Source organism: Xanthobacter sp. NM-25, assembly GCF_022138605.1.
GTDB lineage: Bacteria > Pseudomonadota > Alphaproteobacteria > Rhizobiales > Xanthobacteraceae > Xanthobacter.
In genome coordinates, this window is sequence record NZ_JACBFS010000001.1 from 795,791 (window position 1) to 853,115 (window position 57,325).

Genomic DNA, 57,325 nt, shown 5'->3' on the forward strand with positions numbered 1-57,325 from the left:
AGCGCACCCCAGCGGTTGCCGGGACCCGCACGATCAATCATTAGCTTTCGACAATAGCTATTTTGCTGCGAATTTCATTCCTTAAACCGGATCCGCGCCCATGGCCAATGGACTTTCGGCTAGCAGCGGCCCCGCCGCGCCGATAGCCGGCTAAGGCGCGCGCAGCCCGCCATAGGTGTTCCAAGGGGTGGCCACCAGCCAGCCGCAGTCCACCGGCACGTTCACTCCGGTCATGGCCGAGGCGGCATCGGAGGCGAGGAAGGCAACCACCCGCGCCACCTCCTCGGGCTCCACCAGCCGCTGCAGCGCGGCGTTGGCGGCGAGAGTGGAGACGTCACGCTCGCCCTTGGCGATGGCCTGCTTCAGCGCCGGCGTGAGGGTATAGCCGGGCGAAACCACATTCACCCGCACCCCGGCAGGGCCCCATTCGGCGGCCAGGCACTCGGTCATGGCGATCACCGCGGCCTTGGCCGGGCCATAGGCATGCAGCGGCACCGAGCGCAGTCCGGTGATGGAGGCGATGTTGACGATGGCGCCACGCCGCCGGGCCAGCATGGCGCGGCCGAAGGCGAGGCAGGACACATAGGTGCCACGCTGGTCGATGCGAACCACATTGTCCCACTGTTCCAGCGGCAGTTCATGGGGGCGGGCCGGCACCTGCAGCACGCCGGCGCTGGTCACCAGCACCTCGACCGGGCCGTATTCCGCCTCGATCTGCGCTGCGCAGGCCTCGAGGCTGGCGGCATCGCCCACATCGGCCACAAAGGGGGCGCCGCCCAGGCTCTGAGCCACCTGTGCGGCGGCCTCGGCCGAGCGATCGACGATGGCGACCCGCGCGCCGGTGCGGGCGAGCTCACGGGCGCAGGCCGCGCCGATGCCGCTGGCCCCGCCGGTGACGACGCAGACCGGAGCGCGAGGATCGGGGGTCGTCGACACCGGGATCTGCGAAGCTGACATGGCGTTCCTCCTTAAGGGTGGAGGCCACGCATGGGTGGGTTCGGGTGTGAAGTCAATGCGCCTGCCCTGCAGGGCGGGAGGGGCTCTGCGGCCAGCACCTGCGCTGGCCGCAGAGGATCATCAGCCTCTCGACCGATCAGCCCTTGGCGCGATCAGCCTTTGGCCTTGGCGCGCTCGATGGCCTCGACGATGAGCTTGTGGGCTTCCGCCTTGTCGCCCCAGCGCAGCACCTTCACCCACTTGTTGGGCTCCAGGTCCTTGTAGTGCTCGAAGAAATGCTCGATCTGCTTGAGCGTGATCTCCGGCAGGTCGGAATAGTCCTCGACCTTGTCGTAGCGCTTGGTGAGCTTGGAGACCGGCACCGCGACAATCTTCTCGTCCTGGCCGCTCTCGTCTTCCATCACCAGCACGCCCACCGGACGCACCGCGATGACCGAGCCCGGCACCAGGGCGCGGGTGTTGCACACCAGCACGTCGGCCGGATCGCCATCGCCGGAGAGGGTGTGCGGAATGAAGCCGTAATTCCCCGGGTAGCGCATGGAGGTGTAGAGGAAGCGGTCGACGAACAGCGCGCCCGACTCCTTGTCCATCTCATACTTGATGGGCTCGCCACCGATGGGGACCTCGATGATGACGTTGACCTGTTCGGGCGGGTTCTTGCCGATCGGAATGGCTTCGATGCGCATGTCACTCTCGCTTCCAGCTTCGGATCGCGCAGGACTGCCCCCGCGCGGGCGCTACCGCTGCCAAGCGAAAGCGATCTTGTCCAGCGTTTTTGTGCCGAACCTCTCGGTTGAGGATGCGACCGGTTGACCACCCAGAGCTTTATAAAAGCCCACCGCATTCTCGTTTTCGGCCAGCGCCCACACCACCAGCCCGTCGAGCCGCGCCAGCGCCAGATCGCGCCGCGCCGCCGCAAACAGGCGCTGGCCGAAGCCCAGCCCCTGATATTGGGGGTGCAGGTAGATCTCGTAGATCTCCCCGCCATAGGGCAGCGCCTTGGCCCGGTTGCCACCGAAATTCACATAGCCGGCCAAGTCATCACCCACCAGCAGCACGGAAATCCGGCTACCCCGGCGAATGGCGGTCTGCCACCATTGCGGGCCACGCCGCTCCACCATCCGCTCCAGCTCGAGGCCGGGGATGAGGCCGCGATAGGCCGCCCGCCACGCCGCGTCGTGCACCGCCGCGATCACGGGCGCGTCGGCGACCTTCGCTCTGCGGATTTCGATCACGAGCGTGTTCATGGCACGATGGAAGCAGACGCTGCGCTTCCCTTCAAGTGGCACTCTCTTAAGATGCACTGCAATATCATGCGCGCGCCGGCCTCCGGCGCCGGCCTTTCGGCTGGGGCGTTCCCGAATCGGCGCGGAGGCGACAAGATCGTTGCGGGCGGGCGTCTCCCCTGGAATGGGGGACGCGCGCCTGTCCTGGCTCCTTCACTGACGTGGCGGCCGTCGTGCGAATGATCCGTTTTCTGCTTCGTTTCTCCGGCTTCTGGCTGCTGGCCGGCGGCTTCGTCGCGCTGATCGTCGATGGCACACGCTCCATCGCCGCCTCGGCCATGCTCTTCACCTCCGCCGGCGATGCCTGGTATGCGCTGGCGCCGGGCAACATCGAGCATGCGGAAGCGGTCACGGAGGCCGCTTCCCCCCTGTTATGGAGCAAGCTGGTGATGCCGCTGCTCTCCCTGCCAGCCTCGGCGGTGCTGGTGGTGGCGGGCCTCGCCCTGCTCGGCCTGGGGCGCAGCCGCGAGCATTCGCGCTTCGAGGTGAGCTGACCCCTCGCGGCTCTCCCGCGCCATCCCCATATCTGCGACACAACACAGCGACGGCGCGGTCGGTGTCCTCACGGGCCTGATCGCACACCGCTCAGCAGGAGCGCCGCCATGTTCTTTCTGAAAAAGTCCCTCGAACTGCCCACTGCGGACCAGGCCCTGCCCGGCCGGTCCACGCCACTGCCCACCGCCGCCAACCATTTCGTCTCGGGCCACCCGCTGAAAGGCCCCTATCCGGAGGGGCTCAAGACTGCGGTGTTCGCCCTCGGCTGCTTCTGGGGCGCGGAGCGGCGCCTGTGGCAGGTGCCCGGGGTCTGGGTGACCGCCGTCGGCTATGTGGCGGGGCACACGCCCAATCCCACCTATGAGGAGGTCTGCTCCGGCCTCACCGGCCATACCGAAGCGGTGCTGGTGGTCTACGACCCGGCGGCCGTGAGTTATGCCGCGCTGCTGAAGGTGTTCTTCGAGGCCCACGACCCGACCCAGGGCATGCGCCAGGGCAATGATGTGGGCACCCAATACCGCTCCGGCATCTATGTGACGGACGATGCGCAGAAGATCGAGGCCGAGGCCGCCAAGGCGGCCTATGGCGCAGCCCTGAAGGCGCGGGGTTTCGGCCCCATCACCAGCGAGATCCTTCCCCTCGGCCCGTTCTATTTCGCCGAGGATTACCACCAGCAATATCTCGCCAAGAATCCGAACGGCTATTGCGGCCTGGGCGGCACCGGCGTCAGCTGCCCGATCGGCACGGGCGTCGCCGCTCCATAGGCCGGCAACCGGGCGCGCGCCCCTCAGGCCGCCGCGGGCAGTTGTGGGCGGATGGTGGTGGCGAACGCCTCCACATCGGCCAGTCGCTTGCTGAAGGCGGGGGACAGCGGCTTCAGCAGCACCATGCGCGGATCAAGATCGGCGGCGATGGTAGCGAGCTGCGCCCGCACCTCGTCCACCGTGCCCACCAGGGAATCCGCCACCATGCGATCGAGGGCGAACCAGGGCGTCCAATCGGGCTGCGCCTGCTGGGTGGTGGCCTGCATGCGTTCGACGAACGGGCGCAGGAAACCCTTGGCCTCCTCCACTGCCTGTTCGCGGGTCGGCGCCAGGTGGAAGAAGCGGATGAGGGTGAAGCGCGGATCGACGCCCGGCGCCGCCGCGCGATACATGTTCAGGCTCTCGCGCGCGCCCGCCAGCGGAAAGGGCGGCGCCGCCATGATGCCATAGCCCCGCGCCGCCGCATGGCGCAGGGCATCCGGCGTGGCCGTGGCAAGGAAGGTGGGAATGGGCGCCTGCACCGGCTTGGGCACCAGCTCCACGCCATCAAGATCGAAAAACGCCCCCTTGAAGCGCACCGACGGCGTGTAGAGCAGCTGCTCGATCACCTCCAGCGCCTCCAGGGTGCGGGCGCGGGACTCCTCCTTCGCCACGTGGAAGTGCTTGTTCTGGACCGGAAACGGCCCGCCCTTGGCAACCCCGAGGTTCAGCCGCCCACGGGAGAGGATATCCACCGTCGCCACGTCTTCCGCCACCGTGATGGGATCGCGGAACGGCAGCAGCACCGCCGCCGAGCCGAGCCGGATGCGCGAGGTCTGCCCGGCGAGATGGGCCAGAAGGGCGAGGCAGGAGGGGCTGGCCGCGCCGGGGTTGAAATGGTGCTCCGCCACCCAGGCCTCTTCATAGCCCAGGCTCTCCGCCGCCCGCACCAGCTGGGTCTGCTCTGCAAAAGCCGAGACATAATCCTGCTGTGGATTCTCATAGGTGCAGAAAATGCCGAAACGCATGGCAATCCCCCAAAAGCAAATCGCGTAAGCGCCCGACCGGCGACCCACGCCCAGGCTGGAAACAACAACGTTATATATATGTGAATATAGTTCGACTGTCATGACTGCGCAGGGGCTCCGCGACAGACCAGGGAACCACCCGTGGTGGGCGTTGCCGGCTTTCCTCGCCCGCCACAACGGCCTAATAGCTTCGGTTGAGGTCGCCGCCCGTCATGCGGGCGGGCTGCGCCGGGACCTTGCGCCCCGACCTGGCGAAGCCGCGACCGCCCCAGGCTGACCGAGACTGGCGCGAGGCCTGGTGTCCACATCGGCGTGTCGGAGTCCGCGATGGTCGACTATGTGTTTCCGCCGCTTGCCATCCCCACCCTGCCGGTGGTCGGCAGCACCGCTGTGTTCCCGGTGCACCGCATCTATTGCGTTGGCCGCAATTTCGCCGACCACGCCATCGAGATGGGCCACGACCCCAACAAGGAGCCGCCGTTCTTCTTCCAGAAGAACCCGGACACCCTGGTGCCGTCCGGCTCCACCATGCCCTATCCCTCCGCCACCAAGGACGTGCACCACGAGATCGAGATGGTGGTGGCGCTGAAGTCCGGCGGCACCGACATTCCGGTGAGCGAGGCTCTCGACCACGTGTTCGGCTATGCGGTCGGCCTCGACCTGACGCGCCGTGACCTGCAGGCGGATCTCAAGAAGCTCGGCCGCCCGTGGGAAGTGGCCAAGGCGTTCGAGAATGCCGCCCCCTGCTCGGCCCTGGTGCCGGCCAGCGTCACCGGCCATCCCTCCGCCGGCCGCATCTTCCTCAAGGTGAATGGCGCGGTGAAGCAGGACGGCGACCTCAACCAGATGATCTGGAAGGTGCCGGAGATGATCGCCACCCTCTCCACCCTGTTCCGCCTCGCCCCCGGCGACCTCATCTTCGCCGGCACCCCCGCCGGCGTCGGCCCGGTGGCGCGCGGTGACCGCCTCGAAGGCGAGGTGGCCGGCGTCGGCACCCTCGACATCACCGTCGCCTGAGCTTCACGCCTTAGAACACCAGCCGGCCGGGATCGGCCAGCCAGACGGCGGCGGCCTCACGGGTCGCCGCCAGCGCCGCCGCGCCGAGCGCCTCGCCCGCCGCGGTGTGAAGACCCGCATAGGGCACTGGCGCCCCCGCTGCCGGCGCGCTCATCACCACGCAGTCGGTGCCGGTGCCAGACACCGCCTCATCGGCTCCCTCGCGGCGGAAATCCGCCTCCAGAATGGCCCGGGTGCGAGCCTGCACGACGATGGAGGAGGCCTCCAGCAGCGCTGCCTCGGTCAGGGAAATATCAAGGGCTGCCAGCATGTTGACGGTGCCGGCGGTGAGCCGCTTTGCCGCCTCGGGCGAGAAGCGGTGGCCCACCCGTTCCCCATTGTTGAGGCCGAGGGTGACGAGGCAGGTGGCGGTGATCCCCTCCACCCGACAGGTCACCAGATGATGGTGCGCCACGTTGCGGGAGGTGAGCAGGCCGACGGCTGCCCCAAGCCCTTCAGATTCCAGGCGGTCACGGAACCAGGCGGGCACGTCGAGATCGGCCGTGAGGTCGCGGTTGCGCACCTCCAGCCAAGCCACCTGATCCGCCGTGGTGAAGCCCGGCCGGGTGACGGACCAGGACACCATGCGCTGCGGCGCGGTGAACCGGGCCACCAGCCAGGGCCGGGCGCAGTGGACCTGGAACAGGGGTTCAGGCGTGGCCCGACAATGGTCCGCGATCGGCACCGGCACTCCTCCTCAGTCTCGCGGGCCAGATGGGCAGCTCCCGAACCGCACGCGACCCGGCGCAGGGCCGGGTCGCGAAGGCATTGAAGCTGAAGGCTTTCAGCCCCGCTTGGCAGGATCGCCCTCGATATCTTCCGCCGGGGTCTGGCGGGTGACGGAAGGAGCGTCGCTGCCAGGGAAGGTCTCTTCCAGAGCCTCGTCCAACCGCCGGTCGGCGGCCGCGGCGGCACTGGCTTCGGCGCTGGCGGCGCGCAAAGTAATGATGTCCGTCAATAGCTTATCGCGCCATTGGGCGAGCTCGGTCATGGAGCGGCCGTCGGCTTCCGCCTTGACCCCGTCCACCAGCGTCTGCTGCAGCTCGGCGGTCATGTTGGGTGTGCCGAGATCGGCCCACCAGCTTTCCACCGCCGGCAACAGGTGCTCCATGAAATGGGCAAGGCCGCCCTGGCCGCCGCCCAGGTTGAAGGTCATGTGCGGGCCCATCAGCGCCCAGCGCAGGCCGGGCCCTTCGGTGACCGCGGCATCGATGTCGGAGACCGATGCAACCCCTTGCTCCACAAGGTAGATCGCCTCCCGCCACAGGGCCGCCTGCAGGCGGTTCGCCACGTGGCCGGTGACCTCCTTGCGGATCTCGATGGGGCGCTTGCCGATGGCGGCATAGAAGGCCATGGCGGTGTCGATGGCGGCGCGGCTCGCCTTCTCGCCACCCACCACTTCCACCAGGGGAATGAGGTGGGGCGGGTTGAACGGGTGGCCGATCACGCAGCGCTCGGGGAAGCGGCAACCCTGGGAGAAGCGGGTGACGAGGAGGCCCGACGAGGAGGACGCAATCACCACCTCGGGCGGCAGAAGCTCGCCGATGACCCCGAGGAGCTTCTGCTTCACCTCGTAGCGCTCCGGGGCGTTCTCCTGAACGAAGTCCACCCCCTCGACCGCCTTGGCCGGATCGGGCTCGAACCGCCACCCCTTGGGGTCGCCCTTCACCGTGCCGAGCGACTTCAGCACCGGCCAGGCGCCGTCGATGAGCTGCTGGGTGTGCTCCTTGGCGCCGGGGGCGGGATCACTCACCACCACGTCGAGACCATGGGCCAGAAAGTGCGCCGCCCAGCTGGCGCCGATGGTGCCGGCGCCGATGACGGCGACCTTGCGGATGGGGCTATGGCTGGCGGCGGACATGGCGGCACTCCTTCACGCAGTTCGACAGGACGATGGGCCAAACCCACCGTTGGTAGCGGTCTACGCCACCTGGAGGCGCCCGTCGATCACGCCCGCGTGATCCCCACAGACGTGGCCGGAACATGCTAGAGGGGCGCCATGGATCGCTCCCCTCCCCCCGCTCCTCCGACCCGCAGCGCCCGGCTCGCCCGGCGCCTGTGGGCGCTGGCGCTGATACTCGGCACGCTCGGCCTGGCCGCCTGGACCGCCACCGCCCTCGCCTTTCAGGCCAGCCCCTTCTGGCGCTGGCCGGCGACGGCGGCGGTGCTGGTGGTGGCCGCCGCGATCCTCTTCCTCGCCCCCCGGCGGCCGGCGCGGGCGAGCCTGGTGCTGGCGGGACTTGTGGCCATCGTCGCTTTGTGGTGGTCGACCATCCTGCCCCGCGACGATCGCGACTGGGCGCCGGATGTGGCCCAGAGCGTCACCGCCACCTTCCACGGCAGCCGCGTGACCCTCGCGCATGTGCGGGTGTTCGACTGGCACACGGAAGATGCGGCGACCGAGCGCTGGGAAACCCGCACCTTCGATCTCGACCGGCTCGACCGGGTGGATGTCTACAGCTCGGTGTGGGCCAGCCCCGCCATTGCCCACACCCTGGTGGGTTTCGGCTTTTCCGATGGGCAATATGTGGTGTTCTCGGCCGAGATCCGCCGGGAGAAGGGCGAGACATTCTCGGAAATCGGCGGCTTCTTCAAGGATTTCGAGCTGGTGCTGGTGGCCGCCGACCCGGCCGACATCATCCGCCTGCGCACCGATGCGCGGGGCGAGCGGGTCTCGCGCTATGCTCTCAAGCTGACGCCGGCGCAGATGCGCGCGGCCTTCCTCATCTTCGCCCACAAGGGCAACAACCTCGCCGCCCGTCCGCGCTTCTACCAGACCCTCACCACCAATTGCACCACGGTGGTGTTCCAGCTGGCGCGGCTGGTGGAGCCGGGCATGCCGTTCGACTGGCGCATCCTGTTGTCCGGCTACCTGCCCGGCTATCTCTATGAGCACCGCATGATCGCCACCGATCGGCCGCTGGCCGAGGTGGAACAGGCCGCGGTGCTGGCGCCGGGCGCGACGCCCTGGCGCGAAAAGACCCCGGCGGCGGGTTCTCCGCCGGGGCCAGTGACCGCGCCCCTGGGGCGCCCTTCAGCGGACCAGTCGCCGAGCCCCCCCGCTCAGCCGTCCGCCCGCTCCGGCACCTTCAGCCCGAGCCATTCCGAATAGAAGGCGTCGATATCGGGCTCGAAGTCGCGGATCACCGGATACCAGGGGGTGGGCGCCTCCACATCGTGAAGGGTGCCACATTCCCCGCAGAAGTATTCGCGGATCACCTGCCAGGTCGGTGTGGGCGCCATCAGGCGCGGATAGATTTCCTCCATCTTCTCGGGGGTATCGCGCACGTGAACGCGGGCGTGCAGCTTCCAATTGTCCTGCCAGCCACAGAAATCATGACCGCATTCGCAGCGCACGGTCCATTTCTTGGAGACCTTCTGCTGCACGATATAGAGCTTGGGACCGAGCGGCAGGATGATTTTGTCATCCCACGGCACGCGCTCCTGCAAAATCTCCACATAGGTCTCGAACCGCTCCGGATCTTTCGGAGTGGAGAGCATCTGATGCAGGGTATCGGCGTCGATCTTGCCTTCGACCAGATCCTCGATCTTCGAGCGGGTGTAGGCCATGGGGTGTCCTCCTGATTGGATTTGTTTGTGCCCCTGCCGCCAGTGCGGTGGGCGCTTCGGTTTCTTCCCTCTCCCCTGGCGGGAGAGGGGGTGCGTTGGGCAAGGGGTGAGGGCGGCCGCCCCCTCCCAACCCTCCCCCGCAGGCGGGAGAGGGCTTTAGGGGAGCGGGCTGCCCCGGCCGGGCTCACTCCTCCACGAGCTGGACGGTGTGGACGTCCGGCAGTTCGGACAGGTCCATGGAGTAGCGCGAGCCATAGGTTGGCACGCCGATTTCCTCTTCCGTCAGGATCCAGCTCTCGGGCAGGTTCCAGAAGCTGCGGAAATCACGCTCGAACTTCGGCCCCAGCTTGAAGGAGGCGGCAAACATCTGCCGCACCTGGGTGGAGGCGTCCTTGGCGAGGATCTTCTCGCGCTCGCCCTTCATCCATTCGGTGGTGGGCACCGACTTGGCGATGCGGGCCTTGCGCATCTGCGCCCGGGCCGCCTCGGTGGCCGGCAGGTCCGCCACATAGAGGCCATCGGCCCCCTTCTTCACCACCACGCCATACACATCCCCGGCGAAGCGCTCCAGGATGTAGCCGCCGTTGAGGTCCTCGGCGACCTTGGCCGGTTCGCGGTCCAGGGGATCGCCGAAGCCCGGGCCACCGCGCATGGTGTTGAGATAGAGGTCGTAGTCGGAGAACATCTCCTCGGTGGTGATGGCCTGCTTGTCGCGCTTGATGCGGGCCTTGGGCAGCATGGCGTCCCAGGTGGGGTTTTCCGGATCGACATCGCCGCCCAGCGGGATCGGCGCGCCGGAGGCGATCAGATCCTTGAGCCCCGTATCATGGGCGGCGAAGCGATAGCCGGAGGCCGCCGGATAACCGCCCATCAGTCCCCAATCGGAGGAGATGTGGCCGTTGCCCATGAAGAACATGGTCCAGTCCTTGGCATTCCAGACCAGACGCAGGCTTTCGAAGCCGCAGCCGCCGCGATACTTGCCGGAGCCGCCGGACGAGGCCTTGATCTGCCGGCCGAGATAGATGAGCGGCTCGGCCAGTTCCCAGATCTCCATGTCGCCCATGTCGCCTTCCGGGTTCCAGATGGCGGCGGCGTGGGAAAGGCCGTCCTGCACGGCGGTGGCGCCGGTGCCGTTGGCGGCGCACTCGAACGAGTTCACCGCATGGATCTCGTCATACTGGTTGAAACCACCGCCTTGCAGCCAGTTCGACGTATTGGCATTGCCGGCGTTCACCTCTTCCAAGTATCCGCGGCCGAAATAAGAGCGCGACAGGCCGCGCCACAGGGCCGTCCAGGCCGAAACCAGGAAGTGCCAGGAATAGGAGAAAGCGACGCGCCGGTCGTCCGGGTTCATCCAGGTGCCCTTGGGCAGGCGGAACTCGGTGCCATAGGCGGCGCCGTCATTGATCATCTCGGAGGGAATGAGGGTCTGGGTCATCATCACCCAGATGCCCGAGGTGAAGCTCACCTGGTGGGCATTGTAGGTGTGCCAGCCCCACCGGCTCGCGCCCTCGAAATCGAGCCGCCAGGTGCCATCCTTGCGAATGGTCATCTCGCACGGCGCGTGCATGATGGTGTCGATCTTGGCGAAGTCCGAGGGCACCCGCACATCGTCATGATTGTAGGGCACGTCGACGAAGCCCACCTGGCGATAGGTGCCGGGAATGGTCATGGCCTTGATGCGGGCCTGCAGGCCCAGGCGGCCATGCTCCACCGCCTCATAGGCGAACTTCCAATAGGCCTCGATGCCTTCCTCGGCGATCACCTCTTCCACCAGCTTGCGGATCATGTGGCAGCCGGCGACGCGGGTGCGCTCGTCCAGCATCCAGTAGCGGGTGGTGCGCACCATGCGCTGGCTCTCGTGCAGCCAGTCGCGGAACAGTTCGTCATTGGCGCCGATCTTGCGGCAGGTGATGGAATAGCCATCGCCGAAGCGCTGCACCTGGCCGGTGGACATGGAGCCCGGGCCCACCGAGCCGGTGTCGATGACGTGGGTGACGCCGCCCACCCAGCCGATCAGCTCCCCTTCCCAGAAGATGGGCACGATGGTGTGGATGTCGCACGGGTGGACGTTGCCGATGAGGCTGTCGTTGTTGCAGAAAATATCCTTGTCGGCGATGCCGGGATTGGCCTCCCAATTGTTCTCGATCATGTATTTGATGGCCGCACCCATGGTTCCCACATGGATGATGATGCCCGTTGAGGTCAGAATGCTGTCGCCCGCCGCGTTATAGAGGGTGAAGCACAGTTCGCCCTCCTGCTCCACGATGGGGGAGGCGGCGATCTTCTTCGCCGTCTCGCGCGCATCCACCACGCCGGCGCGCAGGCGGGAGAACAGCTTGTTGTAGAGAATGGGCTCGGCTTCCCGCAGATCCAGCTTCGTCAAACCGGCATAGCGACCGGTGGACTTGGTGGCCGCCATGAGGCGATCGCGGTGCTCCTTCAGCGTCTCACCCCCGCGCACGAGGCCGCGCGTGGCGCTCTGCAGGCTGGTCTGCTTCACATTGACGTTCATGGGTGCGTTTCCTCTTCAATTCTTTAGGTTTTGCAGTCCTGATGTCTTTGTCCCTGGCCTTTACTTCTCCGGAGCCTCCGGCCTCCTCGCGAAAGCCCTCTCCCGCGTGCGGGGGAGGGTTGGGAGGGGGAAAGGGCGGCCTTTTTCCGGGAGCCACATCCGGCCGGGAGTGCCCGACCCTGGCGGCGCGAACCCCCTCCCCGGCCCTCCCCTACAAGCGGGAGAGGGGGCGGGCGCGGTGCCATCGACGGCGAGGCGGAACCCGCCGGGCCTCACACCTCCTTCAGGTGGAACAGGCGGTGGCCGTCGAGCCAGGTCTCGAAACCGTCGGGCACCACGAAGGTGGTGGCGTCGGATTCGATGATGGCGGGACCCATCACCCGATTGCCCGGGCGCAGGCTTTCCATCTTGTAGAGCTGCGCATCCACCCACTTCTTCTTGCGATAGAACTTGCGGGTGCCGATCTTGGCACTCTCCGGCGGGATCTCGCCTTCCTCCGGCTCCTTCGGAATCTTCGGCTTGGGGATCGGCACCATGCCGCGCATGATGGCGCCGGTGACCGAATAGCCGAGCTCCGGCGAGCGGGCGGAGGCCGCATAGACCCGGCCATAGGTGGCGTTGAAGGCGTCCGTCAGCTGGTCCCAGTCGCTCGCCGAACCCGCCTGCTTCAGCGGGCTCTCGATCTCCAGATCGTTGAGCTGGCCGCGATACTGCATGCGGTAGCCGGGCTGAAGGGTCACCTGCTCGGGCGCATAGCCGTTGAGCTTGAACTCCTCCAGCACGTTGTGGGTCAATTCTTCCCACGCCGCCTGAAGCGTTTCGGCCGCCTTCACCTTGTCCGCCTCGGGCGCATCGGTGGGCATGTTGATGTCGAGGGACTTGTCGTAGCGATATTCGAAATCCGCGGCCGCGCAGCCGAAGGCGGAGAAGCCCGCCGCCCAGGCCGGCACGATCACATCCTCGAAGCCCAGGCCCTCCGTATAGCCATAGGTGTGCACCGGGCCGGCGCCGCCATAGGAAAAGCAGACGAAGCTCGCCGGCGAATAGCCCTTGCCGGAGATCATGGAGCGCAAATAATCGCGCAGATCACTGTCGAGCAGCTCGATGACGCCGGCGGCGGCATCTTCCACCGTCAGGCCCAGCGGATCGGCGATCTGCGTCTTGATGGCATCCACCGCCCGCTGGCGATCGAGCTTGATGGCCCCACCCAGGAAGTTGTCGGGGTTGAGATAGCCGAGCACCACGTGGCAGTCGGACACCGACACCGTCTCGATGCCGCTATCCTTCCAGCACACCCCCACCCGGTAGCCGGCACTGTCCGGGCCGAGCTTGATGGCCTTGGTATAGGGATCGAGCCGGATGAAGGAGCCGGCGCCAGCGCCCACGGAATCCATCGCCACCAGTGGCAAGGAGAGCACCAGACGGGCCATGTCCGGATCGTTCTTGATGGTCATCTCGCCTTGGGTGATGAGGGCCACGTCGAACGAGGTGCCGCCGATATCCGAGCAGGCGATGTTCTTGTAGCCCAGCACCTCGCCCAGATATTTCGCGCCGATCACTCCGCCGATGGGCCCCGACACGATGGTGCGCGCCAGCTCCTTCGCCTTCCAGGAGATGGTGCCGCCATGGGTCGCCATCACGCGGAAGTCGAACTTGGTGCCGCGATCCTTGAAGGCGGTGGAGATCTTGTTCAGCGTCTGCCGCGAGGGCTCGGCCGCATAGCCTTCCAGAATGGTGGTGTTGGTGCGGTGGGTCTCCTTGCGCACCGGATAGTAATCGGCCGAGGCGAACACCGGGATGGTCTTGCCGCTCTTCGCCACTTCCTCCAGCACGATGTCGCGCACCCGGCGTTCATGGGTGGGGTTCTTGTAGGAATGGAGCAGCGAGATGACGATGCCTTCCACATCGGCGGCGATCAGCTCGCGGGCGGCGGTGCGGGCGGTGTCCTCGCGCAGCGGGATCACCTGCGTGCCCATCATGTCGGTGCGCTCGGTGACGCCGCGGGTGAGCTGGCGCGGCACCAGCGGGGGATCGTAGCGGTGGGTGTTGAGGTGGATGCGGTCCTCATAGGCATAGCCGAGGTGGCTCTGCACCGCGCGGCCCATGCGGTGGAAATCCTCCATGCCCTGGTTGACGATGAGGCCGCACTTCAGCCCCTTGCGCTGCACCACGCGGTTGAGCATGGCGGTGCCGGAATAGACGCCGGTCTGCAACTGGCCGAGGGCGTCGTGGAGCGACATGCCCCAATTGGCGAGCCCGTCCTCGGAGGAGGCGATGAGGCCGATGGATTCGTTCTGCGGCGTCGATTGCGCCTTGCCGACGACGAAGTCGCCCTCGGCATCCACGAAGAAGGTGTCCGTCATGGTGCCGCCGGCATCGATGCCGAGCACCTGGACGTTACGCAGAGTTCCCACGGGCACGTTCACGTGTTGATCCTCCCTTTGTCAGGCCGGCCTCAAGCTGGGTCCGGTTCCGCAAGAAAAGGTCGCGAGGATCGTGCCAATTCTGTAATTCTGATCGAAATCCCGTCATTTCAAGCTGTTAATTCGACAGGTCAGCAATCATTCCCGGTGATGACTGTCCGAGTTTCGGACAAGTGTCGTCCGAACACCGCGCACCGGACACCAACTCTTGCCGGCCCCTGCGGCTGCACTTGTGCTCAATGGGTCCATGGGCCTATCCTTCATGGCAAGTCGATCGCCGCAGCACGCGGACAGAATGCGACAGTGAAGGGAGAAACCGCCATCGTTCGGGCGGCGCCACGCCAGCACACCAGCTGCCCCCACGATGGCCAACGGCCTTGAGGCGACGCGCCCGGGACAACGCGCCGCCGGCCGGGAGGACATTGCCGGTGACACGTGTCGAGATGGCTATGGACAACATGGCTGTGGGCAGCCCTGCGGCGACGGCCACACGCCTCGTCGCCGGCGCCGACATCAAGCGCGCCTGGGAAGCCTTCCACCAGGATGGCATTGCCCCGCCGTTCGTGCGGCCGGCGGTGGTGGCCTCCTGGCAGCGCTCCCGCGCCCACCGCATCACCGCCGCCCGCGCCGAAGCGCCGCTGGTGAGCGAGGCGGAGCTGCATTGCCGCCGCCAGCAGAACCTGCGCCTCATCCACGCCGCCCGCCCAGCCATGGAGGAGGCGCGCGCCCTGCTCGCCGATGCCCATTCCATGCTGGTGCTGGCCGATCCCGCCGGCACCATCTTGGAGACCGAGGGGGACGCCCGGGCGGTGGATACGGGCCACGAGGTGAAGCTGCAGCGCGGCGGCATCTGGCGCGAGGCGGAAATCGGCACCAATGCCATCGGCACGGCGCTCGCCGGCCGCCGCCCGGTGCAGATCCATGCGGACGAGCATTTCTGCGCCGCCGTGCAGCGCTGGACCTGCGCCGCAGCGCCGGTGCTGCACCCCACGGAAGGCACGGTGCTGGGCGCGGTCGACATCTCCGGCTTCACCGACACCTTCAACCCGCAGAATCTGGCCCATGCGGTGGCCCTCGCCCACCAGATCGAGGCCATCCTCGGCCGCCGCATCGCCGGCGAGCACGACCGGGTGCTGCGCCATTTCCTGGGCAAGCGCGCACTGTGGCTGAGCGAGGAGATCATCGCCTTCAGCCGCTCCGGCGCCCTCATCTTCTCCACCGACCGGGCCCTGAAGGAGCTGGTGCGCCGCAATGATGCGGTGCTGGCCGACGGCCGGCTGATGCCGGTGCGGGAGACCGAGCCGGAGGCCTGGGCTCACAAGATCGCCGAGCTTCTGCCCGGCGCCAGCCTGGAGGTGGTGAAGGAGGACGGCGAGGAGATCGGCGGCGTGCTGGTGCTGCATGCACCGCGCCGCGCCCGTGGCGGCGGCCAGGGGCCGGCGCTTGGCGGCGAGGCGCCGCTCAGCTTCGAAGCCATCATCGGCGAAAGCCCGGCCCTGCGGGCGGCGCGCGATCAGGCCCGGCGCATGTCCGAAAGCGGCGTTCCGGTGCTGCTGGAGGGGGAGACCGGGGTCGGCAAGGAGGTGTTCGCCCGCGCCATCCACGGCGGGCGCGAGCCCGCCGGGCCGTTCGTGCCGGTCAATTGCGGCGGCCTGCCGCGCGATCTCATCGCCTCCGAATTGTTCGGCTATGAGAAGGGTGCCTTCACCGGCGCCGATGCCGGCGGGCGCGCCGGCAAGGTGGAGGCGGCCGATGGCGGCGTGCTCTGCCTCGACGAGATCGGCGAGATGCCGCTGGAGCTGCAATCCTATCTGCTGCGGGTGCTGGAAGACGGGGTGGTCTATCGGGTCGGCGGCCACGGGGCGCGGCGGGTGAACCTGCGCCTCGTGTCCATGACCAACCGCGATCTGTCCGCCGAAGTGGCCGCCGGGCGGTTCCGGCGCGATCTCTATTACCGCATCGCCGCCCTGCGCCTCGCCATTCCGCCGTTGCGGGAGCGGGGCGACGACATCCTGCTGCTGATGGAGCATTATGCCCGCGCCGCCGCCGTGCAGGCCGGCCGCGCCACCCCGCGCTTCACCCCCGCCGCCTTGGATGCCCTGAAGTCCCACGCCTGGCCGGGCAATGTGCGCGAGCTGCGCAACGTGGCCGACATGCTGGTGGCCCTCACGCCCCCCGGCGCGGCCATCACTGTGGAGGACCTGCCCGCCGACATCCGCGCGGGCGCCGCCCCGGTGGCGGACGGCGGCGGCGACCTCAAGTCGCTGGAGCGCTCCGCCATCCTGGCGGCAGTGGAAGCGGCGGGCGGCAACCTCTCCAAGGCCGCCAAGGCCCTCGGCATCGCCCGCTCCACCCTCTATCTGCGGCTGGCCGCCCTGGAACGCGGCGCCGGACCGCGTCCATGAAACGACCCTTCGGCAGCATGGCCGCGCGCGAAGGGCGGGCGCCGTCACCCGTCGCGCAAGCGGGAGAGGGAGCGTTTCCACCAGCTGAACGTAGATCGGGCTGGCCGCGAGGGCGTGCGGCGGGACAGCACGCTTTCCGCGGTTGCGTGATGGGGCGATTGATCTAGGCTCGCGGCCAAAGACCGGACCCGAGCAAGGATGCCCCAAATGTCTCAGCCTTCCGCCACCCCCGCGCTGGAACAGATCCCCGTGACCCGCATCGACGGCACGCCCGCCACCCTCGGTGATTTCCACGGCACCGTGCGCCTGGTGGTGAATGTCGCGTCCAAATGCGGCCTCACCCCGCAATATGAGGCGCTGCAGGCCCTTTATGCCGCGCGCCACGGCGATGGGCTGGAGATTCTCGGCTTTCCCGCCAACAATTTCGGCGCCCAGGAACCGGGTACCGAGGCCGAGATCTCCAGCTTCTGCTCCACCACCTATGGCGTCACCTTCCCCATGTTCGCCAAGATCTCGGTGAAGGGCGCCGATCGCCACCCGCTTTATGACGCGCTGGTGGCCGCCCAGCCGGAGGCGGTGGGCGCTGACGGCATGCGTGCGCGCCTTGCCAAGCATGGGGTGAATGCGGCGCCGAGCGACGTTCTGTGGAATTTCGAGAAGTTCGTGGTGGGGCGCGACGGCACCGTCATCGCCCGCTTCTCCCCCGACGTGACGCCGGATGATCCGCGCCTGACCCAGGTGCTCGACAGCGCCCTCGCCGCCTGAATCAGACGGCCGGGCCAGACGAGCCCGCCCGGCGGCGCAACGCGCGCGCCGGGTCTGGCCAGATCAGCCATGGACACTGGCGCCGCGCTCACGCGCCTTCGGGCGCGCACAAAGCGGCGGCCAGTTCCACCAGTTCCAGATCGCTGCCGCGCCGGCCCACCAAAGACAGGCCGATGGGCACGCCATCCACCTCGGCCAGTGGCATGGACACCTGCGGCAGGCCGGCAAGGCCGGCGGTGCACAAGAGGTTCATGGCGAGGTGGCGATAGGTCACCTCCGTATCCGCCGCCGCCGAGCCGCGCAGGGGCGCCACCCGCGGGGTGGAGGGCAGCACCATCACCGTGCCGGGGGGCAGCAGCGCGCGGGTGCGCTCCACCACCGCCTGGCGCATCACCTGCGCCGCTTCCACCTCGGCCGGGTCCTGGCGGGCGGCCGCGGCGAAGCGATCGGCCACCCCGGGCCCGAAGGTGGGCTGCACCGCTTCCACCCAGGCGCCGACGCTCTGCCAGATCTCCGCCGCCTGCAGCGCGCGGAACGCCGCCGACCAGCGGGCGAGGCCATCCTGCGCCAGCACGGTCTCCTGCGCCGGCCCCACCCGCGCTTCCACCTTGGCGACAGCCGGCATCAGCGCGGCGCGCACGTCATCCCCGAGCAGGGCGAAGGCATCGGCCGGAAACACCAGCCGGGTGGGGCGCGGCGCCGGACCATTGTCCTGCAGCAGCACCCGCGCCACCTTCACGAACACCTGCGGATCGCGGGCTATGAAGCCCACGCAATCGAAGCTCGGCGCGAACGGGGCGATGCCATCGGGCGAAATGCGATCGTGGGTGGGGCGCAGGCCGAGGAGGCCGCAATAGCTGGAGGGCACCCGCACCGAGCCGCCGCAATCGGAGCCGAGGGCGAAATCCACCCGGCCCGCCGCCACCACCGACGCCGAGCCAGAGGAGGAGCCGCCGGGCACCCGATCCGGCGCGGCGCTGTTGAGCGGCGTGCCATAGTGAAAATTCTCGCCGGTGAGCGAATAGGCCAGCTCATCGGAAATGGTCTTGCCCTCCACATCGGCTCCGGCCTCCAGAAGCCGCGCCACTGCCCAGGCGTGGTTGAGGGCGGGCGCGTGGGTGCGCGCCCATTCTGGATGGCCATTGCCGGTCACCACCCCCTTCACGTCCAGAACATCCTTCACCGCGAAGCGCAGGCCCGACAGCGGACCGCCGGGACGGCCGGCCACATGGACGCGGGGACCCGGCACATAGGCGCCGAGATCATCAACAGTGGGGGAGGAAGACGAAGTGTGCGGAGCGGACATGACGGCCTCGACTGGAGCAACGCGACTTTGAAGACGGCGGGGACTTGCGGCCCGTCTGGAGACGGAGCCGGACGGCAGATCTGCGGACGGCACGCCCGGGCCTGCCCCGGGACCGCCGGACGACACGAAGCCCCCTTGCTGTGAACGGTGCGAAACGTTGAAGGTCATCACAGGGGATAGCATGTAAGTAAAATTTTGCATATAAGCGAAAACGCCGGCAGAATGGCGTTGAGAGCGACCCGGCAGACCGGTGCGACGGCCTCTCACCGCCTTTCCACGCGCGGAGACACGTTTGAAACCCATCGCCGCCCCTCAGGATGCCCCAGAGCGGCCCGCGCCCCGCAAGCGTGATGCGGCGGCCACCCGGGCCCGCATTCTGGAGGCCGCCCGCGCCGCCTTCGCCCGCGAGGGGTTCGCCGGGGCTCGAGTGGAGCAGATCGCCCGCGGTGCCGCCACCAACGTGCAGATGATCTATCGCTATTTCGGCGACAAGGAGGGGCTGTACCGGGCCGTCCTGGAGGCCACCTACCGGCATCTGCGCAGCCTGGAACAGGGGCTCGACCTCACCGCCCTCGGCCCGGTGGACGGCCTGCGCCGGCTGGTGGAATTCACTTTCGACTATTTGCGCGATACGCCGGAATTCGTCGCCATCATCCGCAACGAAAACATGGCGGGAGCCTCTTTCGCCCGGCAGATGCCGCAGATCCACGAGAGCGCGCACCCGCTGGTGGCGGCCATCGACGACCTTCTCGCCCGCGGCCGCGCCGCCGGCGTGTTCGCCAAGGACAGGGACACCGACATGGATGCGGTGGACCTCTACGTCACCATCCTGTCGCTCTGCATCACCCACGTCTCCCAGCGCGAAACCCTCTCCGTGCTGTTCTCCCGCGATTTCGGCGATCCTGCCTGGCTGGCCCGGCGACGGGCCCAGGTGGTGGCGATCGTGCTGACCGTCCTCACCGCCCCATCCCCCTGCGCGCCCCGGGCCTGAGGCCCGCCCGCTGATCCGGAACCTCGACATGACTGACTTCGACTGGAGCGCCGGCTACCCCTCCCGCCGCCTGCCGGTGTTCGGCAACAACGTGGTCTCCACCTCCCATCCCCTGGCCAGCCAGGCCGGCCTCAAGATGCTGTGGAAGGGTGGCAATGCGGTGGATGCAGCCATCGCCACCGCCGCCGCCATGACCATTCTGGAGCCCAACAACAACGGGCTGGGCTCGGATGCCTTCTGCATTTTGTGGGACGGCAAGGAACTGCACGGCCTCAACGCCTCCGGCCGCGCCCCGGCGGCCTGGACGCCGGCCTATTTCCACGCCCGCTACGGCGCCGACGCCAGGCGCCCGCCCCAGCGCGGCTGGGATGCGGTGACGGTGCCCGGCGCGGTGGGCGGCTGGGTCGCCCTCTCCGAACGGTTCGGCAAGCTGCCCTTCGCCGATCTCATGGAACCGGCCATCGAGATCGCCGCGCGCGGCTCTCTCGTCACCCCGGTGAACCAGACCAAATGGGTGGCGGCGGAGAACCTCGCCGCCCAGCCCGGCTTCGCCGAGACCTTCCTGCCCCGGGGCCGGGCGCCGCGGGTGGGCGAGCACTTCGCCATGCCGGCGGCGGCGCGCACGCTCAGCCGCATCGCCGAAACCAAGGGCGAGGCCTATTATCGCGGTGAGATCGCCGAGGCGCTGGAGCGCCACGCCAAGGCCGAGGGCGGCGCGCTCACCGCCGCCGACATGGCCGCCTATACGCCCCAATGGGTCACCCCCATCACCCAGGACTATCGCGGCTACACCCTCAACGAGATTCCGCCCAGCGGCCAGGGCCTCACCGCTTTGATCGCGCTGGGCATTCTCAAGAGGTTCGACATCGCCGCCCATGAGATGGACGGGCCCGACGCGCAGCATCTGATGATCGAGGCCATCAAGCTCGCCTTCGCCGATGTCTATCGCTACGTGGCCGACCCCAGCGCCATGGAGGTGACCGCGGAGGCGCTGCTGGACGAGGCCTATCTCGCCCGCCGGGCCGCCCTCATCGACATGAAGACGGCGCAGCCCTTCGCCCCCGGCAATCCGGTGAAGGGTGGCACCATCTACCTCACCACCGCCGACGCCTCGGGCATGATGGTGAGCTTCATCCAGAGCAACTTCAATGGCTTCGGCTCCGGCGTGGTGCTGCCCGAATGGGGCCTCTCGCTGCAGAACCGGGGCCATGGCTTCAGCCTCGATCCGGCGAGCCCGAACCTCGTCGCCCCGCGCAAGCGGCCGTTCCACACCATCATCCCCGGCTTCCTCACCCAGGATGGCGCGCCGCTGATGAGCTTCGGCGTGGTGGGCGCCAACATGCAGCCCCAGGGCCAGGTGCAGACCCTGGTGCGCATGCTGGACTATGGGCTCAACCCGCAGGCCGCCTGCGACGCCCCCCGCTGGCGCTTCAATGCCGGCCTCGCTCTCGACATGGAATCGTCCATGCCCGCCGCCACCATCGCCGCGCTGGCGGAGCGCGGCCACCAGCTGAATGTGGAAGACGACCCCTACCAGGATTTCGGCGCCGGCCAGTTCATCTGGCGCATGGGCGATCCGGCGGTGGAGGGCTACACCGCCGCCAGCGATCCGCGCCGCGACGGGCAGGCCGCCGTCGGCTGAAGCGCACGCCTGGATTTGCCGCCGCGAACATGGTTCCATCGCCGGCGGCGGCAGATCCTTGGCCGCGCGGCGAAAGGCGGCGGCGGTGAGCGAGCGTGCGAAGGCCCGGGCGAGAGGCCTGTTCAAGCGACCCGGCTTTCTGCTGCGCAGGCTGCACCAGATCTATGTGGCCATCTACCTGCAGGAGTGCGAGCGGTTCGGCACCACGCCGGTGCAGTCCAGCGTGCTGCAGGTGCTGCTGCTGGAACCGGGCATCGACCAGGCGACCCTGGGCGTCACCATCGGCATTGATCGCACCACCGCATCCACCGTCCTCGCCCGGCTGGAAAAGCGCGGCCTGGTCCGCCGCGAGGCCACCGATGAGGATCGCCGGGTGCGCCGGGCCTTCCTCACCCCCCAGGGCGAGGCGATGGTGGAGGAGATGCAGGGCGCGCTGGAAGCCGCCCACGCCCGGCTGGTGGCGCCGCTGCCCGCCGCCGAGCGCGCCGACTTCATCCGCAAGCTGACCCGGCTGGTGGAATCCAACAATGACGAGGGCCGCACCGAGCTGCGGAACCTTTAGGCAGCGCTGCGCAAACAATGGCGTTGACCCGGCCCCACATATTCAGCACGCTGACGACCTCGCGTAAGCAGCGAGCCCGACGCGATAAAGAGCGCCCAGACCGTCAGTGAACTGATGATTGAGCGACCCCGCCTGAAAGGACCCACCGTGAGCGAGACGACGGACCTCGATGCCCAGAGCCTGCGTGGCTTTCTCACGATGGTGGAACGCCGTTTCCCCGATGAGCTGCTGCGCATCCGCGAGCGGGTCGACCCGCGCTTTGCCTCCACCGCCGCGGTGTTCGAGCTGGAGCGGGCCGGCCGCAGCCCGGTGATGGTGTTCGAGGATCTGGGGGGCCTTGGCGATCTCAGCGGCCAGGCGCAGGCGGCCGGCGCGGCGCCGGCGGCGCGGCCCATGCCGCTGGTCACCAACATCGCCGCCAATCGCGCGCTGCTCGCCGCCTGCCTCGACGTGAGCGAAGAGGCGCTGCCGACGGCATTCCGGGAGCGCTGCCGCTCCTATCTGCCCTGCACGGTGGTGCCGCGCGGCGCCTGGGAGGATGCGGTCATCGAAGGGGATGACCTCGACCTGACGCGCCTGCCCATCCCCCTGCAGTTCAGCGTGGATGCCGCCCCCTACATCACCGCTGGCCAGCTCACCGCGCGCGACCCGGAGACCGGGGTCGACACCACCGGCTTTCACCGGCTGATGCTGAAGGGGCGCAACCGGCTGGGGGTGTCCCTGCATTCGCGCCGGCGCATGTATGAGTTTCATCGTCGCGCCGCCGCCCGCGGCCAGAACCTGCCGGTGGCCATCACCCTGGGCGTGCACCCGCTGCATTACATGGGCTCGATGGTCTATGCCTATCCGCCGGACGTGCGCAAATTCGAGATCATCGGCGGCCTGTTCGGCGCGCCCTATCAGCTCGCCCGCTGCGGCGTCGCCGATCTTGAAGTGCCGGCGGGGGCCGAGATCATCATCGAGGGCGAGATCCTGGCGGACGTCCACGAGCCGGAAGGCCCGTTCGGCGAATTCACCGGCTACGCCTCGTTCCGCTCCACCCAGAACGTGTTCGTCGCCCACCGGCTGCGCATGCGCCGCGATGCGCTATTCCATTCCGTGGTCTCCGGCATGGCCAAGGACCACATCCTGGTGTCCTGCATCACCCGCGAGGGGGAGATCCTCAACGCGCTGAAGCGCAACCTGCCGAACGTCACCGGCGTGCACGTGCCGCATTCCACCTGCGGCGCCTTCACCGCCATCATCGCCATGCGCAAGACCGCCGAGGGCGAGCCGCAGATGGCGGTCATGGCGGCGCTGGGCACCGAGCTCTACACCAAGCACGTGATCGTGGTGGACGACGACGTCGACATCTTCGACCTCAACGACGTGTTCTGGGCCATCGCCACCCGGGTGCGGGCCGAACAGGACATTTTCTTCGTGCCCGGCGCCAAGGGCGCCATTCTCGATCCCAGCTCCGACCCGCAGAGCTTCACCGTCACCAAGATGGGCATCGACGCCACCCGCCCCACCGGCCGCGATTTCGCTGAGCGCCTCGTCATCGACGAGGACGAACGGGCGCGGGCCCGGGCGCTGCTGGAGCGCGCCGGCATCCCCCTCTAACACCGGCCTGCCCCGCCTGCCGGCGCCCGGACGCCGCCGCGGGCAATCCGCACCCCATGCACACATGCGCCCGCATCCGGCCCCACAACGGGCAACGCCGGTGAGATGACACCACCGACGATTGCGCGGATCTGTCGCTGCCCGATGAATGCGCAGTACGCTGCGCAAATTTAGAGCAGATCGAAATCGGTCTCGCGGTCGGCATGAGACGTTACAATTTTTTTCATGAGATCAATGAGTTGTCTCTGCTCCACCGGGGTGAGGGCGGCCACCGTGGCGGCATGGGCCTGGCGGGCCGCCGCCTCCATGGCGGCAAGAGTCGCGCGCCCCTCGTCGGTCAGCCGGCAGCTCTGCGAACGGCGGTCCGTGGCCGAGGTGCCCCGCTGCACAAGTCCCCGTGCCTCCAGGCGCTTGAGGGCGCCGGTGGTGGTGGTGCGATCCAGCGCGACGATGCGCGACAAGGTGGTCTGGTCGGCCTCCTCCCGGTCGCTGAGGGCCGATAAGAGGCTGTATTGCACCGGCGTCACACCAAAAGGTGCGCAAAGCTCAGAAAATAGGCTGACATGCATCTGATGCATGCGACGCGCGAGGAAACCCGGGCGGTCGAACAGGGGCCACTCATCGTCCCGCATCGCCTTGGCGGTCACCGAGCAAGCATCTGATACTGCTTCACTTTTCATAACACTCCCCTCTGCGCGACACGGCCGGCGGCAGTCTTATATTGATCCAAATCAAATCTTGGCATGCAAGCTGCATAGTGGGATACGAAGCATGCTTCGCGTTTTTTGAGCGCAATCGGAGCTGCGCATTGTCTGTACGGAGACCGAGATGGCTGAACCCCTGGGCTACGATATCCTCCTGAAGGGTGGGCACGTGATCTGCCCCGCGTCGGGCCTCGACGGCACCTATGACGTGGCGGTGCGCGATGGCAATATCGCCGCTGTCGAGAAGGACATCTCGCCCGCCACCGCCACCGAGGTGATCAACGTCTCCGGCAAGCTGGTGCTGCCGGGCATGATCGACACCCATGGCCACTGCTACCAGTATGTCACCGGCCGGTTCGGCCTGAACCCGGACATGGTGGGCGTGCATTCGGGCGTCACCAGCGTGGTGGACCAGGGCGGCGCCTCGTGCATGACCTTCCCCGGCTTCCGCGAATTCATGGTGAAGCCCTCCAAGACCCGCGTCTATTCCTTCATGTCCGCCTATCTGGTGGGCGGCCTGGAAGGCCATTACTACCCGAATCTCTATAGCCCCGAATGCGTGGACGTGGACGCCACCGTGCGCGCCGCCATCGCCAACCGCGACCTGGTGCGCGGCATCAAGGGCCATGCGGAAATCGGCGGCTTCGCCCGCTGGGGCATCACCGTGATGGAGATGGCCGCCGAGATCGCCCGGCGCGCCGAGATCCCGCTCTATGTGCATTTCGGCGCCCTGTGGGGCCTGCCCGAGAGCGGCACCAACGGCGAGGACGCCGACACCATCCTCGACCGCGTCATCCCGCTGCTGAAGGAAGGCGACATTCTCGCCCATCCCTTCACCCGCAACCCCGGCGGCTTCGTGAACCGCGACGGCAAGGTGCATGACGTGATCCAGGCCGCCCTCGACCGGGGCCTGACCATCGACGTGGGCCATGGCAGCCACTTCTCCTACCGCATCGCCAGGAAGGCGGTGGCCGCCGGCGTCATCCCCACCACCCTGGGCGCCGACATGCACGGCTACAACACCTATGTGCCCGCCCCCGCCGGCACCCCGGCCGAGCACCCCGACGACGACAACCATCCGTTCAAGGGTCACGCCCGCTTCAGCCTCACCCAGGCCATGACCTCCATGATGGCGCTGGGCATTCCGCTGGAAAAGGTGGTGCCCATGGTCACCTCCAATCCCGCCGCCATGATGGGCCTTGCCGATCGCATCGGCGCCTTGAAGGTGGGCTATGTGGCCGACGTCTCGGTGCTCGACGACAACCGCGGCTCGTTCGTGCTGCGGGACAATGAGGACACCACGGTCGAGATCGACCGGCTGCTCACCCCCGCCTTCTGCCTCCGCGCGGGCGAGCGCTTCAATGCCGATGCGCCGATCCTGCCCGAAGTGGTGGCGGCGTGACCGCCCCGGGCGAGAAGACGGCGCCGCAAGAGGTCTGGGACACCCTGTCCCAGACCGAGCGGGATGCCGCCTACAACAACAACGCCGCCGTGCCGAACAGCGCGGCGTGGGTGGCCGCCCGCGACATCGCGGCGGCCGCCTTCCGCGCCGCCCACGGGGACCATCTGGATGTTCCCTATGGCCCCGGCGCGCGGCAGAAGCTCGACCTCTACCCCGGCGCCGATCCCCAGGCGCCCTGCCTCGTGTTCATCCACGGCGGCTATTGGCAGCGCAACACCCGCGAGACCTTCGCCCATTATGCCGAGGGCCTGCTCGCCCAGGGCTGGTCGGTGGCCCTCGTCGGCTACACCCTGGCCCCCGAAGCGCGGATCGGCGCCATCGTCGATGAGATCGGCCTTGCCCTCGACACCCTCGCCAAGGATGGCCCGGCCCACGGCATCGCCGGCCCGCTGGTGATCTCCGGCTGGTCGGCCGGCGCGCAGCTGGCGGTGATGCAGCTCGATCATCCGGCGGTGACGGCGGGCCTCGCCATCTCCGGCGTCTATGAGCTCGGCCCCATCCGCGACACCTTCCTGAACGCGGCGCTGCAGCTCACCGACACCGAGATCGCCACCTGCTCGCCGCTGCGCCACGTGCCCTCGCACAAGCCGCTGATCATCGCCTATGGCACCCATGAGGTGCCGGCGCTGGTGCACGATTCCCGCGCCTTGTCCGGGCGCCGGGTGGCGGCCGGCGCGCCGGGCGCGCTCCTGCCCATCCTCGGCGCCGACCATTTCTCCATCCTCGACGAACTGCGCGCGCCGCAGGGCCAGTTGACCCGCGCCGTGTGCGACCTCATGGCGAAAGGTGCGGCATGAGCGGAGTTGAAACCGGCGCAATCGGCATCCAGGGCGAGGGCGTCGGCGCGCGCCTGCCCCGCAAGGAAGACGACCGGCTGATGCGCGGCCGGGGCCAGTATATCGCCGACATCCGCCTGCCCGGCATGCTGGACGTGGCGTTTGTGCGCAGCCCCCTGGCCCATGCCCGCATTCGCGGCATCCACGTGCCCGCCGACATTCGTGACAAGGTGTTTCTGGCTGCCGATCTCGACGGCGTCTCTCCCATCCGCGCCGTCTCCGGCCTGCCCGGCTTCAAGGTGTCGGAACAGCCGGTGCTCGCCTTTGAGAAGGTGCGGCAGGTGGGCGAGCTCATCGCCATGTGCGTCGCCCCCACCCGCGCCGAGGCGGAAGACATCGCCGCCCGCGTGGAGCTGGATCTGGAAGAGCTGCCCGCCCTTTATGACATGCTGGAGGCGCGCAAGCCCGGCGCAGCCCTGGTGCACGAGCACTGGGGCGACAACATCTATCTGGAATCGCAAGTAAATGTGGGGATCGAGGCGGCCTTCGACGCGCCGGTGAAGATCTCCCGCACCATCTCCACCGCCCGCCAGTGCATGGCCCCCATCGAGGGCCGCGGCACGGTGGTGCATCTCGACCACCGCATGGAACAACTGGTGGTCTACACCGCCAGCCAGATGCCGCACATCGTCCGCTCGGGCCTCTCCGAATGCCTGGGCCTGGAAGAGGGGCAGATCCGCATCATCTCCCCCGACGTGGGTGGCGGCTTCGGCTACAAGGCCATTTTGCTGGCGGAAGAGGTGTGCCTGGGCTGGCTCGCCCGCAAGCTCAGGCAGCCGGTGCGCTGGCTGGAGGATCGGCGCGAGCACCTCACCGCCAACGCCAATTGCCGTGAGCACCATTACGAGATCACCCTTTATGCCGATCGCGACGGCACCCTGCGCGGGGTCGATTGCGAGGCGACGGTGGATAGCGGCGCCTATTCGGCTTACCCCTTCTCCGCCTGCCTGGAAGCGGCGCAGGTGGCGAGCATCCTGCCCGGCCCCTACGACTTTCCCGCCTATCGCTGCCGCACCTGGTCGGTGGCCACCAACAAGTGCCCGATCCTGCCCTATCGCGGCGTGGCCCGCACCGGCGTGTGCTTCGCCCTGGAAGTGGCGCTGGACTGCCTCGCCGCCGAGCTCAACCTTCCGCCCGAGGTGGTGCGCCTGAAGAATCTGGTGCGCCCCGAGCAGATGCCGTTCGACAACATCACCAAGAAGCATTTCGACGGCGGCGATTATCCCGAGGCGCTGAAGCGCGCCCTCGAGGCCATCGAGCCGGAGAAGGTGCGCGCCCGCAAGGCCGCCGGCCCGCCGGACGGGCGGCGCCTCGGCTTCGGCCTCTCCATCTATTGCGAGCAGGGCGCCCACGGCACCTCGGTCTATTCCGGCTGGGGCATTCCCATGGTGCCCGGCCACGAACAGGCCGGCGCCCGCCTCACTCCCGACGGCGGCCTGGAGCTGCGGGTGGGCGTGCACTCCCACGGCCAGAGTCTCGAAACCACTTTGGCCCAGGTGGCCTATGAGGTGCTGGGCATTCCGGTGGCCCGCACCCGCCTCGTCTATGGCGACACCGCTATGACCCCCTATTCCACCGGCAGCTGGGGCTCGCGGGTGATGGTGATGGCCGGCGGCGCCGTCGCCACCGCCTGCACCGAGCTTTCGGAGCGCATCCGCCGCATCGGCGCGCACATGCTGCAGGCCGATCCCGGCGACGTGCGCTTCGAGCATGGCCGCGTGGTGGGCCCCTCCGGCGACATCGGCATCGATGAGATCGCCCGCACCTGGTATCGCCGCCCGCAGGACCTGCCCGCCAATGTGGACGGTGGCGGCCTGGAGGTCACCGCCGGCTACAAGCCGGTGCGCGACACCGGCACCTTCAGCTACGCCGCCCATGCGGTGGTGGTGGCCGTCGACCCCGAGGTGGGGGACGTGGAGCTGCTGGATTACGTCATCGTCGAGGATGGCGGCGTGCTGGTGAACCCCATGGTGGTGGATGGCCAGATCATCGGCGGCCTCGCCCAGGGCATCGGCACCGCGCTCTATGAGGAGATGCCGTTCGACCGCTCCGGCCAGCCGCTCGCCTCCACTCTGGCGGACTATCTGCTGCCCGGTGCGCCGGAGGTTCCGGCCCCCTTCATCGGCCATATGGAAACCCCCTCGCCCTATACCCGCTTCGGCGTGAAGGGCATCGGCGAAGGCGGCGCCATTGCCCCGCCCGCCGCCATCGCCAACGCCGTCAACGACGCGCTACGGCCGCTGGGCGTGGAAATGCTGCGCTCGCCCATCACCCCGCGCCGCATCGTCGAAAAGGTGCTCGACGCCCGCGCGACGAGGAGGGTGGCATGAAGCCCGCACCGTTCCGTATCGTCCGCCCCCACGACATCGCCAGCGCCGTGGCGCAGCTGCGCCAGTTGGGCGATGGCGCCAAGGTGATGGCCGGCGGCCAGTCCCTCGGCCCCATGCTCAACCTGCGCCTCGCCACCCCCGACGTGGTGGTGGACATTTCCGGCATCGCCGCGCTGAAGAGCGTGCGCGAGGAGCCGGGCCATGTGGTCTATGGCGCCCTCGTCACCCATGCCGACGTGGAAGACGGCCGCGTGCCCGACGTGGGCGAACATGTGCTGCGCCGGGTGGCCGCCGGCATCGCCTATCGGGCGGTGCGCAATCGCGGCACCATGGGCGGCAGCCTCTCCCACGCCGACCCGGCCGCCGACTGGGTGAACGCCCTGTCCGCCCTCGATGCGGCGGTGGAGATCGAAGGTCCCGCCGGCCGGCGCACCCTCGCTCTGTCGGCCTTCCTCACCGGTGCCCTCAGCACTGCCCTTGGCGAGGGTGAATTCGTGGTGGCGGTGCGGGTGCCGAAGCTACCCGCCTCAGCCCGCTTCGGCTATGCCAAGCACTGCCGCAAGGTGGGCGAGTTCGCCCATGCGGTGGGCGCGCTCGTGGTGGATCCCACCGCCGGCACCGCCCGCGCCCTGATGGGCGCCATCGACGCCCCGCCTTTGGTGCTGGCCGACGCCCGCATCCTGTTCGGCGGCGCCATCGATGGCGATTTCGCCGCCCGTTTCGATGCCGAGGCCGCCGGCGCCGCCCTTGCCGCCGCCGGCCTCGCCGATGCGGTCGACCGCCACATCCATGTGGAAGTGCTGCGCCGGGCGGTCCGCCAGGCCGCCGGCCTGTTTTCTCCCGAAACCCGGAGCGCCGCATGAACGCGCCCGTCACAACGGCGAACCCCACCGAGACCGTGCGCCTCACCCTCAATGGCCGGCCCGTCGCCGCCGAGGTGGAGGCCCGCACCAATCTCGTGGATTTCGTCCGCGACACGCTGGACGTCACCGGCACCCACATCGGCTGCGAGCATGGCGTGTGCGGCGCCTGCACGGTGCTGGTGGATGGGGAGCCGGCCCGCTCCTGCCTCACTTTCGCCAGCGCCTGCTCCGGCGCCTCGGTGACCACCATCGAGGGGCTCGACGACGACGCCATCGCCGCCGAGCTGCGCGCCGCCTTCAATCGCGAGCATGCCTTGCAGTGCGGCTTCTGCACCCCCGGCATGCTGGTGTCGTCGCGCGATCTGGTGCTGCGCCTGCCGGAGCCGGATGAGCACCGCATCCGCATGGGCCTTGCCGGCAACCTGTGCCGCTGTACGGGCTATGCGGGCATCGTCAAGGCGGTGGCTTCGGTGATCGCCGATCGCCGCGCCCGTGGCATCGGCCCGCGCACCGCCGAGCGGCCGCTGGGCCCGGTGGGCGCGCACGCTGGCACTGACACCATTGTGGCACCGCTCGCCACGGCGGACGCCGCCCGCCCGGCGGCCCTGCCCACCATGCTGGCGGAGGACTTCACCCCGGCCCACAGCTTCGACCAGAGCTTCGATCTGCCATTCCCGCCGGACCAGGTGTTCGCGGTGTTCGGCGCCATCCGCGAGGTGGCGGCCTGCCTGCCCGGCGCGGTGGTGGAGGCGATGCCGGCGCCGGACCGGGTGGAGGGCGGCATGCGCCTCAAGCTCGGCCCCATCGCCACCACCTTCCGCGGCACCGCCCGCATCAGCCGCGACGCGGAAACCCGCAGCGGCGTCATCCTCGGCGCCGGCGGCGATGGCCGCTCCAGCACCCAGGGCGAGATCCGCTATCGGGTCACCGAGGGTGCCGCCCCCGGCACCAGCCGGGTGGCGCTCACCGTGGGCTACACGCTGAAGGGGCCGCTTGCCCAATTCAGCCGCCCCGGCCTGGTGCGCGAGGTGGCGGGCCGGCTGATCGCCGATTTCTCCGCCAACCTCGACGCCCACCTCAAGGGCGCCCCGGCGCCCGCTGCCGCCAGCGGCGGCGTCAACCCCATCCGGCTCGTGCTCTCCCTCATCGGCGCCCGTCTCAGGGCGCTGCTGGGGCGGGCCGAGCCCTGATCTCAAGACCCTGAGTGCCCCGAAAAACCAACCGAACCAGAGTGCCCTGAAGGAACTGGAGACCAAAATGCAGCTGACCCGCCGGACCACCCTCGCCGCCATGGCGCTGGCCCTCATGTCGAGCACCGCGTTTGCGCAGGACACCATCAAGATCGGCATCAACCAGCCGCTCACCGGCCCGTTCGCCGCTTCCGGCACCTATGTGACCAACGGCGCCAAGATCGCCGCCGACGAGATCAACGCCAAGGGCGGCGTGCTCGGCAAGAAGATCGAGCTGGTGGTCGAGGACAACAAGAGCAACCCCACCGAGGCCGCCGCCGTCACCGAGAAGCTGATCACCTCCGACAAGGTGCCGGTGCTGCTGGGCGCCTGGGGCTCCAGCCTGACCCTCGCCGCCATGCCGAAGCTGGAGGAATACTCCGTGCCGATGCTGGTGGAGACCTCCTCCTCGGGCAAGATCACCAAGTCCGGCAACCCTTACGTCTTCCGCATCTCCCCGCCGTCCTCGGTGGAAGCCCAGGCGTTCGAGCCCATCGCCAAGAAGCTTGGTATCAAGAAGGCCGATTTCCTGGTCATCAACAATGACTGGGGCCGCGGCGCCGCCGTCGAATTCTCCAAGGTGCTGAAGGATAACGGCATCGAGGTGGGCCTGGTGGAGACCATGGACCAGTCCTCCCAGGACATGACCGCCCAGCTCGCCAAGCTGAAGGCCTCCGACGCCGACACCCTGATGATCACCGCGGCGGTGGACCAGCTGACCCTGCTGTTCAAGCAGATGGCCGCGCTCGGCATCAAGAAGAAGGTCATCACCACCGGTGGTTCGCAGAACCCCGACCAGCTGGTGGCCCAGGCCGGCTCCACCGCCAACGGCACCCTGCACCTGGTGGCGTTCGCCCCCTGGTGGCCGGAGAAGAGCCCGAACCCTGAGGAGGCCAACGCCTTCATCACCGAGTGGAAGAAGCGCGGCTACGACTTCGCCGGCACCACCGAGAGCTTCCGCGGCTATGACGGCATCCGCACCATCGCGGCCGCCATCGAGGCCGGCGGCGCCGCCGACCCGGCCTCCATCCAGAAGGGCTTCTGGAAGGTGAACATCGTCGGCCTCAACGGCCCGATCAAGTTCGAGAAGGAAGGCCCGGCCGGCAAGGAAAGCGGCCAGAGCAAGCCGGAGGTGTATCTGATCGAGATCGCCGACGGAAAGATCAAGCCCGCCAACCCCTGAGCGGCGCGCAGCAACGGGTGTGGATGAGGGACGCACAGCCCCTCCTCCCATGGCTGCGGCGGGACTGCCCCCGCCGCGGCCGCCCGGCCCCCTCGCGGGACCTCCGGACCACCGCCCGCCGGAGCCTCCCGACCCGGCGCGCCCCTCGCGGGCCGCGCCCTTGCCCCGAATGCGACCCAACGGACAGGCCAGATGGACCAACTCCTGCAACACGTCGTCAACGCGCTGGTGCTCGGCGGCACCTATGCGCTCCTGGGCATCGGCCTCACCCTGATCTTCGGCATCATGAACGTGGTGAACTTCACCCACGGCGCGCTCTACACCTTCGGCGCCTATGCCATGTATCTGGCGGCCGTCGCCCTCGGCCTCAATTTCTTCGTGGCCCTGCCGGTGGCCCTGGTGGCGGGCCTCGCGCTCGGCGCCCTGCTCGAATTCGTCCTGCTGCGGCCGCTGCGCCGCTCCGACATCGACACCACCATGCTGGTGATGATCGGCGCCGGCATTATCCTGCAGTCGGGCACCTTGTGGATTTTCGGCGGCGTCGCCAAGGCGGTGCCCACCCCGTTCCCGGCCGAACCGCTGGTGATCGGGCCGGTGTCGGTGTCCTATGTGCGGCTGTTCGTGCTGGCGGCGGCACTGGCGCTGATCGCGCTCACCTACGTCACCATCAACGGCACCAAGCTCGGCCGCGCCATGCGCGCCACCTTCCAGGACCACGACACCGCCGCCCTCATGGGCGTCAACGTCTCACTCATCTACACCGCCACCTTCGCCATCGGCTCGGCGCTGGCCTCGGCGGCGGGGGCGCTGCTCGGCCCGGTCTATGTGGTGTTCCCGCAGATGGGTGACCTTGCCGCGGTGAAGGCGTTCGCCATCGTCATCCTGGGCGGGCTCGGCTCCATCTCCGGTGCCACCATCGGCGGCTTCATCCTGGCATTCGCGGAAGAGCTGGGGGCGGGCTACATCTCGTCCGGCTACCGCGATGCCATGGGCTTTCTCATCATTATCGCGGTGCTGCTGGTGAAGCCGACCGGCCTGTTCGCCCGCGCGGAGCGCATCGGATGACACGGCTTATCGCGCCCTTGTTCCTGGTGGTCTTCGCCCTGGTGCCCCTGTGGCTGAACGACCCCTATCTCATGAACGCCCTCATCATCACGGGCATCTTCACCATCTGCGCCATGAGCCTGAACCTGCTGCTCGGCTATACCGGCCAGCTCAGCCTCGGCCATGTGGCCTTCTTCGGCATCGGCGCCTATGTGAGCGCGCTGACGGCGCTCGGCTTCGACGTGAGCCTGCCGTTCGGCCTCCGCATCACCCATGAAGGGGGCTCGCCGCTGCTGGGCTTCGTGCTCGCCATCCTCATCACCGGCGTCACCGGCTATCTCATCGGCCGGCTGTCGTTCCGGGTGCGCGGCGCCTATTTCGTCATCGTCACCATCTCGTTCGCCGAAGTGGTGCGGCTCGTCGCCCTGAATTGGGTGGAGCTGACCCAGGGGCCCCTCGCCCTCACCTCCATTCCCAACATGACGCTGCCCCTGCCGGGCCTCGGCGACCTCACCCTGCGCACCAAGATGCAGAATTACTATCTGGTGCTGGGGGTGGCGGTGCTGAGCTATCTGGTGGTGGCCCGCCTCGTCGCCTCGCGCTTCGGCCGCGCCATGCGGGGCCTCAAGGAGAACGAGTCCCTCGCCCTGTCGCTGGGCGTCAACGCCACCCGCACCCTCACCATCGCCGCCACCGTCTCGGCGGCCATGGCGGGCGCGGCGGGCAGCCTCTACGCCCATTACATCCGCATCATCGATCCGGACGTGTTCCTGTTCTCCTACACCGTCACCATGGTCATCATGGTGGTGGCGGGCGGCAAGGGCAGCCTTGCCGGTCCGCTGGTGGGCGGCCTCATCTTCGGGCTCCTGCCCGTCGCTTTGCGGCCGGTGATGGCGCCGGAGGCGCAGTGGATCGTCTATGGCGGCATCCTCATCGCTATCCTGTTCGTGATGCCCAACGGCATCGTGCCGGCGCTCGCCAACCTCACGGCGCGCCGCCGGCCGGCATCCCTCACCAAGACGCCCGAAACCCCGGCGGAAGCGGGAGCCCAATCATGAGCGCCATTTTGAGCGTGGAGCACGTGGGCATGCGGTTCGGCGGGCTCACCGCCATCGCCGACCTGCATTTCGACGTGAAACCGGGCGAGATCCTGAGCCTGATCGGCCCCAACGGCGCCGGCAAGACCACCGCCTTCAACATCATGACCGGCTTCCTGAAGCCCACCACCGGCCGGGTGCTGTTCGAGGGCCGCGATCTCGCCAAGACCAAGCCCAACGAGATCGCACGGCTGGGCCTCGCCCGCACCTTCCAGCGCACCAGCGTGTTCGCCAACGACACGGTGCTCGACAATGTGCTGATCGGCCTTCAGCGTTTTGGCGAGCCGAGCCTGCTGGAGCGGCTGCTGCCCACCCCGCGCGCCCTGGCGCTGGAGAAAGAGACCCGCGCCCGGGCCGAGGCGATCATCGACATGGTGGGCCTCAGCGCCCGCGCCCATGAGAAGGCCGGTTCCCTCTCCTATGGCGAGCAGCGGCTGGTGGGCTTCGCTTTGGCGCTCGCCATCGAGCCGCGCATGCTGCTGCTCGACGAGCCGGTGTCCGGCATGAACGCCTCGGAAACCCAGAGCTTCGTCGGTCTGGTGCGCAAGGTGCGCGACGCGGGCGTCACCATCCTCCTGGTGGAACACGACATGCCCATGGTGATGGAGGTTTCAGACCGCATCGTCTGCCTCAACTATGGCCGGCTGATCGCCGAAGGCACCCCGGCCGAGATCCGCAACGATGCGGCGGTGATCGAGGCCTATCTCGGCAAGAGCGCCGCCAAGCTGGATCTGAAGGAGGCCGCCAATGCTTGAGATTTCCGATCTCGTGTGCGGCTATGGCCAGGTGGCGGCGCTGAAGGGCATCTCGCTCTCGGTGGGCCAGGGGCAATTGGTGGCCCTGGTGGGCGCCAACGGCGCCGGCAAGTCCACCACCCTGCGCACCATCTCGGGCCTCGTCCCCGCCCGCTCCGGCGCCATTCGCCTCGAAGGCGAGGACGTGACCGGGGCCGGCCCCCAGCGCATGCTGCGGCTCGGCGTCTCCCATTGCCCGGAAGGCCGGCGGGTGTTCCCGCACATGAGCGTGGCCGACAACCTCGCCATGGGCGCCTATCTGCGCCCCAATGATGCGGAGATGCGCGCCGACCTGGAACGCATCTACGGCCAGTTCCCGCGCCTTGCGGAGCGGCGGGCGCAGATGGCCGGCACCCTCTCCGGCGGCGAGCAGCAGATGCTGGCCATCGGCCGGGCGCTCATGTGCCGGCCGCGCCTCGTCCTGTTCGACGAGCCCTCCCTGGGCCTGGCCCCCAACATCGTCGAGCAGATGTTCGCCATCATCGGCGCCATCCGCGATGCCGGCACCACGGTTCTCCTGGTGGAGCAGAACGCCTTCGCGGCGCTGGAACTGTGCGACTACGCCTATCTTCTGGAAGCGGGGCGCATCGTCATGTCCGGCACCGGCGCCGAATTGATCGACGACCCCCACATCCGCGCCGCCTATCTCGGCGGCTGACCGCCCAAAGCCGCCCTCCGGGGCGGCTTTTTCACGCCAGGCGCAGGTGAGCCCACGGCCGGCGCCATGCGGTGCGAGATCGGTGATGTGAGGGGAGCGTTGGAGCGGGCGATGGGAATCGAACCCACGACATACAGCTTGGGAAGCTGTCGTTCTACCACTGAACTACGCCCGCACGTGGCGGCACCATAGACAAGGCGCCGCCTCCTCAGCAAGGGGGAAACGCCGACTTACCCACCGCCGCGCCATCCCATTCTGGCGGAAAGCCCCCGGCCACCGCCGGCCGCGCCCCTCCCCGATGCGCGCTCCGCTCTTGTGGTTCGCGGCCCCCCGTGGCACCTGTGCGCCGCAACACAAGGAGAGGACCCGATGGCTGACGGACCCCGGACCACGACCCAGGTGGGCGCGCCCCCCCTCATCTCCGGCCTGTCCGCCATCATCGGCGACTATGACCTCATCCTGTGCGACGTCTGGGGCGTGATCCATAACGGCGTTGCCGCCTTCCCCGCCGCCTGCGCCGCGCTCACCCAGGCACGCGAGGGCGGCCGCACCGTGGTCCTCGTCTCCAACGCGCCGCGGCCCAACAGCGCCATCGTCACCATGCTGGACGGGCTCGGCGCGCCGCGCAGCGCTTATGACGCCATCGTCACCTCCGGCGATGTCACCCGCGCCCAGCTCGCCGCCCACCCGGGCGCGCGGGTGTTCCACCTCGGCCCGGACCGGGACCTGTCCACCTATGACGGGCTCGACCTCACCCTGAGCCCGGCCGAGGCGGCAGACCTCGTGGTCTGCACCGGCCTGTTCGACGACAATGTGGAAACCCCGGCCGACTACGCCGACATGCTCGCGGCCATGAAGGCCCGCGACCTGCCCTTCATCTGCGCCAATCCCGATCTGGTGGTGGAGCGCGGCGACCGGCTGGTCTATTGCGCCGGCGCCATCGCCGAAGCCTATGAGGCGCTGGGCGGCCGCACCACCTATTGCGGCAAGCCGCACCGGCCCATCTATGACACCGCCCTGGCCGTCGCTACCGCCCTGCGTGGCGGACCGGTCGCCTCGGCGCGGGTGCTGGGCATCGGCGATGCCCTGCGCACCGACATCGCCGGCGCCAACGGGGCCGGCTTCGACAGCCTGTTCATCGCCGGGGGCATCCACGCCCAGGAGCTCAAGGCCCATGACGGCGCGGTGCCCGACAGCGCCTCTCTGGCCGCCCTGTTCTCCGGCCACGCCCACCCGCGCGGGGTGATGCCGCGCCTTGCATGGTGACGCCCGCGACCGCGCCGGGCGCCCCACCCCCGTGAAGGGCCCGACTTGACGCAGCCGGCGGGCAGCGCCTAGAGCCTCTGGCAACCGGGGCGCGCCCCCACGAGGCCGCCGCCCCTTTCGTTTTCCAAGGCAGGTTCAAAGCCGCCGATGTCCGCCACCCCCGCCTCCCCCTTCGTGATCCTGCGCGGATCGGATCCGCTGCCGGCGGCGCTGGCCCGGCCGGTGCTCGCCATCGGCAATTTCGATGGGGTCCATCGCGGCCATCAGGCGGTGTTCGCGACCGCCCGGAACATGGCGGCGGCGGCAGGTGTGCCCGCCCTCGCCCTCACCTTCGAGCCCCATCCGCGCACCTTCTTCAACCCGCAGAGCGCCCCTTTCCGCCTGACGCCGGAGGCGAGCAAGCTGGAGCAGGTCGCCGCCAGCGGCCTTGCCGGCGCCATCGTGCTGCCGTTCGATGCGAGCCTCGCCACCATGGAGCCGGAAGCCTTCGTGCGCGACATCCTGGTGAAGCGCTATGGGGTGAGCGGGGTGGCGGTGGGCTTCGATTTCCATTTCGGCCGCGCCCGCGCCGGCTCGCCCGCCTTCCTGGAAGGCGCCGGCCGCCGCCATGGCTTCGCCGTCCAGGTGGTGGATCCGCTGCGCGACGAGGATGATCCCATCTCCTCCACCGCCATCCGCAAGGCGCTGGCCTCGGGCCAGGTGGGCCATGCCGCCCACATGCTCGGCCGGCCCTTCTTCCTGTCGGCGGAGGTGCGGCACGGCGACAAGCGCGGCCGCACCATCGGCTTTCCCACCGCCAATCTGGTGGTGCCCGGCGGCATCGAGCTCGCCTTCGGCATCTATGCGGTGCGGGTCGTCACCGCCAGGGGACGGTTCGACGGGGTGGCCAATTACGGCCGCCGCCCCACCTTCGACAATGGCGCGCCCTTGCTCGAAGTGCACATCTTCGATTTCGAGGGCGACCTCTACGGCCAGACCATCGGCGTCGAGTTCCACGCCTATCTGCGGCCGGAGCTGAAATTCTCCGGCATCGACGCGCTGGTGGCGCAGATCGCCGACGACGCCCGCCGCGCCCGGGCGGTGCTGGCGGAAACGTGAATTCTCCTAACAGCAGGCCTTGCCGGTTAGCCGCCCCTTAACCCTAAAGGGGGCACACTCGCACCGATTGACAGATATCGTGTGTCGAGGCCGTCCCATCTTGCCCGCCCCCGTTGCCGCGCCGGCGCCCGTCGAGGATCGCCGCTCTCCCTTCATCCGCCTCGCGGAGCTCATCGCCGGCGTGGAGCCCGGCCGCCCGGCGCTCAGCGCCGCCGTGGGCGAGCCGCAGCATGCCATGCCCGATTTCGTCGGCCCGGTGCTGCAGGAGGCCCTGCCCGGCTTCGGCCGCTACCCGCGCGCCGAGGGCACCCCCACCTTCCGCGCCGCCGCCGCCCGCTGGCTGGACCAGCGCTACAGCCTCGCCCGCCCGGTGGATGCTGACCGCGAGGTGCTGGCCCTCAACGGCTCCCGCGAAGGCCTATTCTCCGCCGCGATCGTCGCCCGCCGGCTGGTGGCCCCGCGCACCCTCGGCAAGGCCGAGCGGCCGGCCATGCTGCTGCCGAACCCGTTCTACGCCGCTTATGCGGCCGGAGCCGAAGCCGCGGGCTGCGAAGCCGTGATCGTGCCCACCCGCAAGGACAGCAACTGGCTGCCGGACCTCGACGCCCTCGATCCGGCTCTGCTCGCCCGCACGGTGGCCCTCTACATCGCCTCCCCCGCCAATCCGCAGGGCGCCATCGCCTCCGCCGATTACCTCGGCCGGGCGCTGGAGCTCGCCCGCCGGCACGGGGCCTATCTGTTCTCCGACGAATGCTATTCGGAGATCTATCTGGGCGCACAAAAGCCGCCGGGCATCCTGGAAGTGGCGGGCGCCGACCTCAGCCATGCGCTGGCGTTCAACTCCTTGTCCAAGCGCTCGTCCTTGCCCGGCCTGCGCTGCGGCTTCGTGGCCGGTGATCCGGCCTTCCTGAAGGAATTTCTGGCCTTCCGCTGGGTGGCCGCACCCCAGGTGCCCGAGCCCCTGCAGGCGGTGGCGGTGGCGGCGCTGGGCGATGAGGCCCATGTCACCGCCTCGCGCGATCTCTACCGCGCCAAGTTCGACATGGCCGATGAGATGATCGGCGCCCGCTTCGGCTATGAGCGGCCCGGCGGCGGCTTCTTCCTGTGGCTCGACGTCTCGCACCTGGCGGGTGGCGGCCTCACCGGCGGTGAGGCGGCGGCGCTGAAGCTGTGGCGCGAGCAGGGCCTGCGCACCGTGCCCGGCGGCTATCTGGCGCGCCGCGACATCGGCGGCACCAACCCGTGCGAGAACTGGCTGCGGGTGGCCCTGGTGCACGATCTTCCCACCTCCAAGGAGGTGCTCACGCGCCTCGTCACCGGTCTGGCCTGAAGGAGAGCTGCGTCATGCCCGCGACCTCCACTGCGCGCCGCTCCGCCGACGCGGTCATGCACACCCGCATGCACCCGCAGGCGCCGCGCTTCGATTTCATTCCCGAGGCGGTCCGCCAGGGGGTGAAGCGCCGCAGCCGTGAGATCGTCGGCATCGGCTTGATGGCCGCGGGGGTGGTGGCGACGACGGCGCTCGTCACCTGGTCGGCCGCCGATCCGAGCTTTTCCAACGCCACGGATTCGCAGGTGCACAACCTGCTGGGACGGCCCGGCGCCGTGCTGGCCGATCTGCTCATGCAGGTGGTGGGGCTGGCGAGCCTGGCGGTGGTGCTGCCGCTGCTGGTATGGGGCTGGCGCCTGCTCACCCATCGCCCGTTCGGCCGGCCGAAGCTGCGCCTCACCGCCTGGGCGGTGGGCGTGGTGGGGGCCTGCGCGGCGCTCAGCGCCCTGCCCCGGCTCGGCACCTGGCCCACCACCACCGGCCTCGGCGGGGTGATGGGCGACCTGTTCCTGCGCATCGCCGATCTGGTCGGCCTCGGTGCCGCCGCCCCCCTCGACCGCCTGGTGGTGGGCGGCAGCGGCGCGGTGGTGGCGGCGATGGGCCTCTTCCTCGCCTTCGCCGGCGGGCGCCGCACGCCGCTGCGGCCGCTGACCGCCGCCGATGACGATGACGATGCGGACGTGGATGACGACGAGGACGATGATGGCACCGCGGTGTCCCTCGGCGCCCTCACCCACACCCTGCTCTCCCTCAAGGCCCGGGTGCTCGGCGGGCGTCACCTGCCCCCGCTCAAGGCGCCGGGCCGGGGCGCCTTCGCGCGGGATGCCGACGATCTCACCGGACGTGGCCTGAACGGACGTGTGGAGCCGCGGCTGGGTGGCGCCGGGCCGCATCTGACTGCCGAACAGGTGGAAGCGGAAGAGAATGCCGAACTGGTGGCGGAGAGCACCGCCTCGCCCCGCCGCCGCGGCAACCGGCGGCCGGCCGGCCGCAAGGGCCATTACCAGTTCCCCGCCCTGGATCTGCTGAGTGCGCCGGCGGCCAAGAAGGCCCCGGCCATGAGCCCGGACGCGCTCAAGGAGAACGCGGCGCTGCTGGAATCCACCCTGCAGGATTTCGGCGTGCGCGGCGAAATCATCGAAGTCAAGCCCGGCCCGGTGGTGACCCTTTATGAGCTGGAGCCGGCCCCCGGCATCAAATCGTCCCGCGTCATCGGCCTTGCCGACGACATCGCCCGCTCCATGAGCGCGGTGTCGGCCCGCGTGGCGGTGGTGCCCGGACGCAACGCCATCGGCATCGAGCTGCCCAACGCCAGCCGCGACAAGGTGCTGCTGCGCGATCTTCTGGCCACCAAGGATTTCGGCGACAGCGGCCACAAGCTGGCCATCGCGCTGGGCAAGACCATTGGCGGCGATCCGGTGATCGTCGACCTCGCCCGCATGCCCCATCTGCTGGTCGCCGGCACCACCGGCTCCGGCAAGTCGGTGGCCATCAACACCATGATCCTCTCCCTGCTCTACCGGCTGAAGCCGGAGCAGTGCCGGCTGATCATGGTGGATCCGAAGATGCTGGAACTCTCCGTCTATGACGGCATCCCCCACCTGCTCTGCCCGGTGGTCACCGATCCCAAGAAGGCGGTGGTGGCCCTGAAATGGGCGGTGCGGGAGATGGAGGACCGCTACAAGAAGATGTCCAAGCTCGGCGTGCGCAACATCGACGGCTTCAACGCCCGGGTGCGCGACGCGGCCGAAAAGGGCGAGACCGTCGCCCGCACGGTGCAGACCGGCTTCGACCAGGAGACCGGCGAGGCCATCTACGAGCGCGAGGAGCTCAACCTCGAGGCGCTGCCCTATATCGTCGTCATCGTCGACGAGATGGCCGATCTGATGCTGGTGGCGGGCAAGGACATCGAAGGCGCCATCCAGCGCCTGGCCCAGATGGCCCGGGCCGCCGGCATCCACCTCGTCATGGCCACCCAGCGGCCGTCCGTGGATGTCATCACCGGCACCATCAAGGCCAATTTCCCCACCCGCATCTCGTTCCAGGTGACCTCCAAGATCGACAGCCGCACCATTCTCGGAGAGCAGGGCGCCGAGCAGCTGCTGGGCCAGGGCGACATGCTCTATATGGCCGGTGGCGGCCGCATCTCCCGCGTGCACGGGCCGTTCGTCTCCGACGATGAGGTGGAAGAGGTGGTCAAGCACCTCAAGGCCCAGGGCGTTCCGGCCTATGTGGATGCGGTGACCGCCGACGTGGACGAGGAAGACGAGGATGGCGCCGTGTTCGACAAAGGCGGCTTCGGCGAGGGCGGCGACCTTTATGCCCAGGCGGTGGCGGTGGTGATGCGGGATCGCAAATGCTCCACCTCCTACATTCAGCGCCGGCTGCAGGTGGGCTACAACAAGGCCGCCTCGCTGGTGGAGCGGATGGAGAACGAAGGTCTCGTCAGCGCCCCCAACCACGCGGGCAAGCGGGAGATCCTGCTGCCCGAGGAGGCCGCCGAATAGGCCCCGGCCACATGCGCGTGACCGGGCCGCCACACACCACAGGATCGCCATAGGGTGGCGTTAGAGAAGGGCATGCCGGTTCGCCCCCTCCCCCGATCGACGCCGCGCCACGCACTCGTGCCAGAGATTTCAAGATGATGCCGTACCGCTTCCGCGCGCCGCGCGCCTTGACCGGGGCACTGATCATCGCCCTGACGGCGGGTCTCGTCGCCCCCGCAGCGGCGGAGGATTTCCTCTCGGCCACCCTCAACAAGCTGTTCAACCAGCAGCAGCCGCAGGCGGCCGCACCAGCCCAAGGCGGCGAAGAGACCGGCACCGTGGCCACCGGCACCCTTTATGGCGCGCCGCCCTCCGCCGCCTCCGGGCCGGCCGGACCGCAAGGGGGCGCCCCGGTGGCGGGCAGTGCGCAAGTGACAAGCCCGCAGGTGGCGGCCCTCGGCGTAGTGCCGCTGCCGCCGCCGAAACCCCGCAACCTTCTCGGCCCTGGCGCCGCCAGCCCGGCGAGCGCCGCCGCGGCGCCGCGGCTGCAGCAGGTGGCCCAGCAGGGCGCGGCGGCCATGCCCGCGGCGGCGCCCGATGGCCGCGCCTCTCCGGCCATGGTTCAGCGCATCATGGACTATTACAATTCGGTGCAGTCCATGACCGGCACCTTCACCCAGATCGACCCGGACGGCTCCCGCCGCACCGGCGATTTCTACATGCAGAAGCCCGGCCGCGTGCGCTTCCAATATGACCCGCCGAGCCCGGTGGAGCTGATCGCCAACGGCCAGTCGGTGGCGGTGCGCGACCGCAAGCTCAACACCCAGGACATCACCCCGCTCGGCCAGACGCCCCTGCGCTTCCTGCTGGCGGAGCATGTGGACCTCGCCAACGATCCGCACGTGACCGGCATTTTCCAGGACGACCGCTTCGTCACCGTGACCATGCAGGAGCAGGTGCCCATGCTCGGCACCTACCGCCTGTTGATCCAGTTCGACACCAAGACGTCGGCGCTGAAGCAGTGGGTGGTGACCGATCCCCAGGGCTACGACACCCAGGTGACCCTGGCCAACGCCCAGGTGAACAAGCGCCCCGATCCCAGCCTGTTCGTGATCAATTTCGAGCGCATGCTGCAGTAGGCGTCGGTTACGAGAGCCGCGCCAGCAATTCCAGCAGCGCATCGCGCGCTTCGGCGATGCGGCGATAGAGGGTGTCGCTGCCGCCGGCGTCGGGATGGGCGGTCTTGGCCTTGCGGCGGAAGGCGGCGTTGATCTCGCTCACCTCCAGCACACCGGAAAGCGGCAGGTCGAGGGTTTCGCGATGGGCCCGATCCTCTTCGGGGTCGGCTTGCATCATCAAGGCGCGGCGGGCCTTCATCGCCTCGGCGCGCAGCTCCACCTGGTCTTCCTGCCAGCGCAGGCGGGACATGACGAGGCAGGCGCCGAAGGCGATCCGCCCCAAATTCTCCAGTTCCTCCATGCTGAACGGCCCGACGATGTCGTAGGGCGCGGCCAGGAAGCCATGGCGGCCCCCGTCGCGGTGCTCCACCCGGCCAATGGTCACCATGTCGAGGATGCCCATGGAGCCGTTCCAGATCACCCACTCGTCGATCTCTACCGTCGCTTCGAGATCCGCCATCCCTGCGCCCTTTTGCCGGAGCCGGCGCCATGCCTTGTCGCAAAAGGCACACGCCCGGCCGTTCCGGAAGGCGGCATGCAGGTTCGGCGCCATCTGGCGGCCCGGCGCCCCTTGTCGGTGCCCGGCGGGAGGCGTTAGGACAAGGCATGTCCAAAGCGACCCGCGCCACCAAGGCACTGGAGCAGGCGAAAATCGCCTTCACCGTGCACACCTATGATTACGACCCCGATGCCGACCGCATCGGCCTGCAGGCCGCCGAGGCCATCGGCGAGCCGCCCGAGAAGGTGCTGAAGACCCTGATGGTGCTGGTGGATGGCAAGCCCGGCTGCGTGGTGGTGCCGTCCGACCGGGAAGTGTCCATGAAGAAGCTGGCGGCGGCGTTCGGCGCCAAATCGGCGCAGATGATGAAGCCGGCCGACGCCGAGCGCATCTCCGGCTTCAAGGTGGGCGGCATCAGCCCGTTCGGCCAGTCCCGCCCGCCCCGGGTGGTGATGGAGGAGCAGGCCCTCGCCCATTCCCACGTCTTCCTCAATGGCGGCCAGCGCGGGCTGCAGGTGCGGCTCGATCCCCACGACGCGGCAAAGGCGCTGAACGCCATCGTCGCGTCCGTGGTGGCCTGAGGCCGCACCCCTCAGGTCAGAGAGGGCGCCACGGCGTTCGGCGGCATCGGCGCATTGTCCGTGCGCTCCGCCTCCGCCACCCCGTCGTCCGGCAGGGCGGTCTCAATAGCGGGCGAGAGGCTGTCCGTTTCTTCGTCCGGCGCCTCCAGCGCAGGATCAAGCGCCAACTGCAGTGTGTTGTGATCCGACTCGGGCGCAGCCTTGCCCGTTCCGGGAGCAGCGCCCTCCTCCGCGTCGGCCACCAGAGCAGAAGCAGCCTCACGAGCCGCCTCCGAGGACGCCTCCGCGCGTTCTCCTTGCTCGTGAAGGGCGGCCTCGGGCGCGCGGGCCTCGTGATCTCCGGCCTCTGGAGCCCCAATCTCCTGAGAGGGTGGTTCCGCGAACAGGCTCGGCTGGGCGGGTGCCGCCGGCTTCGGGCGGGCCGCAGAGGCGGCGGCGCCCGCCGGGGCGGCGGGATCGCCGGGCTCGGTCTCCCAGGCCAAGCCCGGGATGGCGACGATGCGCCGGCCGCGCGGATCGAGCCGGCAGACGATGACCTGGCGCTCTTCCATATAGGCCAGCAGCCGGCGGGCCCGGCCCGGCGAGCGGCTGCCATAGGCCCGCGCCACATCCGCATCGGACGGGCACGGCCGCTGATCGAAAGCCGCCCGGGCGAGGGAGAGGAACACCCCCTGCATGTCCTCCGGCAGCGCCGCGGCCATGCCGAGCACCTCGCCCCAGGGGGAATCCTCCGCCTCGGCCTCGGCAAGGTCGATGCCCGCATGGGCCACCGCCAGCCGGCGGCGGAAGGCCGACAGGCTCAGCGGCTCGCCGCCGAGCCGGCGGATGCGGCAGCGCACCAGGAAATCCTGGTAGAGCACGGGAATGGTGCGGAAGCCGGCGTCGCTCTCCGCCAGGATCTCGCGCAAAGCGCTGTCGATGGCCGCCTGGCGCTGCTCCGGCGTCAGGCTCGGCGGCGGCGGCACGCTCGGTGCGGGGGCGGCATGGGCCATTGCCGGCGCGGCCGGCAAGGCGGGCGGCGCGCCACGGGCGAGCTGGGCCAGCACATCGGCGGTGGGCGCCACTGCCGGCGGGCGGCGCGGCACCAGGAGCCGCGTCTCATCCTCACCGGGGGTGAAGATGAGGTCGTGGGCGTCCTCGGCGGCGGCGGGCTCCGGCAAAGGCAGTAGCTTGGGGCTGGTGGAGCGGGCCGAGGTTTCCACCGCGCCGATGCGCACCGGCAGCGGGCGCCGGGCCAGTGCCGGGCCGAGGGCGACGAAATTGCCGCTCTCCAGATCGCGGAACATTTCCGCCTGCCGCCGCTCCATGCCCAGAAGGTCGGCGGCGCGGGCCATGTCGATGTCGAGGAAGGTGCGGCCCATGAGGAAGTTGGAGGCTTCCGCCGCCACGTTCTTGGCGAGCTTGGCCAAGCGCTGGGTGGCGATGACCCCGGCAAGGCCCCGCTTGCGGCCCCGGCACATGAGGTTGGTCATGGCCCCGAGCGACACCTTGCGCGCCTCGTCCGACACCTCGCCGGCGGCCATGGGGGCGAACATCTGCGCCTCGTCCACCACCACCAGAAGCGGATACCACACCTCGCGATCGGCATCGAACAGGCCGCCGAGGAAGGCGGCGGCGGCGCGCATCTGGTGCTCGATGTCGAGCCCTTCGAGATTGAGCACCACGGACACCCGGTGCTGCCGCACCCGGGCGGCGATGCGCTGCAGGTCCGCCTCGCCCCGCTCCGCATCCACCACCACATGGCCGAAGCGCTCGGCCAGGGTGACGAAATCCCCTTCCGGATCGATCACCGCCTGCTGCACCCAGGGCGCGCTCTGCTCCAAAAGGCGCCGCAGCAGATGGGATTTGCCCGAGCCGGAATTGCCCTGCACCAGCAGGCGGGTGGCGAGCAATTCCTCCAGATCCAGCACGGCCGTCCCGCCACCACTGCGGATGCCGAGATCAATGGACACCTTGGCGGACGTCGTCATCGCGGCGCCCACCCTATACGGAGAGGGCGGAAGGTCATGGGCGGACTCATATCGATTCGGGCGGCAGGTTCAACTCCGCGCAGCGGGAAGCTGCCCCCCGCCCCCGCAGCCCACAGGGCCACCCTTGCGCACCAGCCCGCGCGGGGATAACCGTGAAGGCCTCCTTCCATTTTTCATATCGTTGCTGCCTTGGCCCTCACTGTCTGCACCTGGAACATCAATTCCGTCCGCATCCGCCTCGACATCGTCCGCGCCGCCGTGGAGCAGCTGCGGCCCGATGTGCTGTGCCTTCAGGAAACCAAGTGCCAGGATGACAAATTCCCCCTGGCGGCCATCCGCGACATGGGCTTTCCCCATATCGCGCTGCATGGCCAGAAGGGCTGGCACGGGGTCGCCACCTTCTCGCGCCACCCGTTCAGCGCGGTGAGCCGGCAGGAATTCTGCGGCAAGGGCGATGCCCGCCACGTGGCGGTGACGCTGGACGGCGCCCATGGCGTCGGCAAGCCCGTCACCATCCATAATTTCTACGTGCCCGCCGGCGGCGACGTGCCGGATGTGGAGCTGAACCCCAAGTTCGCCCACAAGCTCGCCTTCCTCGACGAAGTCACCGCCTGGCCGGACCTTCTGGCCGATGCGGCGGCGCCCGATCGCCATGCGGTGGTGGTGGGCGACCTCAACATCGCGCCGTTGGAAACCGATGTGTGGAACCACAAGCAGCTGCTCAGCGTGGTCAGCCACACCCCGGTGGAAGTGGAGAAGCTCACCCGCTGGCAGGCGGCCGGCCAATGGGTCGATACCATGCGCGGCTTCGTGCCGCCGCAGGACAAGCTGTTCACCTGGTGGAGCTACCGCTCGCCCGACTACACCGCCAACAATCGCGGCCGCCGGCTCGACCATGTGTGGGCCAACCCCACCCTTGCGCCCCATGCCAAGGCCATGACCGTGCTCACCGATGCCCGCGGCTGGGAGAAGCCCTCCGACCACGTGCCGGTGGCGGTCACCTTCGGCTGAGAGCGATCTGGGGTTTTCGGAGGCCAGCGCCTTCAGCGCCGGCGCGGCGCGGGGCGCGGGGCTTCCAGCTCCACCCGCACGCTGTCGAGGGCCTTCATCATCCGTTCCAGGCGCTTGGCGAAGGCGCGGCGCAGCTTGGCGGCGCTGGCCGGATTGGCTTCCAGCACCTTGAGAAAGGCCGCCCGGGACAGCCGCAGCACCACCGAAGGCTCCATGGCGACGGCAGTGGCCGGGCGCGGCCCCGCCGCGATCAGCGCCGTCTCGCCGACCAGCGCCACCGCGTGGACCTCCTGCACCACCTGCTGACCCTCGGGGCGTTGGGGATCCACCAGGGCCAGGCGGCCGGAGGCGAGGATATAGCCGCAATCGGCGGTCTCACCGGCGCGGAACAGCACGTCCTGCGCGGCGAGGGTCTTCTCCTCGGCGCTGATGGCGAGAATGCGCAGCGCCTCGGCGTCGAGCACGTCGAAGGTGGCGATCTCCCGCAAGAGCGCGATCTCGGTCTCCAACTCCTTCTCGAAATCCACGAACGCTTCCTTTTCCCGGCCGAAACGGCCTTAAGGCACCAGCTTGTAGCCGCCCGCCTGGGTGGCGAGCAGGGTGGGGTTGGCCGGATCCGGCTCGATCTTCTGCCGCAGGCGGTAGATATGGGTTTCCAGCGTGTGGGTGGTGACGCCGGAATTGTAGCCCCACACTTCCTGCAGCAGCGTCTCCCGCGGCACCGGCGTCTTTCCGGCCCGGTAGAGATAGCGCAGGATCGCGGTTTCCTTCTCCGTCAGGCGGATCTTGGAGCCCTGCGGGGTGAGCAGCAGCTTGGCGCCGGGGCGGAACGAATACGGGCCGATGGCGAACACCGCATCCTCGCTCGCCTCGTGGGAGCGCATCTGCGCCCGCAGCCGCGCCAACAGCACCGAGAAGCGGAACGGCTTCACCACATAATCGTTGGCGCCCGCCTCCAGCCCCATGATGGTGTCATTGTCACTGTCATGGCCGGTGAGCATGATGATGGGGGCCTTGAAGCCGTTGCGGCGGATCTGCCGCACCGCGTCGCGCCCGTCCATGTCGGGCAGGCCCACATCCATGATCACCAGATCCACCGCGCCATTCTTGGCGGCGGCGATGGCCGCGCCGGCGGTATCGGCGGGGACCGGCTCGAACTCCTCCTGGAGCTGCAGCTGCTCGATCAGCGCGTCGCGAAGCTCCGGGTCGTCTTCCACCACCAGGATTTTCCACGCATTGGCCATCAAGTCCTCCTGCACCCTTGCGGGCGCGCGATTCGCGCAAGTACAGCATGCCTCTGGCCCAGTGCAAATTTCCCCGAAGGCCAAATGCGACGATAGGGGTATTATATTAAGTCATGAGCCATGAACATCCTGTGGGCATCTCCCGTTTGGTGGTCCAGCGCCGTCCCGGACGCCGGCACGAGGGGATTTTGCGGGCGGGAAGCCTCACCCTCCCCGTCGCCTTGGGGCGTTCGGGAATCAGGGCCGACAAGCGCGAAGGCGACGGCCGCACCCCGGCCGGCAGCTGGCGCATCGAACGGCTGCACTACCGCGCCGATGCCGGCCCCCGGCCGGTCACCGCTCTGCCCGCCCGCCCCATCCGCCGCGACGACGGCTGGTGCGATGCGCCAGAACATCGCCGCTACAACCGCCCGGTGAGGCTGCCCTTCGCCCCCTCCCACGAGCGCATGTGGCGGGACGACGGGCTCTATGACCTGGTGCTGGTGCTCGACCACAACACCCGCCCCCGCATCGCCGGCCGCGGCTCCGCGGTGTTCATGCACATCGCCCGGCCCGGCTTTGCGGCCACCGAGGGCTGCGTCGCCCTGCGCCGGGCGGACCTGAAACGCCTGCTCGCCCGGCTGCGGCCCGGCGCCCGGCTGGTGGTGCGCGGCGGCTGACGCGCCCGCCATCCTCAGTCCAGGGTCTGGCGGAAGCGGGCGACGGCGATGCTCATGGCCACCAGCATCAGGCCCAGCAGCGCCGCGCCATCCGCCCGCAGGTCGGAAAAGCTCGATCCCTTCAGCAGAATGCCGCGCACCATGCGCAGGAAATGGGTGAGCGGCAGCACCTCGCCCACCCATTGCGCCCACAGGGGCATGCCCGAGAACGGGAACATGAAGCCCGACAGGAGGATGGAGGGCAGGAAGAACATGAACGACATCTGCACCGCCTGGAGCTGGTTCTGCGCCAGGGTGGAGAAGGTGTAGCCGATGGACAGGTTGACGGTGATGAACAGCAGCGTCGCCACCACCAGCAGCAGCACCGAGCCTTCCACCGGCACGCCGAACAGGATCATGCCGGCGCCGAGGATGAGCACCGCCTGCAAAATGCCCACCAGCACATAGGGCACGATCTTGCCCAGCATGATCTCCACCGGGTGGATGGGCATGGAGAGCAGGCTTTCCATGGTGCCCCGCTCGATCTCCCGCGTCACCGACAGGGCGGTGAAGATCAGCATGGTCATGGTGAGGATGGTGCCGAGCAGGCCGGGCACGATATTGAGCTGGCTGGTGCCGGCGGGATTGTAGCGCCGGTGCTGGACGATCTCGAACGCCGCCGTGCCCGGATCATCCACGAACCGCTCGCGGGTGAGCGCCGTGCTCACCACCCCGGACAAAGCCGCCAGCGCATTGGCCGAGCCCACGGGATCGGTGGCATCGGCCGCCACCAGCAATTGGGGAGTGTCGCCGCGCCGCAGGTCCCGCTCGAAGCCGGCGGGAATCTCAACGAAGAACAGCACCTCGCCGGAGCGGATGAGATGCTCCGCCTCATCCGCGCTCTTCACCTCCTTGATGAAGGCGAAGAAGGCGGTGTTGCGCAGCGCCGCCAGAATGGCGCGGGAGACATCGTTGTTCTCATGGGCGAACACCGCGGTGGGCAGGTGGCGCGGCGTGGTGTTGATGGCGTAGCCGAACAGGATCAGCTGCAGCAGCGGAATCATGATCATGGTGGCGAAGGTCACCCGATCCCGCTTGAGCTGGATGAATTCCTTGACGATCATCGCCCGGATGCGCCGCAGGGCGCCGAGGCTCTCCGTCAGCGCGCTCATCGCAGATCATCCCGGCTGCGGCCCATGAGGTCGATGAACACGTCTTCCAGGGTCGGCGCATCCTGCCGCCAGCTCAGCTTGGGGTCGTCGCGGAACGGCGCGAGCGCCGCCTCCAGCGCCGCCGCGTCACGGCCAGAAATGTGCAGCGCGGTGCCGAACGGCGCCACCATGTCCACCCCCGGGCGATCGGTGAGCGCGCGGGCAAGGCCGGTGACGATCTGGGCCGCCGCATGGCCCTCGGCCCCTCTCACCTCCACGGTCCAGGTGGACAGGTGGGCGCCGGCGATCACCTGCGCCACCGTGCCCTGGGCCAGCAGCTGGCCATAGGCGATATATGCGATCTCGTGGCAGCGCTCGGCCTCGTCCATGTAATGGGTGGAGACCAGCACCGTGAGGCCCTCGGCGGCCAGGTCGTGGATCTGCGCCCAGAACTCGCGCCGCGCCTTGGGATCGACGCCGGCGGTGGGCTCGTCCAGCAGCAAGAGGTCCGGGCTCGGCAGGATGCAGGCACCAAGCGCCAGCCGCTGCTTCCAGCCGCCGGAGAGGGAGCCGGCGAGCTGCTTGCCGCGCCCGGCAAGGCCCAGCCGCTCCAGTGCCGCGCCCGCCGCCCGCTCGGGCTGCGGCACCCCATAGAGCCGCGCCACGAACTCCAGGTTTTCCCGCACCGACAGGTCCTGATAGAGGGAAAAGCGCTGGGTCATGTAGCCCACCCGCTCGCGGATCTTGCGCGCCTCGGTCAGAATATCGAACCCCAGGCAGGTGCCGGTTCCCGAATCCGGGGTGATGAGCCCGCACAGCATGCGGATGGTGGTGGTCTTGCCGGAGCCGTTGGGGCCGAGGAAGCCATAGATCTGGCCCCGCATCACCCGCATGGTGAGGTGATCCACCACCTTGTGGCCACCGAAGCTCTTGGTGAGCCCCTCCACCGCGATGGCAACGTCGCCGCCGCCGGCCGAAGGGCGGAGCGCGGCCGCCTCGGCGCTCACGTCGCGCCCTCCCCAACTGGGGCGCCGGGCATCGCCCCGAGGCTGACGGTGACCGGCTGGCCGGGCCGGGCCGCGCTCGGCGTATCGGGCAGGGCCTCGATGAGATAGACGAGCTTGGCCCTCTCCTCACGGCTGTAGATCACCGGCGGCGTATATTCCGCCGAGGCTGAAATGAAGCTCACCGTTGCCGTGAGCGGCGGGCAGCCGTCGCACGAGACGCTCACCTTCTGCCCCACGGCCACCTTCGGCAGCACCGCCTCGGGCACGAAGAAGCGAACCTTGATCAGCCCCGGCGGCAGCAGCGACACCACCGGCCGGCCTTCCGGCACCATCTCGCCCACCCGGAAATAGATGGTCTGGATGGCGCCGGCCTCAGGCGCCTTCAGGGTGCGCCGCTCGAGCCGCACGGTGGCGGCCTCCACCGCCGCGCGGGCCGCGTCCACCGCCTGCTCGGCGGCGGCGATCTGCTGGCTGCGCGAGGCGATGCGGGCGGCGGCGATGCGCCGGCGCGCCTCGTCGAAGGCGGCCTGGTTCTGGTCGAACGTGTGCTGGGCGGAATCGAGATTGGCCTGGGACGAGGCCCCCTTGGGCACCAGGTCCTTCTGCCGCTTCAGCTCGATGCGCGAGAGGTCGAGGGCGGCGGAGGCGCGCTGCTCGGCCGCCTCCAGGATGGCGATCTCCTCCGGGCGCTGCAGCGGCGCGCGGGCGTTCTCCAACTGCGCTTCCGCCTCGCGCAGCTGGGCCTTGGCGCCATTGAGGTCGGCAACCTGCAGGTCGTCCTCCACCCGCGCCAGCAGCTGGCCGGGGGTGACGCTGTCGCCCTCCTTCACCAGCAGCTCGCGCACCCGGCCCGCCTCGGTGGGGCCGATGAACAGAAGGTCGCCTTCCACATAGCCGGAGAACGAATTGGCCGGGCCCCGGTCGCAGGCGGCGAGGGTGAGGGCGGCGGCGCAGGCAAGGCCGATGGACCAGAAACGGGCGAGCATCAGTCGTCCTTCCCTCTTGGCTCCGCGCCCAGACCCTTGAGCAGAACATCGCGATGGGCGGCGAGCAGCGCGCGCGGGTCGAGCGGTTCGATGTCGGCGAACAGACCATTCCAGACGATGGCGAGAATGGCGGGCGCCACCACCAGCTGGGGAAAGCGCACCGCCGCGTCGCTGGCAAGCTCGCCGCGATCGACCCCCCGTTGCGCCACCTGGCGGATCAAGGCGATGCCCCGGGCCACCACCTCGCGATGGTAGAAGGCCGCAAGCCCCGGAAAGCGGCCGCCCTCACCGATCATCAGCCGCACCAGCGCCGCCGCCGGCTGATCCAGCACCCGGTCGATCATGAGGGCAATAAGCACGTCCAGCAGCGTGCGGGTATCGCCGGGCGCATCCGCCACCAGCGTATCCGCATCGGCGAAGATCGGCGTGATGTTCTCTTCCACCAGCCCCCGGAACAGGGCCTCCTTGTCAGTGAAGTAGAGATAGAGCGTGCCCTTGGCGATGCCGGCCCGCCGCGCCACTGCATCCAGCTTCGCGGTGGCGAAGCCATGGGCGGAGAATTCCGCCAGCGCCGCATCGAGGATCGCGCGCCGGCGCGCCGCCCGGTCTGCGGCGGTGGCCCGCGCGCGCCGCTCCGCCGGCGCACGCTCGACACCGGCAAGCTTGGGGGCCGCGCCGCGCCGCGAAGGGGCGGCGGCCGGGCGACCGGCGGAGGACTTGGTTTCGGCCATGGCCCGCTTCAACAGCTCAATTCAAATGACTGACCCGTCAGTCATAGACCATGAGACACCGCCGGAGCCAGTGTCTTTACGGGTGGCACCCTGTCGAATTCTGCCCCCAAGGCGGGGATGGCCACGGCCGGGGCGCGCTCCTGCGCCCGGCCCCACAAAAGAAAATCCCCGCGCGGCTCACGCCGCGCGGGGATGAATGCTCGAACCGCTGCGGATCACTCCGCGGGGGCGGCATGATTGGGCGGCGTGCCGCCCGAGTTCTTCGCCCGCCCCTTGCCCAGCCCGGCGAGCCAGCGTGCGAACACGTAGAACACCGGGGTGAAGACGAGGCCGAACAAGGTCACGCCGATCATGCCGGCGAACACCGCCGTGCCCAGCGCCTGCCGCAGCTCGGCGCCGGCCCCCTCGGCCCACACCAGCGGCACCACACCGAGGATGAAGGCGAGCGAGGTCATGATGATGGGCCGCAGACGCAGCCGCGCCGCCTCCACCGAAGCCTCCCGCCGGCCATGGCCCTCGTCTTCGAGCTGCTTGGCGAACTCGACGATGAGGATGGCGTTCTTGGCGGCCAGGCCGATGAGGACGATGAAGCCCACCTGGGTCAGGATGTTGTTGTCCATGCCCCGCATGTTGACGCCGGTCAGCGCCGCCACCAGGCACATGGGCACGATGAGAATGACCGCGAGAGGCAGCGTCAGGCTCTCATACTGGGCCGCCAGCACCAGGAACACGAACAGCACGCCCAGCGCGAAGGCGAAGATGGCGGTGTTGCCCGCCCGCTCCTGCTGGAAGGCGATGCCCGTCCACTCGTAGGCGAAGCCCTGGGGCAGGATCTTCTGCGCCAGACCTTCCATGATCTGCATGGCCTGGCCTTGCGAGTAGCCCGGCGCCGGCGAGCCATCGAGCTCCGCCGCCGGATAGAGGTTGTAGCGCGGCACGCGGTAGGGACCGGAGATGTCGCGCACCGTGGTGAACGAGCCCAGCGGCACCGTCTCGCCATTGGCCGTGCGCACGCGGATGGCGAGCACGTCCTTGGCTTCCATACGGAACTTGGCATCGGCCTGGGCCTGCACCCGGAAGGTGCGGCCGAACATGTTGAAGTCGTTCACATAGGTCGAGCCGATGAAGGTCTGCAACGCGGCGAACACGTCGTTCACGTTGACCCGCAGCAGCTGGGCCTTCTCACGGTCGATGTCGAGATAGAGCTGCGGCGTCGAGGTCTCGAACAGGGAATAGACCTGCTGCAGCCCCGGCGTCTGCGCGGCGGCGCCCATCATGGCGTAGGTGGCGTTGCGCAGCGCCGTCAGCGACGCGCCATCGCGATCCTCCACCATCATGCGGAAGCCGCCGGCGTTGCCGATGCCGTTCACCGGCGGCGGCTGCACCACGATCATCTGCGCTTCCTGGATTGACGCCATCTTGCCGAACAGCGTGCGCTGCACGGCGGCGGCCGAGCGGGTAGGATCGCCACCGCGCTGCGAAAACGGCTCCAGGATCACGAACATGGCGCCGGCGTTCGGGGCGTTGGTGAAGGTGGCGCCGGAGAAGCCGACGATGTTCACCACCTTGGCCACACCCGGCGTGCCGAGCACCAGATCGCCAGCCCGCTTCATCACCTGCTCGGTCCGCTGCATGGCGGCGCCGGGCGGCAGCTGGGCGACGACGATGAGGTAGCCGCGATCCTGCTGGGGAATGAAGCCCTGCGGCGTGCTGGTGAACAGGTGGCCGCCATAGGCGACGATGGCCACATAAACGATCAGCACCAGCGCCACCACCCGCACCAGGCGCGAGGTGAGCCAGGCATAGCCGTTGCCCAGCCCCTCGAAGCCGCGGTTGAAGAGGCGGAAGAAGCCGACCACCGGCCGGGCATACCAGGCATGGTGCGCATGCTCGCCCCGGTGCGGCTTCAACAGCAGCGCGCACATGGCCGGCGACAGGGTCAGCGACACCAGGAGCGAGATCAGGGTCGACCCCGCGATGGTGAGCGCGAACTGCTGGTAGAAGGCCCCCGAGATGCCGGTGATGAAGGCGGTGGGCACGAACACCGCCGACAGCACCAGCGAGATGGCGATCAGCGCGCCACCCACCTCGTCCATGGTCTTGTAGGCCGCATCCCGTGGCGAGAGACCCGCCGCGATGTTGCGCTCCACATTCTCCACCACCACGATGGCGTCATCCACCACGATGCCGATGGCGAGCACCAGGCCGAACAGGGACAGGTTGTTCAGCGAGAAGCCGAACAGCCCCATGACGAAGAAGGTGCCGACGAGAGAGATCGGGATGGCCAGGATGGGGATGATGGCCGCCCGCCAGGTCTGCAGGAACAGCACCACCACCAGCACCACCAGCACGATGGCTTCGCCGATGGTGTGCACCACTGCATCCACCGACTGCTGAATGAACTCGGTGGGGTTGTAGTAGATGCCGTATTCGAGACCCTCAGGGAAGGTCTTGCGAATGCGCTTCATCTCCTCCACCAGCGCGTTGCCGGTGGCGAGCGCGTTGGAGCCCGGCCGCTGGAAGATGCCGAGCGCCACCGAGGGGTCGCGGTCCAGGAACGAGGTGGAGGCATAGTCCTGGGCGGTGATCTCCACCCGGCCCACGTCCTTCACCCGCACCAGGGCCTGGTCACTCTGCTTGACGACGATATTACCGAACTCTTCCGGGCTCGACAGGCGCCCGAGGGTGCGCACGGCGATCTGGAAGGGGTTCTGCTGCGGCGTGGGCGGCGCGTTCAGGATGCCCGAAGCCACCTGCACGTTCTGCGCCCTGAGCGCCGTCACCACGTCGTTGGAGGTGAGATTCAGCTGGGACAGCCGGTCGGGATCGAGCCACAGCTGCATGGCGTAATCGCGCTGGCCGAACACGGTGATGGAGCCGACGCCGTCGATCCGCGACAACACATCCTTGATCTGGATGTTGGCGAAGTTCGACATGAATAGCGGATCACGTGAACCGTCCGGCGAGAACAGGTTCACCACCAGCAGGATGTCGGGCGACGACTTGGCCGTCACCACGCCCACCTGCTGCACCTCGGAGGGCAGGCGCGGCGTGGCGATGGCGACGCGGTTCTGCACCTGCACCTGGGCAGTATCCAGATCGGTACCGAGGTCGAACGTCACCTGGATCGAGAAGCGGCCATCCGCCGTGGAGTTGGACGAGATGTAGAGCATGTGCTCCACACCGTTGATCTGCTGCTCGATGGGGGAGACCACCGTGTCAGCCACCACCTCGGCGGAGGCGCCGGGATACTGGCCGGTGACGGTGATCACCGGCGGCGCGATCTCCGGATACTGGGCCACGGGCAGCCGCAGATAGGTGACGGCACCGAGGATGATGACAATGGTGGAGACCACCGACGCGAAGATCGGCCGGTCGATGAAGAAGTGGGAGAATCGCATGGGTGCGCCTCCCTCACTTCGACGCGGAGTCGGTGGCGGGCTTGCCAGTCTCGCTCTTTGGTGCGTCAGCCTTTGGCGCGTCGGCCTTCGGGGCCTCGGCCTTGGCCGGTTCCGCCATCTGCGGATTGACCACGACGCCGGGGCGCACCCGCATGAGGCCGTTCACCACCAGAGTGTCGTCGGGCTTGAGGCCCTCGGTGATCACCCGCTGGTCATCCACCAGTTGGCCGAGGGTGACGAAGCGCTGCGCCACCTTGTTGTCGGGGCCCACCACATAGACGAACTTCTTCACCTGCTCGGTGCCAATGGCCGCATCGGGCACCACCAGCGCCTGATAGGGATCGGTGGAGTTCAGGCGAATGCGGGCGAACATGCCCGGCCGGAACAGGCCGTTGGGGTTGTCGAACACCGCGCGGCCACGGATGGTGCCGGTCTCGCGGTCGATCACATTGTTGAGGAAGTCCATCTCCCCCTTGTGCACGAAGCCCTTGTCGTCGATGAGCTTCAGTTCCACCGGATCACCCTTGATGTCGGCCCCTGCCTTGCGGCGCTGAATGCGCAGCAGCGAGGCCTCGTCGATGGTGAACTCGAAGCGGATCGGGTTGGTGGAGACGATCACCGCCAGCAGCGTCGGCGAGCCGGCAGTACCGCCGGTCACGTAATTGCCCACCGACACCCGCCGATCGCCGATCTGGCCGGACACCGGCGCCTTCACCTCGGTGAAGTCGAGATCGAGCTGCGCCGAGCGCACGGCCGCTTCCTGCGACTGCACGGTGGCCGCCGCGGTGCGCTCGGCCTGGGTGCGCTGGTCGAAGGTCTGCTTGGAGATGGCGGTGGAGTTGCGATCCTCCAGCAGCGAGCGAGCGCGCTCCAGGTCGGCCTTGGTGAAGTCGAGATTGGCCTGGGCCTGGGCGAGGTTCGCCTGTGCCTGCGCCAAGGCGATCTTGAACGGCCGCTGATCGATGGTGAACAGCAGGTCGCCCTGCTTCACCAACTGGCCATCGGTGAAGTGGATGGCATCGAGATAGCCGGACACGCGGGCACGCACGTTCACTTCGTCGATGGCGACGAAGCGGCCAACATATTCATCCTGATCGGTGACGGTGCGCGTGGCGGGATGCGCCACGGTCACCTGCGGCGCCGGGGGAGGCCCGGCCTGCTGGGCGGGTTGCTGATCGCAGGCGGAAACCAGAAGGGCGAGC

At 68.6% G+C, this 57,325-nt stretch carries 48 protein-coding genes, 1 tRNA gene and 1 pseudogene (1 of these 50 only partly in view); 28 read left to right on the forward strand and 22 right to left on the reverse strand.

Annotated features, from left to right (window positions below; translation table 11 throughout):
* Positions 1-150 precede the first annotated feature (150 nt).
* The 3 genes from MEU52_RS03585 to MEU52_RS03595 all read right to left on the reverse strand — a co-directional run bounded on the left by MEU52_RS03585 (position 151) and on the right by MEU52_RS03595 (position 2,204).
* The gene (locus tag MEU52_RS03585; protein ID WP_238120102.1) at positions 151-957 is read right to left on the reverse strand and encodes an SDR family NAD(P)-dependent oxidoreductase; all 807 of its coding nucleotides are present in this window, start codon (positions 955-957) and stop codon (positions 151-153) included.
* Between the two features lie 152 nt (positions 958-1,109).
* Positions 1,110-1,643, reverse strand: a complete 534-nt coding sequence (gene ppa / locus MEU52_RS03590) for an inorganic diphosphatase (protein ID WP_238120100.1) — start codon at positions 1,641-1,643, stop codon at positions 1,110-1,112.
* A gap of 51 nt (positions 1,644-1,694) precedes the next feature.
* Complete coding sequence (locus tag MEU52_RS03595; protein ID WP_238120098.1) at positions 1,695-2,204, reverse strand: GNAT family N-acetyltransferase; 510 nt, start codon at positions 2,202-2,204, stop codon at positions 1,695-1,697.
* A 218-nt stretch (positions 2,205-2,422) separates the two neighbouring features.
* Here MEU52_RS03595 and MEU52_RS03600 point away from each other — a divergent pair, with 218 nt between their 5' ends.
* Together MEU52_RS03600 and msrA are read left to right on the forward strand one after the other, a co-directional pair.
* Entirely contained in the window at positions 2,423-2,737 is a 315-nt protein-coding gene (locus MEU52_RS03600) for a hypothetical protein (protein ID WP_238120089.1), read from the forward strand.
* 108 nt (positions 2,738-2,845) lie between these two features.
* Positions 2,846-3,502: a peptide-methionine (S)-S-oxide reductase MsrA gene (gene msrA, locus MEU52_RS03605; RefSeq protein WP_238120087.1), complete on the forward strand. Its 657-nt coding sequence runs from the start codon at positions 2,846-2,848 to the stop codon at positions 3,500-3,502.
* A 23-nt stretch (positions 3,503-3,525) separates the two neighbouring features.
* Here the strand turns inward: msrA and MEU52_RS03610 are convergent, their stop codons facing one another.
* Positions 3,526-4,509: an LLM class flavin-dependent oxidoreductase gene (locus MEU52_RS03610; RefSeq protein WP_238120085.1), complete on the reverse strand. Its 984-nt coding sequence runs from the start codon at positions 4,507-4,509 to the stop codon at positions 3,526-3,528.
* Positions 4,510-4,836: 327 nt separating this feature from the next.
* Between MEU52_RS03610 and MEU52_RS03615 the strand changes: the two genes are divergently transcribed.
* Positions 4,837-5,526 carry a fumarylacetoacetate hydrolase family protein gene (locus tag MEU52_RS03615; protein WP_238120083.1) on the forward strand — a complete coding sequence of 230 codons (690 nt, stop codon included), beginning with the start codon at positions 4,837-4,839 and terminating at the stop codon, positions 5,524-5,526.
* 10 nt (positions 5,527-5,536) lie between these two features.
* On the opposite strand, the gene MEU52_RS03620 is transcribed toward MEU52_RS03615, so the two are convergent.
* Both MEU52_RS03620 and MEU52_RS03625 read right to left on the reverse strand, forming a co-directional pair.
* Positions 5,537-6,250 carry an adenosylcobinamide amidohydrolase gene (locus tag MEU52_RS03620; RefSeq protein ID WP_238120070.1) on the reverse strand — a complete coding sequence of 238 codons (714 nt, stop codon included), beginning with the start codon at positions 6,248-6,250 and terminating at the stop codon, positions 5,537-5,539.
* Positions 6,251-6,349: 99 nt separating this feature from the next.
* A complete protein-coding gene (locus MEU52_RS03625) occupies positions 6,350-7,426 on the reverse strand; it encodes a 3-hydroxyacyl-CoA dehydrogenase NAD-binding domain-containing protein (protein WP_238120056.1) in 1,077 nt (358 codons plus the stop codon).
* A gap of 138 nt (positions 7,427-7,564) precedes the next feature.
* On the opposite strand from MEU52_RS03625, the gene MEU52_RS03630 reads away from it, so the two are divergent.
* Complete coding sequence (locus tag MEU52_RS03630; RefSeq protein ID WP_238120054.1) at positions 7,565-8,677, forward strand: Lnb N-terminal periplasmic domain-containing protein; 1,113 nt, start codon at positions 7,565-7,567, stop codon at positions 8,675-8,677.
* Here the strand turns inward: MEU52_RS03630 and MEU52_RS03635 are convergent.
* From MEU52_RS03635 to MEU52_RS03645, 3 genes are all read right to left on the reverse strand, one after another.
* Positions 8,629-9,135 carry an acetone carboxylase subunit gamma gene (locus MEU52_RS03635; RefSeq protein ID WP_238120051.1) on the reverse strand — a complete coding sequence of 169 codons (507 nt, stop codon included), beginning with the start codon at positions 9,133-9,135 and terminating at the stop codon, positions 8,629-8,631. The two genes, MEU52_RS03630 and MEU52_RS03635, sit on opposite strands and share 49 nt — an antisense overlap.
* 184 nt (positions 9,136-9,319) lie before the next feature.
* Positions 9,320-11,650 carry a hydantoinase B/oxoprolinase family protein gene (locus tag MEU52_RS03640; protein ID WP_238120049.1) on the reverse strand — a complete coding sequence of 777 codons (2,331 nt, stop codon included), beginning with the start codon at positions 11,648-11,650 and terminating at the stop codon, positions 9,320-9,322.
* A 272-nt stretch (positions 11,651-11,922) separates the two neighbouring features.
* Positions 11,923-14,076 (reverse strand): hydantoinase/oxoprolinase family protein, encoded by a 2,154-nt coding sequence (locus tag MEU52_RS03645; protein ID WP_238120046.1) that lies wholly within the window; start codon positions 14,074-14,076, stop codon positions 11,923-11,925.
* Between the two features lie 425 nt (positions 14,077-14,501).
* Here MEU52_RS03645 and MEU52_RS03650 point away from each other — a divergent pair, with 425 nt between their 5' ends.
* Both MEU52_RS03650 and MEU52_RS03655 read left to right on the forward strand, forming a co-directional pair.
* The gene (locus tag MEU52_RS03650) at positions 14,502-16,478 is read left to right on the forward strand and encodes a sigma-54-dependent Fis family transcriptional regulator (RefSeq protein ID WP_238120043.1); all 1,977 of its coding nucleotides are present in this window, start codon (positions 14,502-14,504) and stop codon (positions 16,476-16,478) included.
* 207 nt (positions 16,479-16,685) lie between these two features.
* A complete protein-coding gene (locus MEU52_RS03655; RefSeq protein ID WP_238120039.1) occupies positions 16,686-17,243 on the forward strand; it encodes a glutathione peroxidase in 558 nt (185 codons plus the stop codon).
* 88 nt (positions 17,244-17,331) lie between these two features.
* Here the strand turns inward: MEU52_RS03655 and MEU52_RS03660 are convergent, their stop codons facing one another.
* The gene (locus tag MEU52_RS03660; protein ID WP_238120037.1) at positions 17,332-18,549 is read right to left on the reverse strand and encodes an amidase; all 1,218 of its coding nucleotides are present in this window, start codon (positions 18,547-18,549) and stop codon (positions 17,332-17,334) included.
* A 292-nt stretch (positions 18,550-18,841) separates the two neighbouring features.
* Here MEU52_RS03660 and MEU52_RS03665 point away from each other — a divergent pair, with 292 nt between their 5' ends.
* From MEU52_RS03665 to MEU52_RS03680, 4 genes are all read left to right on the forward strand, one after another.
* A complete protein-coding gene (locus MEU52_RS03665; RefSeq protein WP_238120033.1) occupies positions 18,842-19,540 on the forward strand; it encodes a TetR/AcrR family transcriptional regulator in 699 nt (232 codons plus the stop codon).
* A gap of 28 nt (positions 19,541-19,568) precedes the next feature.
* Positions 19,569-21,182, forward strand: a complete 1,614-nt coding sequence (locus MEU52_RS03670) for a gamma-glutamyltransferase family protein (protein ID WP_238120031.1) — start codon at positions 19,569-19,571, stop codon at positions 21,180-21,182.
* Between the two features lie 85 nt (positions 21,183-21,267).
* A complete protein-coding gene (locus MEU52_RS03675; RefSeq protein WP_238120028.1) occupies positions 21,268-21,744 on the forward strand; it encodes a MarR family winged helix-turn-helix transcriptional regulator in 477 nt (158 codons plus the stop codon).
* A 147-nt stretch (positions 21,745-21,891) separates the two neighbouring features.
* Positions 21,892-23,346: a UbiD family decarboxylase gene (locus MEU52_RS03680; RefSeq protein WP_238120026.1), complete on the forward strand. Its 1,455-nt coding sequence runs from the start codon at positions 21,892-21,894 to the stop codon at positions 23,344-23,346.
* Between the two features lie 170 nt (positions 23,347-23,516).
* Here the strand turns inward: MEU52_RS03680 and MEU52_RS03685 are convergent, their stop codons facing one another.
* The gene (locus MEU52_RS03685) at positions 23,517-23,978 is read right to left on the reverse strand and encodes a MarR family winged helix-turn-helix transcriptional regulator (RefSeq protein ID WP_238120297.1); all 462 of its coding nucleotides are present in this window, start codon (positions 23,976-23,978) and stop codon (positions 23,517-23,519) included.
* A gap of 196 nt (positions 23,979-24,174) precedes the next feature.
* Here MEU52_RS03685 and MEU52_RS03690 point away from each other — a divergent pair, with 196 nt between their 5' ends.
* The 10 genes from MEU52_RS03690 (at position 24,175) to MEU52_RS03735 (ending at position 35,546) form a co-directional block, all read left to right on the forward strand.
* Positions 24,175-25,452: an amidohydrolase/deacetylase family metallohydrolase gene (locus tag MEU52_RS03690; RefSeq protein ID WP_238120023.1), complete on the forward strand. Its 1,278-nt coding sequence runs from the start codon at positions 24,175-24,177 to the stop codon at positions 25,450-25,452.
* Positions 25,449-26,309 carry an alpha/beta hydrolase gene (locus MEU52_RS03695; RefSeq protein WP_238120013.1) on the forward strand — a complete coding sequence of 287 codons (861 nt, stop codon included), beginning with the start codon at positions 25,449-25,451 and terminating at the stop codon, positions 26,307-26,309. The genes MEU52_RS03690 and MEU52_RS03695 overlap by 4 nt, the downstream gene beginning before the upstream one ends.
* A complete protein-coding gene (locus MEU52_RS03700; RefSeq protein ID WP_238120010.1) occupies positions 26,306-28,678 on the forward strand; it encodes a xanthine dehydrogenase family protein molybdopterin-binding subunit in 2,373 nt (790 codons plus the stop codon). The genes MEU52_RS03695 and MEU52_RS03700 overlap by 4 nt, the downstream gene beginning before the upstream one ends.
* Positions 28,675-29,541, forward strand: coding sequence for an FAD binding domain-containing protein (locus MEU52_RS03705; protein WP_238120007.1), 867 nt, complete (start codon positions 28,675-28,677; stop codon positions 29,539-29,541). The genes MEU52_RS03700 and MEU52_RS03705 overlap by 4 nt, the downstream gene beginning before the upstream one ends.
* Positions 29,538-30,731 carry a xanthine dehydrogenase family Fe-S subunit gene (locus tag MEU52_RS03710; protein ID WP_238120005.1) on the forward strand — a complete coding sequence of 398 codons (1,194 nt, stop codon included), beginning with the start codon at positions 29,538-29,540 and terminating at the stop codon, positions 30,729-30,731. Before MEU52_RS03705 ends, MEU52_RS03710 begins: the two co-directional genes overlap by 4 nt.
* A 67-nt stretch (positions 30,732-30,798) precedes the next feature.
* Positions 30,799-31,953 carry an ABC transporter substrate-binding protein gene (locus tag MEU52_RS03715; protein WP_443265920.1) on the forward strand — a complete coding sequence of 385 codons (1,155 nt, stop codon included), beginning with the start codon at positions 30,799-30,801 and terminating at the stop codon, positions 31,951-31,953.
* A gap of 192 nt (positions 31,954-32,145) precedes the next feature.
* Positions 32,146-33,018, forward strand: a complete 873-nt coding sequence (locus tag MEU52_RS03720) for a branched-chain amino acid ABC transporter permease (protein WP_238120002.1) — start codon at positions 32,146-32,148, stop codon at positions 33,016-33,018.
* Positions 33,015-34,055, forward strand: coding sequence for a branched-chain amino acid ABC transporter permease (locus MEU52_RS03725; RefSeq protein ID WP_238119999.1), 1,041 nt, complete (start codon positions 33,015-33,017; stop codon positions 34,053-34,055). The genes MEU52_RS03720 and MEU52_RS03725 overlap by 4 nt, the downstream gene beginning before the upstream one ends.
* Positions 34,052-34,849: an ABC transporter ATP-binding protein gene (locus MEU52_RS03730; RefSeq protein WP_238119996.1), complete on the forward strand. Its 798-nt coding sequence runs from the start codon at positions 34,052-34,054 to the stop codon at positions 34,847-34,849. The genes MEU52_RS03725 and MEU52_RS03730 overlap by 4 nt, the downstream gene beginning before the upstream one ends.
* Positions 34,842-35,546 (forward strand): ABC transporter ATP-binding protein, encoded by a 705-nt coding sequence (locus MEU52_RS03735; protein WP_238119993.1) that lies wholly within the window; start codon positions 34,842-34,844, stop codon positions 35,544-35,546. Before MEU52_RS03730 ends, MEU52_RS03735 begins: the two co-directional genes overlap by 8 nt.
* A gap of 100 nt (positions 35,547-35,646) precedes the next feature.
* On the opposite strand, the gene MEU52_RS03740 is transcribed toward MEU52_RS03735, so the two are convergent.
* Positions 35,647-35,721 (reverse strand) — tRNA-Gly (locus MEU52_RS03740).
* A gap of 194 nt (positions 35,722-35,915) precedes the next feature.
* On the opposite strand from MEU52_RS03740, the gene MEU52_RS03745 reads away from it, so the two are divergent.
* From MEU52_RS03745 to MEU52_RS03765, 5 genes are all read left to right on the forward strand, one after another.
* Positions 35,916-36,812 carry a TIGR01459 family HAD-type hydrolase gene (locus tag MEU52_RS03745; RefSeq protein ID WP_238119990.1) on the forward strand — a complete coding sequence of 299 codons (897 nt, stop codon included), beginning with the start codon at positions 35,916-35,918 and terminating at the stop codon, positions 36,810-36,812.
* Positions 36,813-36,959: 147 nt separating this feature from the next.
* Positions 36,960-37,910 (forward strand): bifunctional riboflavin kinase/FAD synthetase, encoded by a 951-nt coding sequence (locus MEU52_RS03750; RefSeq protein WP_238119987.1) that lies wholly within the window; start codon positions 36,960-36,962, stop codon positions 37,908-37,910.
* Positions 37,911-38,010: 100 nt separating this feature from the next.
* Positions 38,011-39,240, forward strand: coding sequence for an aminotransferase class I/II-fold pyridoxal phosphate-dependent enzyme (locus MEU52_RS03755; protein WP_238119974.1), 1,230 nt, complete (start codon positions 38,011-38,013; stop codon positions 39,238-39,240).
* Between the two features lie 56 nt (positions 39,241-39,296).
* Positions 39,297-41,747 carry a DNA translocase FtsK gene (locus MEU52_RS03760; RefSeq protein WP_443266056.1) on the forward strand — a complete coding sequence of 817 codons (2,451 nt, stop codon included), beginning with the start codon at positions 39,297-39,299 and terminating at the stop codon, positions 41,745-41,747.
* Between the two features lie 134 nt (positions 41,748-41,881).
* Entirely contained in the window at positions 41,882-42,865 is a 984-nt protein-coding gene (locus MEU52_RS03765) for a LolA family protein (protein ID WP_238119963.1), read from the forward strand.
* A 7-nt stretch (positions 42,866-42,872) separates the two neighbouring features.
* On the opposite strand, the gene MEU52_RS03770 is transcribed toward MEU52_RS03765, so the two are convergent.
* Entirely contained in the window at positions 42,873-43,364 is a 492-nt protein-coding gene (locus MEU52_RS03770; RefSeq protein WP_238119961.1) for a J domain-containing protein, read from the reverse strand.
* A 146-nt stretch (positions 43,365-43,510) separates the two neighbouring features.
* Between MEU52_RS03770 and ybaK the strand changes: the two genes are divergently transcribed.
* Entirely contained in the window at positions 43,511-43,984 is a 474-nt protein-coding gene (ybaK, locus tag MEU52_RS03775; RefSeq protein ID WP_238119959.1) for a Cys-tRNA(Pro) deacylase, read from the forward strand.
* A 434-nt stretch (positions 43,985-44,418) separates the two neighbouring features.
* Here ybaK and MEU52_RS03780 read toward each other — a convergent pair.
* Positions 44,419-45,954, reverse strand: a pseudogene (locus MEU52_RS03780) (helicase HerA domain-containing protein); the annotation flags it as partial.
* Positions 45,955-46,143: 189 nt separating this feature from the next.
* On the opposite strand from MEU52_RS03780, the gene MEU52_RS03785 reads away from it, so the two are divergent.
* Complete coding sequence (locus MEU52_RS03785) at positions 46,144-46,965, forward strand: exodeoxyribonuclease III (RefSeq protein ID WP_238119957.1); 822 nt, start codon at positions 46,144-46,146, stop codon at positions 46,963-46,965.
* Between the two features lie 32 nt (positions 46,966-46,997).
* Here MEU52_RS03785 and MEU52_RS03790 read toward each other — a convergent pair whose 3' ends face one another.
* Together MEU52_RS03790 and MEU52_RS03795 are read right to left on the reverse strand one after the other, a co-directional pair.
* Positions 46,998-47,492 (reverse strand): Crp/Fnr family transcriptional regulator, encoded by a 495-nt coding sequence (locus tag MEU52_RS03790; RefSeq protein ID WP_238119955.1) that lies wholly within the window; start codon positions 47,490-47,492, stop codon positions 46,998-47,000.
* Positions 47,493-47,522: 30 nt separating this feature from the next.
* Entirely contained in the window at positions 47,523-48,209 is a 687-nt protein-coding gene (locus MEU52_RS03795) for a response regulator transcription factor (protein WP_238119948.1), read from the reverse strand.
* A 113-nt stretch (positions 48,210-48,322) separates the two neighbouring features.
* Here MEU52_RS03795 and MEU52_RS03800 point away from each other — a divergent pair, with 113 nt between their 5' ends.
* A complete protein-coding gene (locus MEU52_RS03800; RefSeq protein WP_238119946.1) occupies positions 48,323-48,868 on the forward strand; it encodes a L,D-transpeptidase family protein in 546 nt (181 codons plus the stop codon).
* 14 nt (positions 48,869-48,882) lie between these two features.
* Here MEU52_RS03800 and MEU52_RS03805 read toward each other — a convergent pair whose 3' ends face one another.
* The 6 genes from MEU52_RS03805 to MEU52_RS03830 all read right to left on the reverse strand — a co-directional run.
* Positions 48,883-50,019, reverse strand: a complete 1,137-nt coding sequence (locus MEU52_RS03805; RefSeq protein WP_238119944.1) for an ABC transporter permease — start codon at positions 50,017-50,019, stop codon at positions 48,883-48,885.
* Complete coding sequence (locus MEU52_RS03810; protein ID WP_238119942.1) at positions 50,016-51,005, reverse strand: ABC transporter ATP-binding protein; 990 nt, start codon at positions 51,003-51,005, stop codon at positions 50,016-50,018. Before MEU52_RS03810 ends, MEU52_RS03805 begins: the two co-directional genes overlap by 4 nt.
* Complete coding sequence (locus MEU52_RS03815; RefSeq protein ID WP_238119940.1) at positions 51,002-51,991, reverse strand: HlyD family secretion protein; 990 nt, start codon at positions 51,989-51,991, stop codon at positions 51,002-51,004. Before MEU52_RS03815 ends, MEU52_RS03810 begins: the two co-directional genes overlap by 4 nt.
* Complete coding sequence (locus MEU52_RS03820; protein ID WP_238119938.1) at positions 51,991-52,722, reverse strand: TetR/AcrR family transcriptional regulator; 732 nt, start codon at positions 52,720-52,722, stop codon at positions 51,991-51,993. Before MEU52_RS03820 ends, MEU52_RS03815 begins: the two co-directional genes overlap by 1 nt.
* Before the next feature lie 215 nt (positions 52,723-52,937).
* Positions 52,938-56,123, reverse strand: a complete 3,186-nt coding sequence (locus MEU52_RS03825) for an efflux RND transporter permease subunit (protein ID WP_238119936.1) — start codon at positions 56,121-56,123, stop codon at positions 52,938-52,940.
* 13 nt (positions 56,124-56,136) lie between these two features.
* A protein-coding gene (locus tag MEU52_RS03830; RefSeq protein ID WP_238119934.1) for an efflux RND transporter periplasmic adaptor subunit crosses the window boundary here: on the reverse strand, positions 56,137-57,325 show its 3' portion. The gene runs 50 nt beyond the window's last position; 1,189 of the gene's 1,239 nt are visible here — the last part of the coding sequence; the start codon falls outside the window, past its right edge — the gene reads right to left on this strand; the stop codon is at positions 56,137-56,139.

Coding starts and splice junctions, on each gene's coding strand:
- MEU52_RS03585 (WP_238120102.1), bottom strand. CDS start 957: ATGTCAGCTTCGCAGATCCCGGTGTCGACGACCCCCGATCCTCGCGCT.
- ppa (WP_238120100.1), bottom strand. CDS start 1,643: ATGCGCATCGAAGCCATTCCGATCGGCAAGAACCCGCCCGAACAGGTC.
- MEU52_RS03595 (WP_238120098.1), bottom strand. CDS start 2,204: ATGAACACGCTCGTGATCGAAATCCGCAGAGCGAAGGTCGCCGACGCG.
- MEU52_RS03600 (WP_238120089.1), top strand. CDS start 2,423: ATGATCCGTTTTCTGCTTCGTTTCTCCGGCTTCTGGCTGCTGGCCGGC.
- msrA (WP_238120087.1), top strand. CDS start 2,846: ATGTTCTTTCTGAAAAAGTCCCTCGAACTGCCCACTGCGGACCAGGCC.
- MEU52_RS03610 (WP_238120085.1), bottom strand. CDS start 4,509: ATGCGTTTCGGCATTTTCTGCACCTATGAGAATCCACAGCAGGATTAT.
- MEU52_RS03615 (WP_238120083.1), top strand. CDS start 4,837: ATGGTCGACTATGTGTTTCCGCCGCTTGCCATCCCCACCCTGCCGGTG.
- MEU52_RS03625 (WP_238120056.1), bottom strand. CDS start 7,426: ATGTCCGCCGCCAGCCATAGCCCCATCCGCAAGGTCGCCGTCATCGGC.
- MEU52_RS03630 (WP_238120054.1), top strand. CDS start 7,565: ATGGATCGCTCCCCTCCCCCCGCTCCTCCGACCCGCAGCGCCCGGCTC.
- MEU52_RS03635 (WP_238120051.1), bottom strand. CDS start 9,135: ATGGCCTACACCCGCTCGAAGATCGAGGATCTGGTCGAAGGCAAGATC.
- MEU52_RS03640 (WP_238120049.1), bottom strand. CDS start 11,650: ATGAACGTCAATGTGAAGCAGACCAGCCTGCAGAGCGCCACGCGCGGC.
- MEU52_RS03655 (WP_238120039.1), top strand. CDS start 16,686: ATGTCTCAGCCTTCCGCCACCCCCGCGCTGGAACAGATCCCCGTGACC.
- MEU52_RS03660 (WP_238120037.1), bottom strand. CDS start 18,549: ATGTCCGCTCCGCACACTTCGTCTTCCTCCCCCACTGTTGATGATCTC.
- MEU52_RS03670 (WP_238120031.1), top strand. CDS start 19,569: ATGACTGACTTCGACTGGAGCGCCGGCTACCCCTCCCGCCGCCTGCCG.
- MEU52_RS03685 (WP_238120297.1), bottom strand. CDS start 23,978: ATGCGGGACGATGAGTGGCCCCTGTTCGACCGCCCGGGTTTCCTCGCG.
- MEU52_RS03690 (WP_238120023.1), top strand. CDS start 24,175: ATGGCTGAACCCCTGGGCTACGATATCCTCCTGAAGGGTGGGCACGTG.
- MEU52_RS03700 (WP_238120010.1), top strand. CDS start 26,306: ATGAGCGGAGTTGAAACCGGCGCAATCGGCATCCAGGGCGAGGGCGTC.
- MEU52_RS03705 (WP_238120007.1), top strand. CDS start 28,675: ATGAAGCCCGCACCGTTCCGTATCGTCCGCCCCCACGACATCGCCAGC.
- MEU52_RS03710 (WP_238120005.1), top strand. CDS start 29,538: ATGAACGCGCCCGTCACAACGGCGAACCCCACCGAGACCGTGCGCCTC.
- MEU52_RS03715 (WP_443265920.1), top strand. CDS start 30,799: ATGCAGCTGACCCGCCGGACCACCCTCGCCGCCATGGCGCTGGCCCTC.
- MEU52_RS03720 (WP_238120002.1), top strand. CDS start 32,146: ATGGACCAACTCCTGCAACACGTCGTCAACGCGCTGGTGCTCGGCGGC.
- MEU52_RS03725 (WP_238119999.1), top strand. CDS start 33,015: ATGACACGGCTTATCGCGCCCTTGTTCCTGGTGGTCTTCGCCCTGGTG.
- MEU52_RS03730 (WP_238119996.1), top strand. CDS start 34,052: ATGAGCGCCATTTTGAGCGTGGAGCACGTGGGCATGCGGTTCGGCGGG.
- MEU52_RS03735 (WP_238119993.1), top strand. CDS start 34,842: ATGCTTGAGATTTCCGATCTCGTGTGCGGCTATGGCCAGGTGGCGGCG.
- MEU52_RS03745 (WP_238119990.1), top strand. CDS start 35,916: ATGGCTGACGGACCCCGGACCACGACCCAGGTGGGCGCGCCCCCCCTC.
- MEU52_RS03750 (WP_238119987.1), top strand. CDS start 36,960: ATGTCCGCCACCCCCGCCTCCCCCTTCGTGATCCTGCGCGGATCGGAT.
- MEU52_RS03760 (WP_443266056.1), top strand. CDS start 39,297: ATGCACACCCGCATGCACCCGCAGGCGCCGCGCTTCGATTTCATTCCC.
- MEU52_RS03765 (WP_238119963.1), top strand. CDS start 41,882: ATGATGCCGTACCGCTTCCGCGCGCCGCGCGCCTTGACCGGGGCACTG.
- MEU52_RS03770 (WP_238119961.1), bottom strand. CDS start 43,364: ATGGCGGATCTCGAAGCGACGGTAGAGATCGACGAGTGGGTGATCTGG.
- ybaK (WP_238119959.1), top strand. CDS start 43,511: ATGTCCAAAGCGACCCGCGCCACCAAGGCACTGGAGCAGGCGAAAATC.
- MEU52_RS03795 (WP_238119948.1), bottom strand. CDS start 48,209: ATGGCCAATGCGTGGAAAATCCTGGTGGTGGAAGACGACCCGGAGCTT.
- MEU52_RS03800 (WP_238119946.1), top strand. CDS start 48,323: ATGAGCCATGAACATCCTGTGGGCATCTCCCGTTTGGTGGTCCAGCGC.
- MEU52_RS03805 (WP_238119944.1), bottom strand. CDS start 50,019: ATGAGCGCGCTGACGGAGAGCCTCGGCGCCCTGCGGCGCATCCGGGCG.
- MEU52_RS03815 (WP_238119940.1), bottom strand. CDS start 51,991: ATGCTCGCCCGTTTCTGGTCCATCGGCCTTGCCTGCGCCGCCGCCCTC.
- MEU52_RS03820 (WP_238119938.1), bottom strand. CDS start 52,722: ATGGCCGAAACCAAGTCCTCCGCCGGTCGCCCGGCCGCCGCCCCTTCG.
- MEU52_RS03825 (WP_238119936.1), bottom strand. CDS start 56,123: ATGCGATTCTCCCACTTCTTCATCGACCGGCCGATCTTCGCGTCGGTG.